General features: G+C 71.6%; 53 protein-coding genes (2 of these 53 running past the window's edge). 35 read left to right on the plus strand and 18 right to left on the minus strand.

The features are described 5' to 3' along the window. Positions 1 to 168 carry the beginning of a TetR/AcrR family transcriptional regulator gene (locus tag OG948_RS04425; RefSeq protein WP_406293999.1) on the minus strand. The gene continues 441 nt to the left of window position 1, outside the view, so only the first 168 of its 609 coding nucleotides appear in the window; its start codon is at positions 166 to 168; the stop codon falls past the left edge of the window. Positions 169 to 307: 139 nt separating this feature from the next. Between OG948_RS04425 and hpnH the strand changes: the two genes are divergently transcribed. Continuing rightward, a complete protein-coding gene (gene hpnH / locus OG948_RS04430) occupies positions 308 to 1,312 on the plus strand; it encodes an adenosyl-hopene transferase HpnH (RefSeq protein WP_395868322.1) in 1,005 nt (334 codons plus the stop codon). Positions 1,313 to 1,359: 47 nt separating this feature from the next. Here hpnH and OG948_RS04435 read toward each other — a convergent pair whose 3' ends face one another. After that, positions 1,360 to 2,982, minus strand: coding sequence for a TROVE domain-containing protein (locus OG948_RS04435; protein WP_406294001.1), 1,623 nt, complete (start codon positions 2,980 to 2,982; stop codon positions 1,360 to 1,362). 518 nt (positions 2,983 to 3,500) lie between these two features. Here OG948_RS04435 and OG948_RS04440 point away from each other — a divergent pair. The 4 genes from OG948_RS04440 (at position 3,501) to OG948_RS04455 (ending at position 6,157) form a co-directional block, all read left to right on the plus strand. Beyond that, positions 3,501 to 3,803 (plus strand): hypothetical protein, encoded by a 303-nt coding sequence (locus tag OG948_RS04440; RefSeq protein WP_406294003.1) that lies wholly within the window; start codon positions 3,501 to 3,503, stop codon positions 3,801 to 3,803. A 55-nt stretch (positions 3,804 to 3,858) separates the two neighbouring features. Further along, positions 3,859 to 4,173 (plus strand): DUF6247 family protein, encoded by a 315-nt coding sequence (locus tag OG948_RS04445; RefSeq protein WP_406294004.1) that lies wholly within the window; start codon positions 3,859 to 3,861, stop codon positions 4,171 to 4,173. Between the two features lie 306 nt (positions 4,174 to 4,479). Further along, positions 4,480 to 4,848, plus strand: a complete 369-nt coding sequence (locus OG948_RS04450; RefSeq protein ID WP_406294006.1) for a hypothetical protein — start codon at positions 4,480 to 4,482, stop codon at positions 4,846 to 4,848. Positions 4,849 to 5,188: 340 nt separating this feature from the next. Next, entirely contained in the window at positions 5,189 to 6,157 is a 969-nt protein-coding gene (locus tag OG948_RS04455) for a helix-turn-helix domain-containing protein (protein WP_406294008.1), read from the plus strand. Between the two features lie 287 nt (positions 6,158 to 6,444). On the opposite strand, the gene OG948_RS04460 is transcribed toward OG948_RS04455, so the two are convergent. Both OG948_RS04460 and OG948_RS04465 read right to left on the minus strand, forming a co-directional pair. Further along, on the minus strand, positions 6,445 to 6,699 hold the full coding sequence (locus OG948_RS04460) for a hypothetical protein (RefSeq protein ID WP_158695782.1): 255 nt from the start codon (positions 6,697 to 6,699) through the stop codon (positions 6,445 to 6,447). A gap of 49 nt (positions 6,700 to 6,748) precedes the next feature. Further along, positions 6,749 to 8,032 (minus strand): MFS transporter, encoded by a 1,284-nt coding sequence (locus tag OG948_RS04465; protein WP_406294010.1) that lies wholly within the window; start codon positions 8,030 to 8,032, stop codon positions 6,749 to 6,751. 18 nt (positions 8,033 to 8,050) lie between these two features. On the opposite strand from OG948_RS04465, the gene OG948_RS04470 reads away from it, so the two are divergent. The 8 genes from OG948_RS04470 to OG948_RS04505 all read left to right on the plus strand — a co-directional run bounded on the left by OG948_RS04470 (position 8,051) and on the right by OG948_RS04505 (position 15,420). Continuing rightward, positions 8,051 to 8,926, plus strand: coding sequence for an acyl-CoA thioesterase (locus OG948_RS04470; RefSeq protein WP_406294012.1), 876 nt, complete (start codon positions 8,051 to 8,053; stop codon positions 8,924 to 8,926). A 39-nt stretch (positions 8,927 to 8,965) separates the two neighbouring features. After that, a complete protein-coding gene (locus OG948_RS04475; protein ID WP_395868334.1) occupies positions 8,966 to 9,340 on the plus strand; it encodes a VOC family protein in 375 nt (124 codons plus the stop codon). 129 nt (positions 9,341 to 9,469) lie between these two features. Further along, positions 9,470 to 10,249, plus strand: a complete 780-nt coding sequence (locus tag OG948_RS04480) for an enoyl-CoA hydratase/isomerase family protein (RefSeq protein ID WP_406294013.1) — start codon at positions 9,470 to 9,472, stop codon at positions 10,247 to 10,249. Positions 10,250 to 10,253: 4 nt separating this feature from the next. Further along, positions 10,254 to 11,150: an SDR family oxidoreductase gene (locus OG948_RS04485; RefSeq protein ID WP_406294015.1), complete on the plus strand. Its 897-nt coding sequence runs from the start codon at positions 10,254 to 10,256 to the stop codon at positions 11,148 to 11,150. Positions 11,151 to 11,320: 170 nt separating this feature from the next. After that, positions 11,321 to 12,460, plus strand: a complete 1,140-nt coding sequence (locus OG948_RS04490; RefSeq protein WP_406294016.1) for a magnesium and cobalt transport protein CorA — start codon at positions 11,321 to 11,323, stop codon at positions 12,458 to 12,460. Between the two features lie 166 nt (positions 12,461 to 12,626). Beyond that, the gene (locus OG948_RS04495) at positions 12,627 to 13,367 is read left to right on the plus strand and encodes an alpha/beta fold hydrolase (RefSeq protein ID WP_406294018.1); all 741 of its coding nucleotides are present in this window, start codon (positions 12,627 to 12,629) and stop codon (positions 13,365 to 13,367) included. 125 nt (positions 13,368 to 13,492) lie between these two features. After that, positions 13,493 to 14,806: a sensor histidine kinase gene (locus OG948_RS04500; RefSeq protein ID WP_406294019.1), complete on the plus strand. Its 1,314-nt coding sequence runs from the start codon at positions 13,493 to 13,495 to the stop codon at positions 14,804 to 14,806. Further along, positions 14,770 to 15,420, plus strand: coding sequence for a LuxR C-terminal-related transcriptional regulator (locus OG948_RS04505; protein ID WP_395868347.1), 651 nt, complete (start codon positions 14,770 to 14,772; stop codon positions 15,418 to 15,420). The genes OG948_RS04500 and OG948_RS04505 overlap by 37 nt, the downstream gene beginning before the upstream one ends. A 128-nt stretch (positions 15,421 to 15,548) precedes the next feature. Here the strand turns inward: OG948_RS04505 and OG948_RS04510 are convergent, their stop codons facing one another. After that, positions 15,549 to 15,752, minus strand: coding sequence for a hypothetical protein (locus tag OG948_RS04510; protein WP_395868349.1), 204 nt, complete (start codon positions 15,750 to 15,752; stop codon positions 15,549 to 15,551). A 547-nt stretch (positions 15,753 to 16,299) separates the two neighbouring features. Between OG948_RS04510 and OG948_RS04515 the strand changes: the two genes are divergently transcribed. Together OG948_RS04515 and OG948_RS04520 are read left to right on the plus strand one after the other, a co-directional pair. After that, positions 16,300 to 17,727, plus strand: coding sequence for a hemolysin family protein (locus OG948_RS04515; RefSeq protein WP_406294020.1), 1,428 nt, complete (start codon positions 16,300 to 16,302; stop codon positions 17,725 to 17,727). Continuing rightward, on the plus strand, positions 17,724 to 18,791 hold the full coding sequence (locus tag OG948_RS04520; RefSeq protein WP_406294022.1) for a CNNM domain-containing protein: 1,068 nt from the start codon (positions 17,724 to 17,726) through the stop codon (positions 18,789 to 18,791). The genes OG948_RS04515 and OG948_RS04520 overlap by 4 nt, the downstream gene beginning before the upstream one ends. 280 nt (positions 18,792 to 19,071) lie before the next feature. Here OG948_RS04520 and OG948_RS04525 read toward each other — a convergent pair whose 3' ends face one another. Both OG948_RS04525 and OG948_RS04530 read right to left on the minus strand, forming a co-directional pair. Continuing rightward, positions 19,072 to 20,220 carry an epoxide hydrolase family protein gene (locus OG948_RS04525; RefSeq protein WP_406294024.1) on the minus strand — a complete coding sequence of 383 codons (1,149 nt, stop codon included), beginning with the start codon at positions 20,218 to 20,220 and terminating at the stop codon, positions 19,072 to 19,074. 33 nt (positions 20,221 to 20,253) lie between these two features. After that, positions 20,254 to 20,544: a hypothetical protein gene (locus OG948_RS04530; protein WP_395868357.1), complete on the minus strand. Its 291-nt coding sequence runs from the start codon at positions 20,542 to 20,544 to the stop codon at positions 20,254 to 20,256. Between the two features lie 237 nt (positions 20,545 to 20,781). On the opposite strand from OG948_RS04530, the gene OG948_RS04535 reads away from it, so the two are divergent. The 4 genes from OG948_RS04535 (at position 20,782) to OG948_RS04550 (ending at position 24,348) form a co-directional block, all read left to right on the plus strand. Next, positions 20,782 to 21,444 carry a hypothetical protein gene (locus OG948_RS04535; RefSeq protein WP_406294025.1) on the plus strand — a complete coding sequence of 221 codons (663 nt, stop codon included), beginning with the start codon at positions 20,782 to 20,784 and terminating at the stop codon, positions 21,442 to 21,444. 67 nt (positions 21,445 to 21,511) lie between these two features. Continuing rightward, positions 21,512 to 22,033 carry a pyridoxamine 5'-phosphate oxidase family protein gene (locus OG948_RS04540; RefSeq protein WP_406294026.1) on the plus strand — a complete coding sequence of 174 codons (522 nt, stop codon included), beginning with the start codon at positions 21,512 to 21,514 and terminating at the stop codon, positions 22,031 to 22,033. A 74-nt stretch (positions 22,034 to 22,107) separates the two neighbouring features. Continuing rightward, positions 22,108 to 22,662, plus strand: coding sequence for a TetR/AcrR family transcriptional regulator (locus OG948_RS04545; protein WP_395868363.1), 555 nt, complete (start codon positions 22,108 to 22,110; stop codon positions 22,660 to 22,662). Positions 22,663 to 22,779: 117 nt separating this feature from the next. Next, positions 22,780 to 24,348 (plus strand): MFS transporter, encoded by a 1,569-nt coding sequence (locus tag OG948_RS04550; protein ID WP_406294027.1) that lies wholly within the window; start codon positions 22,780 to 22,782, stop codon positions 24,346 to 24,348. Positions 24,349 to 24,477: 129 nt separating this feature from the next. Here the strand turns inward: OG948_RS04550 and OG948_RS04555 are convergent, their stop codons facing one another. Then, positions 24,478 to 24,957: a GNAT family N-acetyltransferase gene (locus tag OG948_RS04555; protein ID WP_406294028.1), complete on the minus strand. Its 480-nt coding sequence runs from the start codon at positions 24,955 to 24,957 to the stop codon at positions 24,478 to 24,480. A gap of 196 nt (positions 24,958 to 25,153) precedes the next feature. Here OG948_RS04555 and OG948_RS04560 point away from each other — a divergent pair, with 196 nt between their 5' ends. Further along, positions 25,154 to 25,996: a metallophosphoesterase gene (locus OG948_RS04560; protein ID WP_406294029.1), complete on the plus strand. Its 843-nt coding sequence runs from the start codon at positions 25,154 to 25,156 to the stop codon at positions 25,994 to 25,996. Between the two features lie 119 nt (positions 25,997 to 26,115). Here the strand turns inward: OG948_RS04560 and OG948_RS04565 are convergent, their stop codons facing one another. Both OG948_RS04565 and OG948_RS04570 read right to left on the minus strand, forming a co-directional pair. Further along, entirely contained in the window at positions 26,116 to 26,529 is a 414-nt protein-coding gene (locus OG948_RS04565; RefSeq protein ID WP_406294030.1) for a VOC family protein, read from the minus strand. A 226-nt stretch (positions 26,530 to 26,755) separates the two neighbouring features. Continuing rightward, the gene (locus OG948_RS04570; RefSeq protein WP_406294031.1) at positions 26,756 to 27,613 is read right to left on the minus strand and encodes a helix-turn-helix domain-containing protein; all 858 of its coding nucleotides are present in this window, start codon (positions 27,611 to 27,613) and stop codon (positions 26,756 to 26,758) included. 52 nt (positions 27,614 to 27,665) lie between these two features. On the opposite strand from OG948_RS04570, the gene OG948_RS04575 reads away from it, so the two are divergent. Continuing rightward, positions 27,666 to 28,118, plus strand: coding sequence for an RpiB/LacA/LacB family sugar-phosphate isomerase (locus OG948_RS04575; protein WP_406294032.1), 453 nt, complete (start codon positions 27,666 to 27,668; stop codon positions 28,116 to 28,118). Here the strand turns inward: OG948_RS04575 and OG948_RS04580 are convergent. Then, positions 28,084 to 28,839, minus strand: coding sequence for an HAD family hydrolase (locus OG948_RS04580; protein WP_406294034.1), 756 nt, complete (start codon positions 28,837 to 28,839; stop codon positions 28,084 to 28,086). The two genes, OG948_RS04575 and OG948_RS04580, sit on opposite strands and share 35 nt — an antisense overlap. A gap of 30 nt (positions 28,840 to 28,869) precedes the next feature. Continuing rightward, complete coding sequence (locus tag OG948_RS04585; protein WP_406300183.1) at positions 28,870 to 30,141, minus strand: MFS transporter; 1,272 nt, start codon at positions 30,139 to 30,141, stop codon at positions 28,870 to 28,872. 285 nt (positions 30,142 to 30,426) lie between these two features. Between OG948_RS04585 and OG948_RS04590 the strand changes: the two genes are divergently transcribed. Further along, on the plus strand, positions 30,427 to 31,188 hold the full coding sequence (locus OG948_RS04590; protein WP_406294035.1) for an AraC family transcriptional regulator: 762 nt from the start codon (positions 30,427 to 30,429) through the stop codon (positions 31,186 to 31,188). A gap of 240 nt (positions 31,189 to 31,428) precedes the next feature. Here OG948_RS04590 and OG948_RS04595 read toward each other — a convergent pair whose 3' ends face one another. Both OG948_RS04595 and OG948_RS04600 read right to left on the minus strand, forming a co-directional pair. Then, on the minus strand, positions 31,429 to 32,115 hold the full coding sequence (locus OG948_RS04595) for a TIGR00266 family protein (RefSeq protein ID WP_406294036.1): 687 nt from the start codon (positions 32,113 to 32,115) through the stop codon (positions 31,429 to 31,431). 96 nt (positions 32,116 to 32,211) lie between these two features. After that, a complete protein-coding gene (locus OG948_RS04600) occupies positions 32,212 to 32,988 on the minus strand; it encodes a VOC family protein (protein ID WP_406300184.1) in 777 nt (258 codons plus the stop codon). 3,323 nt (positions 32,989 to 36,311) lie between these two features. Between OG948_RS04600 and OG948_RS04605 the strand changes: the two genes are divergently transcribed. From OG948_RS04605 to OG948_RS04645, 9 genes are all read left to right on the plus strand, one after another. Continuing rightward, complete coding sequence (locus OG948_RS04605; protein ID WP_406294038.1) at positions 36,312 to 37,883, plus strand: efflux RND transporter periplasmic adaptor subunit; 1,572 nt, start codon at positions 36,312 to 36,314, stop codon at positions 37,881 to 37,883. Beyond that, entirely contained in the window at positions 37,880 to 38,662 is a 783-nt protein-coding gene (locus tag OG948_RS04610) for an ABC transporter ATP-binding protein (protein WP_406294039.1), read from the plus strand. The genes OG948_RS04605 and OG948_RS04610 overlap by 4 nt, the downstream gene beginning before the upstream one ends. Beyond that, complete coding sequence (locus OG948_RS04615) at positions 38,659 to 39,879, plus strand: ABC transporter permease (RefSeq protein WP_406294040.1); 1,221 nt, start codon at positions 38,659 to 38,661, stop codon at positions 39,877 to 39,879. The genes OG948_RS04610 and OG948_RS04615 overlap by 4 nt, the downstream gene beginning before the upstream one ends. Positions 39,880 to 39,924: 45 nt before the next feature. Next, complete coding sequence (locus OG948_RS04620; protein WP_406294042.1) at positions 39,925 to 40,893, plus strand: DUF5666 domain-containing protein; 969 nt, start codon at positions 39,925 to 39,927, stop codon at positions 40,891 to 40,893. 1 nt (position 40,894) lies between these two features. Then, positions 40,895 to 41,626 (plus strand): response regulator transcription factor, encoded by a 732-nt coding sequence (locus OG948_RS04625; RefSeq protein ID WP_395868399.1) that lies wholly within the window; start codon positions 40,895 to 40,897, stop codon positions 41,624 to 41,626. A 187-nt stretch (positions 41,627 to 41,813) separates the two neighbouring features. Then, positions 41,814 to 43,199: a sensor histidine kinase gene (locus OG948_RS04630; protein WP_406294044.1), complete on the plus strand. Its 1,386-nt coding sequence runs from the start codon at positions 41,814 to 41,816 to the stop codon at positions 43,197 to 43,199. 596 nt (positions 43,200 to 43,795) lie between these two features. Beyond that, complete coding sequence (locus OG948_RS04635) at positions 43,796 to 46,027, plus strand: MMPL family transporter (RefSeq protein ID WP_406294045.1); 2,232 nt, start codon at positions 43,796 to 43,798, stop codon at positions 46,025 to 46,027. A 112-nt stretch (positions 46,028 to 46,139) separates the two neighbouring features. Then, positions 46,140 to 47,369, plus strand: coding sequence for a sensor histidine kinase (locus tag OG948_RS04640; RefSeq protein WP_406294047.1), 1,230 nt, complete (start codon positions 46,140 to 46,142; stop codon positions 47,367 to 47,369). Continuing rightward, positions 47,366 to 48,046 carry a response regulator gene (locus OG948_RS04645; protein ID WP_406294048.1) on the plus strand — a complete coding sequence of 227 codons (681 nt, stop codon included), beginning with the start codon at positions 47,366 to 47,368 and terminating at the stop codon, positions 48,044 to 48,046. Before OG948_RS04640 ends, OG948_RS04645 begins: the two co-directional genes overlap by 4 nt. A gap of 50 nt (positions 48,047 to 48,096) precedes the next feature. Here OG948_RS04645 and OG948_RS04650 read toward each other — a convergent pair whose 3' ends face one another. Together OG948_RS04650 and OG948_RS04655 are read right to left on the minus strand one after the other, a co-directional pair. Continuing rightward, a complete protein-coding gene (locus OG948_RS04650; RefSeq protein WP_406294049.1) occupies positions 48,097 to 48,507 on the minus strand; it encodes a VOC family protein in 411 nt (136 codons plus the stop codon). 142 nt (positions 48,508 to 48,649) lie between these two features. Further along, positions 48,650 to 50,785 carry an MMPL family transporter gene (locus OG948_RS04655; RefSeq protein ID WP_406294051.1) on the minus strand — a complete coding sequence of 712 codons (2,136 nt, stop codon included), beginning with the start codon at positions 50,783 to 50,785 and terminating at the stop codon, positions 48,650 to 48,652. 331 nt (positions 50,786 to 51,116) lie between these two features. Between OG948_RS04655 and OG948_RS04660 the strand changes: the two genes are divergently transcribed. The 3 genes from OG948_RS04660 (at position 51,117) to OG948_RS04670 (ending at position 54,385) form a co-directional block, all read left to right on the plus strand. Then, positions 51,117 to 53,027 (plus strand): histidine kinase, encoded by a 1,911-nt coding sequence (locus tag OG948_RS04660; RefSeq protein WP_406294053.1) that lies wholly within the window; start codon positions 51,117 to 51,119, stop codon positions 53,025 to 53,027. 396 nt (positions 53,028 to 53,423) lie between these two features. Continuing rightward, positions 53,424 to 53,999, plus strand: a complete 576-nt coding sequence (locus OG948_RS04665) for a TerD family protein (RefSeq protein ID WP_406294054.1) — start codon at positions 53,424 to 53,426, stop codon at positions 53,997 to 53,999. A 266-nt stretch (positions 54,000 to 54,265) separates the two neighbouring features. Further along, positions 54,266 to 54,385, plus strand: a complete 120-nt coding sequence (locus OG948_RS04670) for an Rv0909 family putative TA system antitoxin (RefSeq protein ID WP_379989414.1) — start codon at positions 54,266 to 54,268, stop codon at positions 54,383 to 54,385. Between the two features lie 43 nt (positions 54,386 to 54,428). Here the strand turns inward: OG948_RS04670 and OG948_RS04675 are convergent, their stop codons facing one another. After that, entirely contained in the window at positions 54,429 to 55,217 is a 789-nt protein-coding gene (locus OG948_RS04675; protein WP_406294056.1) for a TetR/AcrR family transcriptional regulator, read from the minus strand. Between the two features lie 69 nt (positions 55,218 to 55,286). On the opposite strand from OG948_RS04675, the gene OG948_RS04680 reads away from it, so the two are divergent. Beyond that, positions 55,287 to 55,736, plus strand: coding sequence for a PaaI family thioesterase (locus OG948_RS04680; RefSeq protein ID WP_406294057.1), 450 nt, complete (start codon positions 55,287 to 55,289; stop codon positions 55,734 to 55,736). Positions 55,737 to 55,791: 55 nt separating this feature from the next. On the opposite strand, the gene OG948_RS04685 is transcribed toward OG948_RS04680, so the two are convergent. Beyond that, a protein-coding gene (locus OG948_RS04685) for a LysR family transcriptional regulator (protein WP_406294058.1) crosses the window boundary here: on the minus strand, positions 55,792 to 56,269 show its 3' portion. It continues 443 nt past the right edge of the window; 478 of the gene's 921 nt are visible here — the last part of the coding sequence; its start codon lies off the right edge, out of view; its stop codon occupies positions 55,792 to 55,794.

Below are 56,269 nucleotides of genomic sequence, written 5' to 3' on the forward strand. Positions count from 1 at the left end.
CTTGTCCTTGAAGTGGTGGTACAGCGCGCCCCGGGTGACCCGGGCCCTGGCCACGATCTCCTCGGTGCCGGTCTGCGCGTATCCCTGGGTCGCGAACAGCTCACGCGCCGCGGCCAGCAGGGCCGCGCGGGTGTCCGCGACATGTTGTGCCCGACGCGTGACCGCCATACAACCCCCACGTGACGTACAGCCTGTATGTTGAAGATGTTGTCATCATCGGGCACACCCGGGCAACGACGCCACGCCGAGTCGAGTTTCAGCGGACGCCGACGCCCCCGGGTTCGGGGATAGAGAGGATGCGACGGTCATGGGCCTGCCGCTGAACCTGGCTGTGAAAATCGGCACTCACCTGGTCAAGCAGAAGATCAAGCGGGTCGACAAATTCGCGATGATCGTGGAGGTCGAGCCGCTGTTCGCCTGCAACCTCAAGTGCGGCGGCTGCGGCAAGATCCAGCAACCACACGACGTGCTGCGCAAGCGCATGTCGGTCGAGCAGGCCGTCGCGGCCGTCGAGGAGTGCGGCGCTCCGATGGTGTCGCTGGCCGGCGGCGAGCCGCTGATGCACAAGCAGATCGACCAGATCGTCGAGGAGCTGCTCAAGCGCAAGAAGTTCGTGATCATCTGCACCAACGCCGTGCTGCTGCCCAAGCACCTGCACAAGTTCAAGCCGAACAAGAACTTCGCGTGGATGGTGCACATCGACGGCCTGCGCGAGAAGCACGACCAGGCGGTGGACAAGGAAGGCGTCTTCGACGAGGCCGTGGCCGCGGTCAAGATGGCCAAGGCCGCCGGATTCCAGGTCTACACGAACAGCACGTTCTTCAACACGGACTCCCCCGAGAGCATCGTGGACGTGCTGAACTTCCTCAACGACGACCTCAAGGTCGACCGGATCCAGATCTCCCCGGCCTACGCCTACGAGAAGGCCCCGGTGCAGAACCGCTTCCTGGGCGTCGAGCAGACCCGGAAGTTGTTCGCCTCCGCCTTCGCCGGCGGCAACCGCAAGAAGTGGCGGCTCAACCACTCCGCGCTCTTCCTCGACTTCCTCGAGGGCAAGCGCGACTTCGAGTGCACACCGTGGGCCATCCCGTCCTACTCGCTGCTCGGCTGGCAGCAGCCGTGCTACCTGATGGGCGACGGCTACGTGCAGAGCTACAAGGAACTGCTCACCGACACCGAGTGGGAGAACTACGGCCGCGGCAAGGACCCGCGCTGCGACAACTGCATGGCGCACTGCGGCTACGAGCCGACCGCCGTCCTGGCCACGATGGGCTCCCTCAAGGAGAGCCTGCGCGCGGTCGTCGCGGGCTGAGCACCGGGGTCGGCGAAGCGAACGACGCTCCGCCGACCCCGCCGCGCTCAGTCACGCGCGTGCTCCCACGGCCAACCGGCGTCGCGTCCCCGCGCCATCAGGTCGAGCACGGTGAACATCCGGTCGCTGAACCCGCCGATCTCGTGGCGGTTCGGCGTACCGGCCTCGATCGAGGTCGCGGCGTAACCGGTGGTGTCGACCCCGAACATCGGCACCGTCGCGGGTATCGCGTCCGACACCGAGATACCGGTCCCGCCGTCCGAGCCGCCGTATCCGCGGTGGGCGAACGCCTGCATGTCGGAGATGATCACGACCCGCTCGTGCCCCCGGTAGGCCGCCCGCAGCGCCGCGACGGTCTCGGTGCCGTGCCCGACCTCGCCGATCCGCGCGGTGAACGCCTCGATATCGCGCAGTACGGATCCGCCCCGGGTGAGCCTGTGCTCGAAGTGTCCGTCGGCGAAACCGACCAGATCCACCGCGTTGCCCCGGCGCGCGAGGACCGCGCCGAACAGCGCGCCGACGTCGACGTGCCGGACCTGCGAGCGCACGGAGACCGGCGACCTCATGCTGGCGGACGTGTCGACCAGGACGAGCGTACGGCCGGTCAGGGCGGGCACGTTCGCGCACGACGCGTTCAGCGCCGTCTCCAGCGCGTGCCCCCAGCGCAGCGACGGCGCCGCGCGGTGGGCGGACAGGAACCGGTACGGGAACTGCCGGGACCGAGCCACCTGTTCGGGATCGGCCAGCCGCTCCGCGACCTGTGCCGCGATGTGGTCCGGGACCTCCGCCTCGTCCAGGTTGCGCAGATTGCGCAGCAGCGCCATGTAACCCATCGACGGCACCAGTGCCGACCACAGCTCCGCCCTGTCCACCCGCGCCCCCGCGAGCGACAGCGCGTCCTCCCACGTCATGCCGGCCGCCGCCAACGCGTCCGCGTCGAGCAGCACCCGCGGGTCCGAGGCCGCTGCGGCGCGCAACGCGACGTTGGCCGTCACCATGCGCAGCGCGGCGGACGGCACGGCCTCGTCCGGGTGGTGGCGCCGATCGAGCGCGTACCCGAACAACTCGCCCTGCCACGGCTTGTCCGCCGCGGGCGCGGCGTGGACCAGGTTCAGCACGTCGGCGAACCGGTAGCCCTTGGACGCGGTGTCGTACTTGAGCAGTGAGCGTTCGCTGTACAGGCGGCGGACGGCGTCCGCGACACCGCGCTTGATCGGCTTGGGAATGGCGCGGCCGTAGTGGGAGGTCCAGTAGCCGATCAGCTCGCCCGGCTCGTCCGCACGCTGCAGCGCGGCGTCGACGACCAGGCGCGAGTACCCCGGTACGGCCGGCGCGCCCGTGTCCAGGCGGGCCTTGACCGTCTCGGCCGCCGCGACCAGGGCGGCACTGCGCATGTTCGCCCCGCCACGCAGCCACCGCACGAACTCGACCATCCAGGCCGGGTGTTCCACCGCGACGGTGCGCACGAGCGCGGTGAAGCGGTCGTCACGGGCGCCGGCGCTCTCGTAGAACGTGTCGTTGCCGACCATGTTCACGACCGCGAGCATGAGCAGCTCGCCGCGCGCGTCGCGGGTATGGGCCGCGCCACCCTCGTGGGTCGTGGTGCGGCCGGTGGTGGTGATCGGATCGGCGGCACGCGGGCGCGCCGAACGGGTGTTGAAGCGAGACATGAGGTGGTCCCCGGAGGGTGGGGGAAGGTCGAACGTCGCGAGGGTGCCCGAGATCAGGGCGGCCGGGCTTCAAGGCGCTCTACCGTTGAGCTACCGACGACCCGAGGGTCGTCGACCGGGATTCGAACCCGGAGCTGGAAGAAATCCCGGCCTGCGCACCGGGCACCCCACGACGTCGTCCTCCCGAGATCGAAGGCGACGACGGACACAGCCTGATGCTCTTCCATCTGAGCTACCTGCCGCCCTCGGGCGGCCGAGCGGGACTCGAACCCGCGACCATCAGATCCAAGAAGGAACCGTCGTCTGCGCACCGGGAGGTGCGTATGAAATTGTCGAGATCCAAAGATCCGGAGATCAAAACGGCAACGGTGGACTCGGTTTGAAGAAGTAACCGCCGCCCGCGCACCCGGACGTCATCACCCTAGCCACGAACCTCGAAGCCGCCCACGGAATATCCGACCCGGGCGAGAGCCCGCACGGCAGAGCCGGACCCACGAACAACCCCTGCCGTGGCGCCGATGACCAGGAACACCCTCACGAAGTGGGCGGACGGGCACGCGGACACCTACGCCTTGGGGGTCCTCACCGAGGCGATCGGCCTCGGCCTGCCCGTCGCCGCTCTTCCGTTCCGGAACGCCGCCCAGGCGGCCCACCCCGCCGTCGACCGGGCGGTCGAGATCCTCCGCGGCTGCGGGGTCCGGGTCCTGTACGGCGACGAGGGGTTCCGGCCGCACCCGCCGGGCACGGACGGCAGCCGCATCCCGACCTACCCGTGGGCCCGCGTGCTCGACGCTCTCGAGGTGCGCACGACCCGCGAATGACCCACGCGAGTGCGCCGGCCATCGATCACAGCGGGCGCGATGCCACGCTGTCCGCATGGACGAACAGACCACCGACCCCCGCCTGCCTCAGCACACCATCGGCTTCGGCGGCCCCGAACACGCCACCCCCGCCGAACTGCGCACCGAACTCCCCGACGACCTGCGCATGGAGTTCGAAGAGGAGTACCAGGCCGCCCTCAACGAGGCCAACGTCAACGGCAGCCTCCAAGCACTCGCCGAGATGCTGCCCCCGTGGCAAGGCGAACTCGCCCGGCGCCGCTCCCCGGACCGGCCCGAAATGGAAGAGACCATCCGCCGGCTCGACACCGGCCTGCCCGCCGACCGCGCCCAGTGGGGAGACCCCGGATGAGCTACCTCGTCGACGCCTCGTACAGCACCCAGAGTGCGATGCGCAGGGCACCCGCACCGCGAAGGTCGATTGGGAAGCCCGGACACCCCTCACCGGCATCCGGGCTGCCACAACCTGATGAGTCGTCAGCGTACCGGAATCGTCGTTGACACGTGTCGCATGGGTCGCGTCCGAACCAAATCTTGACTCTTTCCGGCACGTGGGAACTGGCGTGTCGGGTAGATTCGCGCCGCTATCGGCCCACCACGGGGTCGAAGCGGCTCCGCGAGGCGCGTGTTCCGCGGGGTTGAAATGGGGGCTTGTCACATGGTTCATCGTGTTCTTCGGCGTCTCGCCGGTCCGATTCTGCTCGCCGTGTTCGCGGCGGTCCTGACCGCCGTACCGGCCCAGGCCGCGTCCGCGCCGGCTCAGGCGCAGGTTCGCCAGGTCTCGTCCACGTCGGTATCCACGGGGCTCACCACGTCCGGCGTGCAGACGGTCGCGGACACCTCGGCTCAGACCACGTCGCATCGGGCCGCCGCGCAGCAGAACCACCCGACCAAGAAGTCGAAGTCGAAGAAAAAGAAGAAGGGCTTCTTCAAGAAGGCCGGGAAGTTCATCTTCGCGATCATCGGCATCATCATCGTCGCGATCATCATCTTCTTCGTCTGGCGGGCACTCAAGCGCCGCGACTGAGACAAGCGCTCAACGAGCGATCGGCCCTCCCGGTCGCTCCGGAACACACCGCGCGCCCGGCCCATGTCCCTTGGGCCGGGCGCGCGGTCATTCGCTCCCGTCGCGACCGAGGCACCTCCGCGACGCTCAGTGGTGCCACGACCGGTACTTGTCCGCATCGCGTGTATCGGCCGACCGCCCCACGGCCGACAGGGCACCGAGAACCACTGTGATCACCAGGAAAACCGCCAAAATCGTCATGTCCCAAGACTGCCCGATGCTTGCACATACATCGAGTGGCAGGACTGCCTGATTGGCGCAATATCCTGCCATCGGGGGTTGATGCCGGCATGCTGGACGCATGTTGCGCAACGTGGTCGCGATCGTTCAGGACGGCGTCGCACCCTTCGAACTCGGGGTGTTGTGCGAGGTATTCGGCATCGACCGGAGCGAGGAGGGCTGTCCGGTCTACGACTTCGCGGTGTGCGCGGTCACCCCCGGCCGGATCCGCACCAAGGCCGGTTACGACCTGTTCGCCGAGCACGGCCTCGACCGGGTCGCGCACGCGGACCTGATCGCGATCCCCGCGGCCGCCGAGCACGACGAGAACGCGCTGCCCGATCCCCGACTCCTGGACGCGCTGCGCGCCGCGGAGGCCCGCGGCGCGTGGATCATGAGCGTGTGCACCGGCGCGTTCACGCTGGGCCGGGCCGGCCTGCTCGACGGCCGCCGCTGCACGTCGCACTGGAAGTACACCGACCGTCTCGCCCGCATGTTCCCCCGGGCCGCCGTCGAGCCGGACGTGCTCTACGTCGAGGACCGCCGGGTGATCACCAGCGCCGGCACGGCCGCCGGCATCGACGCGTGCCTGCACCTGGTCCGCCTGGAGGACGGCACCCGCGTGGCCAACGCGATCGCCCGGCGCATGGTCGTCCCGCCGCACCGCGAGGGCGGTCAGGCGCAGTACATCTCCCGGCCCCTGCCCGAGCGGTCCGGCAGCCCGCTCCAGGCCACGCTCACCTGGATGGAGCGGCGCCTGGGCCGGGACGTGACGGTCGATCAGATGGCCGAACACGCGCTGATGTCACCGCGTACCTTCGCCCGCAGGTTCCAGCAGGAGATCGGCACCACGCCGTACGAGTGGCTCACCGCGCAGCGCGTGTTGCTGGCCCAGGAACTGCTGGAGGAGACCGACCTGCCGATCGACGCCGTCGCCGAACGCTCCGGTTTCGGCAGCGCCGCGACGCTGCGTCACCACTTCCTGCGCCGTCGCGGCACCACCCCGCAGAACTACCGCCGCACCTTCTGCCCCGGAAGCGCCACCGCGTGACCGCCATCCGCGTGACCGCGGTGGCGCGGCCGCGCGGACACACCGGCGCATCGACGCACCCATCGACACATCAACGCACACACACGTCAACGCTCAACACACACCAAGGCATCGAAGCACCGCAACATATATCAAGACATGTCAAGTCACGTCGAAAACACATCGAAGACGCGTCCAAGACACCTCGGCGCGTGCTCTCCGGCGCGGTTGTCGGCGCGGGCGCGTAACCTTCGTCCTTCGGCGGTCCGGCCCGACGCTCTCTTGCCCCTGTCGCGGTCGGGCCGTCGTCAGGTGAGCTTGGCCGCGGCGCGCAGCGCTCGCATGATCTTGAACCGGTTCGGCCCCAGCACCATCATCGGGTGCGCGTGCAGCGCGTGTATGGCGTTGCGTTCCGCCCGCACGGCCGCCGACCACTGACGGGTCAGTTCGGCGTCCAGCCGCCCGGGGTTCTCGCGCGCGAACGTCGTGACGACGTCGGCCGCGTGGTCGCGGTCCCGCTGGAGGGCAACCAGCTCAGCCGGGATTTCCGCCGGTTCATACATGCGGATCATCGTAGGTGGCAAGCCGCGCTCGACCTAGGACATGCGTGCGTCACACGTGCCGCGAATCCCGCTCCTCCTCCTTCGGCGCCTCCTCCCCGGCCGGCCCCCGCTCGTCGCGACCCGCCGCGCAGTACAGCGCGACCACGCCGCCCAGGGCCGCCGTGACGAGCAGGATCACCCGGTGGTCCACCACCGCCAACAGGCCCGCCACGCCGAGGATGGCGAACGCCGTCGGCGCGAACATCAGGGTCCCGGCGGTCGCCGCGACCCGCCCCACCAGATGCCCCGGCGTCTCCCGTTGCAGCACGGTCATCGCCGCCACGTGCACCGCGGGCAGCCCGAACCCGATCGCCACGCTCCCGGTCAGCACCACGGGCAGCCACTCCACCACGCGCAGCCCCACCCCGACCGCGAACAGCGCCAGGCCCAGCACCGCGAACCCGCGCGCGCCGAGCCGACGGATCAGCGCGCCGGCGCACAGCCCGACCGCCACCGACCCGGCACCCTGCGCCGCGTACAACACGCCCACGAACGCCGGTGAGCGGCCGAGTCCCTGGTCGACCACGGCGTAGATGGCGCCGCCGCTGATCCCGGACACCACCATCGCCAGGCCGCCGGAGAGCACCAGTCGGCGCAGCGGACGGTGCGCCCACAGGTAGCCGACGCCCGCCGTGGTCCGGCTCCACCACCCGGTCTCCTCGACCTCGACCGGCACCGGCCGGTCGAAGCGCATCAGCGCGAACACGCCGGCCGCGAGCACGAACGTGCCCGCGTCCAGCAGCGCCACGGTGTGCCCGCCGGCCCACGCGAACAGACCCGCGCCCGCCAACGGCGCGATCAGCTTCATCCCCTCGGAGGCGCTGAGCCGTATCCCGTTCAGGTCGCCCAGGATGCCCGGCGCGACACCGGCGGCGAGCGCGGTCGACTCGGCCGCGTCCAGCAGCACGAAGCCGACCCCGTAGCCGCACATCACCGCGAACAGGATCCACACCTGATCGGCCGAGCGCACGGTCAGCGTCGTGGTCAACAACACCGCGAGCACCAGGTTGGTGACCAGGAGCACCCGTCCGGCCGGCCATCGATCGACGGCCGTGCCCAGCAACGGGCCGAGCAGGGACGGCGCGAACACCCCGAGCGCCATCAACGCGGCCACACTGTCCGAACCGGTCAGCGTCTTGGCCCAGACTCCCGCGACGAGCGACATCGCGCTGCTGCCGAAGCCGGAGACCACCACCCCGCTCAGGTACAGACTCGCGTTGCGGTCCCCGAGCACCTTTACCGCACCCCACGCCACGCGCCCACCATGCCCCTCGTCGTCGATGTCGCGGCTCACCTTGCTGTACTAGCAGTCATGAGCAGCGACGTCACCCGATTCGTCGAAGAAGTTGAGCCGACCCGACTCAACTCCGATCTATTCGAGGGGAAAAGCCCTGATCCGGACGCCTTTCGAGTTTTCGGCGGCTGGCTCGTCGCACAGGCGCTGGCCGCGGCCGGGGCCACCGTCGACGCCGATCGTGTGCCGCACTCGCTGCACACCTCGTTCCTGCGGCCGGCCGACTCGACGCTGCCGCTGACCTATCGGGTCACCCGCACCCTCCAGGGCCGCACGCTCAGCCATCGGCTGGTCGACGTGCTCCAGGCGGACAAGGTGGTCGTGCACCTGGTCGCGTCCTTCCGGGTGACCCGACCCGAGACGCCGTTCGCGCACGCCCCGAGCGCGCCCGCCGCGCCCGACCCGACCACGCTGCCCACCCTGGCGCAGCGGCTGGCGGCGCTGAACGGCCCGCTGCGCCGGCCCGGGCTGGTCCGCTACAACCCGGTGGACCTGCGCTTCGTCGAGCCGCCGAGTTGGGCCGACGAGACCTGCACCGCCCGCCCGCCGCACAACGCGCTGTGGTGTCGCGTCGACGGGGATCTGCCGGACCGCGCGCTGCTGCACGCGTGCGCGATCGCCTACGCGACCGACCTGAGCATCCTGGACACGCTGGTGCTGCCGCACGCGCGGGCCCTGGGCCGGCGCTGGATCCCGCGAGCCAGCCTGGACCACTCGATCCGCTTCCATCGCCCGTTCCGCGCGGACCGCTGGTGGTTGTACGACCAGGAGGGCACCACGCTGCACGCCGCGCACGGCACCGTGCACGGCCGGCTCTTCGACGCGTCGGGCGCGCTGTTTGCGACGGTGAGTCAGGAGGCACTGTTCGGCGAGCCGGTCGAACACCGGCCGTAGCGCCGCCGAGGGCCGGTGGCGCCAGCCGAGGGAGTGCACATGGTGCAGGTCGGAAAGGTCTCGCTGAATGTCGACGACCAGGACGCGGCGAAGCGCTTCTGGGTCGACAAGATGGGCTTCGAGGAGGTCATGGACACGCCGATGGGCGAAGCCGGCAGCCCGCGCTGGATCGAGGTCCGCGCCCCGGGCGACGCCATCACGCTGATCCTGTTCAGCCACCGGTTCGACATGGAAAAGGTCGGCTCGCTCAACAACGTGCTGTTCACCTGCGACGACATCCAGAGCACGTACCGTGAACTGGTCGCCAAGGGCATCGACTTCCCGGACAAGCCCGCCCAGCAGGAATGGGGCTGGTGGGCCACCTTCCGCGACAACGAGGGCAACTTCTACGGATTGACCCAGCGCAACCCCTGACCCGCCCACGCCGCCGCCCCGGCCCGTTCGCGGGCCGGTGAGGCGCCGGCTGTGATCTTGCCCGCTTGCGGTCCTCGCGGGCGCCGTGCCCCTCGATTCCTGTGCGGGGTTGGGATATCCCAGGGTGTCATGGCGGACAAGGTGCTTCTCGACTACGACGGCCCGATCGCGACGATCACCAACAACAACCCGGACAAGCACAACGCGTTCGACGACGACATGGATCAGTTGTTGTGGCAGATCCTCGGCGAGCTGCGGCAGCGGCCCGAGGTGCGCGCGGTGATCTGGCGCGCGGTGGGCAAGTCCTTCTCGTCCGGTCGGGACGTGTCCTCGATCGGCGGGCACCGGGTGGAGTTGACGCACCACGAGCTGATGACCCGCGGGCATCGCGGCGTGCAGCAACTCTTCGAGTTGCCCGCGCCGGTCCTGGTGGCCTGCCAGGGCTGGTCGATCGGCGCGTCCTTCCAGCGGGCGCTGCTGTGCGACATCCGGGTGGCCGCCGAGGGTGCCCGGTTCATGCTGCCGGAGACCACCCACGGGGTGATCCCGGACACCGGCGGCGTGGGCCGACTGTTCCAGATCTGCGGCCCGGGGGTGACCGCCGACCTGGTGCTCACCGGCCGCCCGATGGACGCCGCCGAGGCGTACGCGCACGGCATCGTCTCGCGCGTGGTGCCCGCCGACGAACTGGACGCCACGGTGCGCGAGATGGCCGAGCGGATCGCCGCCGCGCCGGCGGTGACCATCAAGATGGCCCGACGCGTGCTCGGCCACCTCGCCGAACCCGCCGTGCGCGCCTCGATGGCCGAGGAACTGATCGCGCAGACCTTCGTCAACAAGTCGGACGACTACGCCGAGTTCCGCGCCGCCCGCGCCGAACGCCGGCCCGCCCACTACACCGGGAGCTGACCCCATGACCGAGGCATCCGACGGCATCATCGGCCTGCCCGAACCACCCGCCCCGGGCGCCGCCGCCCTGCCGGCCGGTACGTACGCGGGCCGCACGGTGTTCGTCACCGGCGGCGGCACCGGCCTGGGCAAGGCGATCGCGATCGAGTTCGCCCGGCTGGGCGCCGACCTGGTGGTGGCCAGCCGCAAGGAGGACCACCTCGAGGCCGCCCGCGAGGCGCTGGCCGAGACGGGCGCACGGGTGCGCACGGTGGCCTGCGACATCCGCGAGCCGGCCGACATCGCGGCGGCCTTCGACGCGGCCGTCGACACCTTCGGCCTGCCGGACGTCCTGATCAACAACGCGGCGGCCAACTTCCCGGTCCCGGCCGAGGAGATGTCGCCCAACGCGTGGCGCACCGTCGTGGACATCACGCTCAACGGCACCTACTTCTGCGCCCGCGAGTTCGCCCGCCGGCATCTGGCGGCCGGCACGCCCGGCTCGATCGTCAACATCGGCGCCTCATACGCCTGGACCGGCGGCCCCGGCTTCGCGCACAGCGCCGCCGCCAAGGCGGGCGTCAAGAACATGGTCGAGACCCTCGCCGTCGAGTGGGGCCCGTACGGGATCCAGGTCAACGGCCTGGTCCCGGGCCTGTTCCCGCACGAGGACATGACCGCCGACATCAAGGGCAATTTGGCCGGCACCCACGACAAGGACCCCTGCCAGCCCGCCATGCGGGTCGGCCGGCCGCGCGAACTGGGTTGGGCCGCGACCTTCCTGGCCTCGCCCTACGCCCGCTTCGTCTCCGGCCACACGCTGGTCGTGGACGGCGCCAACTGGCAGCGGCGCGGCCTGGTCAACCCGCCGGTGGTCACCGTGCGGCAGCAGATGGGCAAGGGCCCGTTCGAACTGCCGTGAGCGCGACCCGGGCGCCGACGCACCGGGTGGCACGACGCCGAATGGCATAAATCCGTCATATCTGCGCGGAAAAATGGACAATACGACAGTCGGGTCGGTCGCGATTCCCTGGCGCGATCGGCCCGACGTCACGTCCGTACCCGTCGCCGCCCAGTGTCTCGGAGCCCCGCATGCCCGATCGGCGTCTGCCCTTCCGCGCCCGCAGACACGGCGCGCCCGGATCGCAAGAGCCGCCCGAGCGCTCGATGGACCCGCGCGCGGCGGACGCCCCGGAGCCGGCACCGGTCGAACACAGCCTGATCGACGCGGCGATCTACGTGGCCGGCGTCCGCGTCGCCTCGCCGACCACCCTCGCCGACACCTACCGCGAACTGCACGCCCGCCCCGGCGCCATGGCCTGGATCGGGCTCTACCGCCCCTCGGAAAGCCAACTCTTCTCCGCCGCCGAGGAGTTCGACCTGCACGCGCTGGCCATCGAGGACGCGATCGTGGCCCACCAGCGGCCCAAGCTGGAACGCTACGGCGAGACGCTGTTCGTGGTCCTGCGCGCGGCCCGCTACCTCGACGACGTCGAGGAGGTCGACTTCGGCGAACTGCACGTCTTCCTCGGCGGCAACTTCGTGGTCACCGTCCGGCACTCCGAATCACCGGACCTGTCCGCCGTCCGCCGCTGGGCCGAGGACCGCCCCGAACTTCTGCGCCAGGGCCCGGAGGCGGTGCTGTACGCGATCCTCGACAGCGTCGTGGACGCCTACGCCCCGGTGGTCGGCGGCCTGCAGAACGACATCGACGAGATCGAGGCGGAGGCCTTCCTCGGCGCCCCGAACGTCTCCCGGCGCATCTACGAACTCTCCCGCGAGGTGATCGAGTTCCAGCGCGCGACCCGACCGCTCCTGCTCATGCTCACCGACCTGTCCACCGGCTTCGACAAGTACCACGTGGACCAGGAGCTGCGCCGCTACCTGCGCGACGTCCAGGACCACGCGACGATCGCCGTGGAGCGGGTGGCCGGTTTCCGCTCGCTGCTCGAAGGCATCATGCGGGTCAACGCGATCGTGGTGACCCAGGCCCAGAACGAGGAGATGAGACAACTCACGGCGGCCAGCAACGCGCAGAACGAGGAGGTCAAGAAGATCTCCGCGTACGCCGCCATCCTGTTCGCGCCGACCCTGATCGGCACCGTGTACGGGATGAACTTCGACGAGATGCCCGAATTGCACTGGACCCTCGGCTACCCCTTCGCGGTCGGCCTGATGGTCCTGGTCTGCGTGATCCTCTACGTCGTCTTCAAGCGCCGCAACTGGCTCTGACCGCGCCGGACCCGACACCGGTCACGACTCCTTCGACAAACCTGTCGCGTTCTGTCAGGTATGCGGTCCAGGATCGTTTTTGCAAGGACGCACGAACGCGACACGCAACACGCACGAACGCGACACGCAAGAACGCACACCGAACCACCACTGGAGGAGCACCACCATGGCGAACATCGTTCTCGTTCCCGGCTACTGGCTCGGCGCGTGGGCATGGGACCGGGTCGCCGAGCCGCTGCGCGCGGCCGGACACGACGTGCTCGCGGTGACCCTGCCGGGCCTCGCGGCCGACGGCGCCGACGCCACCGGGATCGACCTCGCCACCCAGACCGACGCCCTGGTCGCCGAGATCACCACGCGCGAGTCGAGCGACGTGGTCCTGGTCTGCCACTCCGGCGGCGCGTTCACCGCGTACGAGGCGCTGGGTCGGATCCCGGACCGGATCGCCCGGATCGTCTACGTGGACGCGGGCCCGGTGCCCGAGGGCACCTCGCTCCTGGACCTGACCGAGCCCGAGGAGCGGGCCCGGATCGAGGCCGAGGTGGCCGAGCGCGGCGACGGCCGCTACACCTACCCCTGGGACCCGGCGGCCGAGCCCGCGATGCTCGACGGGATCACCCCGGCCGACCTGGAGACGCTGCGCACGCGCGCGGTGGCCCAGCCGTACGCGGTCGCGGCCAGTGCGCAGCAGGTCGGCGACGCGGCCCGGCTCAAGGTGCCCGCGCACATGATCACCTGCATGTTCCCGGCCGAGCAGGTCGAGGCGATGCTCGCCCAGGGCCACCCGTTCATGGCGGAGTTCGCGGCGGCCGAGGTCAAGAGCGTGCACGGCCTGCCGACCGGCCACTGGCCGATGTTCTCCCGCTCCGAGGAACTGGCCGCACTGCTCACGGAGATCGCGGGCTGACCCGTACCCGCGGGGTGGGCCCAGGCCCACCCCGCGCGGGGGTGCCACCCCAGTGACCTGCACGGTCGTCGCCCGACACACTGGTGACACCACCAACGCACGGCACATCCACGGGAGGAACCCGCATGAGCACGCTCACGCCGCACAGAGGCGACCCACCGGCGACCGGTTGGCGGCTCGGTCGGGCCCTGCTGTCGGCGTGGCACGGCTTCATCCTGGTCTTCCTCTCCGTTCCCGCCCTCGCGCTGTTCATCACCTGCGTCGTGTTCATGACGCTGATCCCGCTGGGCGTCGGCCTGGTGTTCTTCCTGCCGCTGATGTTGCTGCTGCGCGCCACCGCCAACCTGACCCGGACCGCGATGGGTTCGTGGTCCGGCGTCCCGATCGCGACCCCCTACCGTCGGCTGCCGCCGGGTGGGGGCGTGAGCGGGCTGTGGCGGCGCACCCGGCGCATGATCGCCGAGGGGGCCACCTGGCGGGACCTGCTCTGGGCACTGCTGTACCTGCCGTCGAGCCTGCTGCTCGCGTGCTTCCCGATGATGCTGATCGTGAACGGTCTGCACGGCGTGCTGATGCCCTTCCTGTGGGAGGTGGCCTACCGACACGTCGATCCGCAGTGGTACACGTTCATCAAGGTGGACAGCTCGCAGCGGGCCGGCCTGTCGGTGCCGTGGGGCCTGGTGCAAATGGGCCTCGGCCTCGCCCTCGCACCGTGGTTCGCCCGGATCAACGCGCTGTGGAACCGGTCCCTGCTCGCCCCCACCAAGGAGGCCGCGCTGGCCCTGCGGGTGCAGCACCTGACCGAGAGCCGGACCGACGCCGTGGACGCCTCGGCGGCCGAGCTGCGCCGGATCGAGCGCGACCTGCACGACGGCGCGCAGGCCCGCCTGGTCGCGATGGGCATGAACCTGGGCGCCGCGGAGGCGCTGATGAACAGCGATCCGGAGGCGGCCCGCGTGCTGCTCGCCGAGACCCGCGCGGCCTCCGCCAAGGCCCTGCACGAACTGCGCGATCTGGTCCGGGGCATCCACCCGCCGGTGCTCTCCGACCGGGGCCTGGGCGACGCGGTGCGCGCGGTGGCGCTGGAGAGTCCGCTCGACGTCAACGTCCGCGTCTCGCTGCCCGCGCGTCCCGAGCTCCCACTGGAGTCCGCGGCCTACTTCGCGGTCACCGAGGTGCTCACCAACGCGGCCAAGCACTCCGGCGGACAACACGTCGAGATCGATCTGGCGTACACCGACGGCAAGTTGCGGATCACCGTCACCGACGACGGCGTCGGCGGGGCCGATCTGATGAAGGGCACCGGTCTGCGCGGCATCGAGCGCCGACTCGATACATTCGACGGGACGCTCGCCCTGCATTCCCCCGAGGGCGGCCCGACGACTGTGATCATGGAGCTGCCGTGCGACTTGTCCTCGCGGAAGACCTCGCCCTCCTGAGGGACGGTCTGGTCCGCCTGCTCCAGGCCCACGGTTTCGAGATCGTCGCCGCCGTGGACAACGGCCCGGAACTGCTGCGGGCACTGGTGGAGCACAAGCCGGACGTCGCGGTGGTCGACGTCCGGCTGCCACCGACCTTCACCGACGAGGGCCTCCAGGCCGCCCTGGAGGCCCGTCGGCGTGTCCCGGGGCTGCCGATCCTGGTGTTGTCGCAGTACGTCGAGCAGTTGTACGCGCGGGAGTTGCTCGCGGACGGCACCGGCGCGGTCGGCTACCTGCTCAAGGACCGCGTGTTCAACACCGACGAGTTCGTGGACGCGGTCCGCCGGGTCGCGTCGGGAGGTACCGCGATGGACCCCGAGGTGATCTCGAAGCTGCTGGCCCGCAACGTGCGGGACAAACCGCTGGCCCAACTGACGCCGCGCGAGCGCGAGGTGTTGGAGCTGATGGCGGAGGGCTGCTCGAACGCGGCGATCGCGAGCCGGCTCTTCGTCTCGGAGGGCGCGGTCAGCAAGCACACCACGAACATCTTCGCGAAGTTGTCGATCGACACGTCGGACGAGACGAATCGGCGCGTGCTCGCGGTGCTGGCCTACCTCAACGGGAGCGGCTGAACTTCCGACGGGGGACCCGCGCGCCGGCGTGCTCGAGGACGGCGGCCGGACGCGGCCGCGGCCGGTCGGGGCGGCCGTGTGGGATCGCTCTCACCACGCGCGAGCGTACGGCGCATCCGGGCGGGTGCTCACGAACCGGTGGTCAAGCGCAACAGCCGGTCTCGTTCCTCCTCGACGATGCGTTGGGCGCGCAGTACGACGGCCTCGGGCACGCCGTCCGGCAGTTCGCCCGAATCGCGGAATCGGCGGAGGTCGCGTGGACGAACGCCGGTGATGTCGTAGGCCTTCAACGCGGCGAGCGACACGGCGTAGTCGTCGAGTGTGCGAGGCATGGTCTCCTTCTCGCGCGCTGGGAGGTCCGATGCGGGCACCTCGGGCGAGCCGGCGTCGGCCGGATCAGGGCTGCTGTCGTACACGCTGCCCCCGTCTGATGTTGTCAACGTCATTGCGGCGGTGCGGGTTCCCGGTACCAATCTTCCGGACGGGAAGGCGCGGGTCGCTCCCCCGTACGGATGAACTTCGCGACACCCGCGGCAGGAGGCGCAGCGAGCGCGTACTCCCCTCGCCGCAGTACGCGGGTCATGCGCACTCGACGAGGGCTGATCACCACACGGTGTTCGAGGAAGCACAGATTGTCATGGCGGAGGGCGGAAAGCCAAGCATCTTTTGCTATCGGTTCGAATCCGACCCTCCGCGCGCGCTTCCCCGCCCGCGCCCGGGGAACAAGCGCACGCGATGATACGTTCGGCGTGGTAAGTGTTTTGACCCTGAATTGCCCGTTGAGCAAGGAGCGTGCGTGTCCGCCCAAGAGACGGACCCCCCTAGTACCGGTCCCTCCCGAGACTGTGATCGAAGCCGCGACGTCCGGGAGGCGGTCTCATGACCGCGGCTCTTGGCATAGCCGCGATCGTCGTCCTGACCCTCGGCACCGGTTTCTTCGTAGCCCAGGAGTTCGCCTACGTCGCGGCCGACCGCAGTCTGCTGCGCCGCCGTGCCGAATCCGGTGACAAGGCGGCGGCCCGGGCGATGACCGTGATGGGGCGGCTCTCGTTCATGCTGTCCGGTGCCCAACTCGGCATCACCGTGACGGCCCTGTTGGTCGGCTTCATCGCCGAACCCGCGCTCGCCGCGGTGATCTCCCCCCTCCTGGACCTGATCGCCGTCCCCGGCGGCGCCGTCCCGGTGATCTCCCTGATCCTCGGCTTCGCGGTGGCCACCGCGATCCAGATGGTGCTGGGCGAGCTGGTCCCCAAGAACTGGGGCATCGCCGAGCCCGAGCGGGTGGCGATCCTGCTCGGCCGACCGACGCTGATCTACCTGAAGGTCGCCGGGCCGCTGATCCGCCTGTTCGACACGCTGGCCAACCGCATCGTGCGCGCGATCGGCATCGAACCGGTCGAGGAACTGCACGGCGGCGCCACCACCGAGGAACTCGCGCACATCGTCGACGAGGCCGGCCGCGACGGTGACCTCGACCCCGACCTGTCCGGGATCCTGCGCCGCGCGATCGCGTTCGGCGACCTGACCGTGGACCAGGTGATGGTGCCGCGACCGGACGTGGTCCGGGTGCGCGCCGAGACCACCGCCGCCGAGCTGATCGAGCTGGTCGCCGAGTGCGGCCACTCGCACTATCCGGTGGTCGGCGAGCGGGTGGACGACGTACTGGGCGTGGTCGGGGTGGCCTGCCTCCTGGAGGTCGCGCCCGAGGACGCCGCGCACGTGAGCGCCGGATCCATCGCGCGCCCCGCGCTGCTGGTCCCGGACACCGCCGGGCTGGCCTCGCTGCTCGAACAGCTCCGGGCCGCGCACGAGGAGTTCGCTGTGGTGCTGGACGAGCACGGCGGCCTGGCCGGGATCGTCACCTACGAGGACGTGGCCGAGGAACTGGTCGGCGAGATCGCCGACGAGAGCGACCACGAGGACCCCGTCGACACCGAGCCCGAGGACGGCTGGTGGCGGCTGGACGCGGGGCTGCGCGTGGACGAGACCGAGCGGATCGTCGGCGCCGAGCTGCCGGACGGCCCGTACGACACGCTGGGTGGTCTGGTCATCGCGCACCTGGGCCGGCTGCCCGAGGTGGGCGACCGGATCAGGGTGCCCGACCCGGACGAGGTGCGCGCCGGGCGGCCGGCCGACGAGGACGACGAACCGATCCGCTACACCGAGATCGAGGTGCTCGAGGTCGAGCGGCACGTGCCGGCGCTGGTCCGGGTCCGCGTGCTGACCTCCGCCCCGTCGTTCCCCCGAAACACATCCGAGTGGAGTGCCGAACGGCGTTCCGGTCGCAACACCGAGGTGACCGCATGACCCCGACCCTGGCCTCCGGTGGCGGCCTGGGCTCGCTGGAGCTGGGCCTGTTGCCGGCACTGGCCGTCACGACCGCCCTGCTGGTGGGCAACGCGTTCTTCGTCGCCGCCGAGTTCGCGATGGTGGCCGCGCGCCGGCACCGCCTGGAGGCGCTGGTCGCCGAGCGCAGGCGCGGCGCCAAGTCGGCCCTGGCCGGCGTGCGCGAGCTGTCGCTGATGCTGGCGGGTGCCCAACTCGGCATCACGATGTGCTCGCTGGGCCTGGGCATCGTCTCCGAGCCCGCGATCGCGACCATGCTCGACCCGCTCTTCGACGCGGTCGGCATGCCGGCCGCGGCGGGGCACGCGGTGGCGTTCGCGATCGCGCTGGTGGTCGTGGTGATCCTGCACATGGTGCTGGGCGAGATGGCGCCCAAGTCGTGGGCGATCGCCGGTCCCGAGAAGGTCGCCCTCGTGCTCGCGCCGTCCTTCCGCGGCTACACCCGGGTGGTGCGGCCGTTGCTGCTGGCGATGAACGGGGTCAGCAACGCGATCCTGCGCCTGGCCCGGATCGACCCCAAGGACGAGTTGTCCCATCCCAAGGACGCCGAGGGCCTGCGCCGCCTGGTCGGCGAGTCCCGCCGGCTCGGCCTGATCGACAGTTCGTCACACGACGTGCTGTCGGGCACGCTGCGCACGCACACCGAGCCGCTGGCCCGACTGGTCGTGCCGACCGCCGAGATCGATTCGGTGCCGGCCGGCGCGGGACCGGACGAGATCGTCGCGATGTCGCGTCGCAACGGTCGCAACCGGCTGCTGGTGCGCGGTGAGGACGGCACGCTGTTCGGCGTCGTGCACATCCGCAAGGTGCTCACCTCGCGCACGCAGACCTCCGGCAACACCGCCGGCGAGCTGGCCACGTCGGTGCTCACGCTCGGCGTGGACACCCCGATCCAGCGCGCGGTGGCCGCTCTCCAGGAACGCCGCGCGTCACTGGCCCTGGTCCACGCCGCCGACGGCACGCTCCTGGGCCTGGTCGGCCTCGACGACCTCCTCGGCAGCGTCCTGGGCGCCCGAGCGGCGTAGCGCACACCCCCGAGCGGGCCTCGCCCCGACCTCACAGGTCGGGGCGAGGCCCGCTTCGCTCGTCCGGCGATTCACTCGACGAAGGCTCGCTCACCGCGTGTCGTCGGCAGGCTCGTCCGATGGTCCGGATGCCGGTGAGGGGTGTCCGGGCGACCCCCTCGATGCGACCTCGAGCGCTCGGCGCGTCCGAGGGGCCGTACGGGTTGCGAGCGCCCGCGGCGGCAATGCCGGCGTCCGCCCCTCCCGACCACCCGACCGGCCCCACCCCGCGCCCTCGGGCCTACTCGCGGACCAGGCGGAAGAAGCGGCGGACCTCCTCGACGAAGGTCTCCGGTTGTTCGAACGCGGCGAAGTGGCCGCCGCGGTCGAGTTCGTTCCAGTACCGCAGGTCGGTGAAGCGGTTCGCGGCCCAGCGGCGCGAGGAGCGGATGATCTCGTGCGGGAAGATCGAGCATCCGGTCGGGACGCCGACCTCGGACAGGTCGGGGCTGCGATAGCTCTCCCAGTACAGCCGGGCCGAGGACGCGGCGGTGTCGGTGAGCCAGTACAGCGTCACGTTGTCCAGCATGTGCTCGCGCGAGAGGGAGTTCTCCGGATGCCCGTCGCAGTCGGTCCACTCCTGGAACTTCTCCACGATCCAGGCCAGTTGGCCCACCGGGGAGTCGGCCAGGCCGTAGCCCAGGGTCTGCGGGCGGGTGGACTGGATCTTGCTGTACCCCGCTCCCCACTCGGAGTGCGAGCCCAGATCGGCGAGTGCCTGCCGCTCCTGGGGCGTCGGATCCTGCATCGCCTCGGAGTCCGGCATCGCCACCGGCATGTTCAGGTGGATGCCGAGCACGTGCTCCGGGTCCTGCCGGCCGATCGACGCGGTGACCATCGACCCCCAGTCGCCGCCCTGCGCGCCGTAGCGCCGATATCCCAGGTCGGCCATCAGCCGGGCCCAGGCGCGGGCGATCCGGTCGATCCCCCACCCGGTCTCGGCCGGCCGGTCGCTGAAGCCGTAGCCGGGCAGCGAGGGCAGCACCACGTGGAACGCGTCGGCCGTGTCGCCGCCGTGCGCCGTCGGGTCGGTCAACGGGTCGATCACGTCCAGGAATTCGATGATCGAACCGGGCCAGCCGTGGGTGAGGATCAGCGGCAGCGCGTCCGGGTGCGGCGAGGGCGCGTGCAGGAAGTGGATGCCCAGACCGTCGAGTTCGGCCTTGAAGTGCGCGTGGCCGTTCAGCCGGGCCTCGGTCTTGCGCCAGTCGTAGGTGGTGCGCCAGTGCTCGGCCAACTCCCTGGTGTAGGCGAGCGGTACGCCCTGCGACCAGTCGGCCACCGGCTCCGCCTCGGGCCAGCGGGTACGCGCCAGGCGCTCCCGCAGGTCCGTCAGGTCGGCCTCGGGTATCTCGATCCGGAACGGCGTGATGTGCGGCGGGGTGGGCATCGACCGGCAACTCCATCCGAGGCGGGGATCAGGTCACGGAGACGACTGCGGGCCACGTCCGTCGTCGACGATCGGTGCGACCGGGTCGGGACTCCGGTCGTGCGTCTCCAGGTTGGTACTCAACCCGATCACCAGTGCACCGCACCAGAGTGCCGCGATCACGGAGAGCACGACTTTGGTCATCGGCGTCCATCGGGTGACCATCCACATCAGCAGCGCGCCGATCGGTGGCAGTACCACGAGCAGGAGCAGGACCGACCGCTGCTTGGCGAACCACGGGCGTTCGTTCTCGACGTGCCGGCGATGGCGGCTGGTAAGAATCACTGGATCCGGCTCCCTGGGAACACCCCGCGGACCACCCACGGGTGGGTCGCCTCACGTCTGCCCGGCGAAGCCGGACTCAGTCCTTGCGCCCGCGGCCTCGGGCGGGCCGACGGGCGTGCTCCGTATGGGTGAAGTCCGCGGGTGAAGCGCCCGATCGGCTTTCGCCGGGACCACCGAACCGGACAGGTTGTTGCTCTCGTCCGCACCGGATGGCCCCTGATCACCGGAAGGCCCCTGATGAACCGTCACCTCCGCAACGGGGTAGGCGTCACCGCCGCGTTCCTGACCGCCTGTTCGCTCGCCGCCGGCGCACCCGTGTCCGCGCACGAGCCCGGGCCCGGGGGCGGGCCGACCACATTGCTCACGCCCGGCGCGGGGCCGCGGGGTCCGCTTCCGGAGCCCAAGGCCGCGACCAACGCCGAGTTGCCGCCCTGGCCGGTTCCCCAGGACAGCGCGCGGCGCGGGGCCGACGCGGGTCTGAAACTGGACAAGATGGAAGGCGCGAAGCAGCACTTCCACGTGCATCTGGACATCTTCGTCGGCCTCGACCGGGTCCTGGTGCCGCCGGACCTGGGCATCGACAAGAGGACCGGTCTGCTCGCGGATCTGCACACCCACGACGACAGCGGCGTGCTGCACGTGGAGAGCCACGACCCGAACGCCCGGTTCGTACTGGGCCAGTTGTTCGCCATGTGGAACGTGCGTTTCGACGAGAACCACCTGGGCGCGCTCACCCCCGACGCCACGCACACCTTCCGCACCTACCTGAACGGCGAGTTGGTCGGCGGCGATCCGGCCCGGATCGAGCTGCGTCCGCACGACCAGATCTCGGTGATGTACCAGGACGACAAGGTCCGGATCAAGCCGCCGGCCTCGTACGACTTCCCGACGGGCCTTTAGGGTCGCGCGCGTTCACGACAGTATGGGTGGCGTGCCGGGACGTCGGAACGAAACAGGGGTTGCCGCCATGACCGATCTGGAAACCGCGGCCCCGGCCTTCATCGCCATGGCGCACTCGATCGTGTGGGCCTCGATAGCCACGGTGGACAGCGCCGGCCGGCCACGGACCCGGATCCTGCACCCGTACTGGGTCTGGGAGCACGGCACGCTCACCGGCTGGGTGGCCACCGCGCCCACCGCGACCAAGCGCGCGCACATCGCCCGCAACCCGTTCGTGTCCTGCAACTACTGGTCGCCCTCGCACGACACGTGCGCCGCCGAGTGCCGCGCGGACCTGCTCTTCGAGCCGGAGGTGCGCGAGCGGGTGTGGAACCTGTTCCGGGACACCCCCGAACCGCTGGGCTACGACCCGGCCGCCATCGGGGTGCCCGGGTGGGAGCGGCCCTCGTCGCCGGGCTTCGCGGTGATGCGGCTGTCGCCGTGGCGGCTGCGGGTGTTTCCGGGTACGGCGCTCAAGGGCGGGCCCGGCGAACCGGTGCTGACCTGGCAGGAACCGCGCCCGGAGCTGACGCCACAGGGCTGCAACTGACGCCACGGGGTGCCGGCTGAATCCACGCTGTAATCCATGAGACAAAGTTGTCTCACCTGAGCTAGCATCTATCCATGCCCACCGACAACGAGCACGTGCTGCGCGCCGCCGTCACCCTGCTGCTGCGGCGGCCCGCCTCGTCCATGGACGAGATCGCCCGGGCCGCCGGGATCAGCCGGGCCACGCTGCACCGGATGTTCCCCGGCCGCCCGGCACTGATCGCCGCGCTCGGCGCGGAGGCCTCGGCCCAGATCGGTCGCGCCATCGACGCGGCCGACCTGACCAGCGGCGACGACGTCCCGGCCGTACTGCGCGGCCTGGTGGACCGACTCATGCCCTGCGCCGAATACCTGGCCTTCCTCTACGGCGAGAGCTCGCTGGTCGGCGACCCGGACCTGGAGCAGGCCTGGAGCGTGATGGACGAGCAGGTCGCCGCCGCGGTCCGGCGCGGCCAGGAGAACGGTTCGATGCGGGTGGACCTCACCGCGCAGTGGGTCTCCGAGGCCCTGTTCTCCTTCGTCGCCGCCGCCGGCTGGGCGGTCCACGAGGGCCGACTCGCCGGCCGCGACGCCTCCCGCTCGGTGGCCGAACTCCTGCTCGGCGGCGCGGCCCGCCGCCCCCAGTGCTGATTCGGCGCCACCGCGGACCGGCCGCCGCGCCGAGGCCGCACCGCCGATCCGCCCCACTACCGCGACTCCCCGGCTGATCCGTACAGCCGACCCATCTCGTTTTTTGGAATCCTGATCATGTCGACTGGCACCTCTTCCCCGACTTCGATACATACCGGCACCGGCGGCTCCGACAAGGGCGCGCCGGGCCGCTGGATCGCTCTGGGCGTACTGACCCTGTCCGTGCTGCTCGTGGCGATCGACGCCACGGTGCTCGGCCTGGCGATCCCCTTCCTCAGCGAGGACCTCGAACCGACCGGCACCCAGTTGTTGTGGATCGGCGACGTCTACTCGTTCGTCATCGCCGGCCTGCTGGTCACCGCCGGTACGCTCGGCGACCGCATCGGTCGCAAGAAGCTGCTGCTGTGGGGCTCGGCCGCGTTCGGCGCGCTGTCCGTGGTGGCCGCCTACGCGCCCAGCGCCGAGGCCCTGATCGCGGCCCGCGTCGCGATGGGTGTCGCGGGCGCGTCGCTGATGCCGTCCACGCTCGCCCTGGTCCGCAACATCTTCCCGGACGCGCGCGAACGCAGTTTCGCGATCGGCGTCTGGGGCGCGATGTCGATGGCGGGCGCCGCGTTCGGCCCGGTGGTCGGCGGCTTCCTGCTCGAACACTTCTGGTGGGGCTCGGTCTTCCTGATCAATCTGCCGGTGATGGCGGTGCTGATCGTGGTCGGCATCAAGATGTTGCCGGAGTCGCGCAACCCGAATCCGGGTCCGTGGGACATGCTCAGCGCGGCGTTGTCCCTGGTCGGCATGATCGCCGCGGTGTACGCGGTCAAGGAGGCCGCCACCCACGGTCTGCTGCGCTGGGACGTGTGGGCCGCGCTGGTCGTCGGCGTGGGCGCGCTGGCCTGGTTCGGCCGCCGGCAGTTGTCCCTGCCGGTGCCGCTGCTGGACATGCGGCTGTTCCGCAACCGGGCCTTCTCCGGCTCGGTACTCGCCGACCTGCTCACCGTGCTCGGCATGTCCGGGTTGATCTTCTTCCTCTCCCAGTACCTCCAACTGGTCCAGGGCCGCAGCCCGTTGCAGGCCGGTCTGGCCGAACTGCCGGCCACGGTGGGCGCGATCGTGTCGGGTCTGCTCGCCGGCCTGGCCGCACGCCGGCTCACCCCGCGTGTGGTGGTGACCAGCGGTCTGACCGCGATCGGCCTCGCGCTCGGCGCGCTGACCGTGCTGACCGAGGACACGCCGTATCTCTACCTGGGCGGTGTGCTGCTCCTGGTCGGTGTCGGCGCGGGCTTCTCCTTCACGGTCACCGCCGACCTGATCCTGGGCAGCGCGCCGAAGGAGAACGCGGGCGCCGCCTCGGCGGTCTCGGAGACCGCGTACGAACTGGGCGCGGCGCTGGGCATCGCGCTGCTGGGTTCGGTGGTCACCGGGGTGTACCGGGGCCACGTGACGATTCCGGACGGCGTGTCCTCGGACGCGGCCGGCAGCGCGCGCGAATCGCTCGCGGGCGCGGCGGAGGCGGCCGGGACGGTACACGGACAGGTCGCGTCCGATCTCACCCACTCGGCGAACGACGCGTTTCTGGAAGGACTGCGGATCGCGGCCGGCGCGGGCTCGGCGGTACTGCTCGCGGCGGCCGTCGCGGCCTGGTTCATGCTGCGCGGCGCGCGCACGGCCGGGTCGGACGTCGGGCACTGACGCTCGGGGCCGGACGGCGGGACGGATCCCGCCGCCCGGCCCCGGGGCTTCCCACCGTGGGCGGGGCGCTGGTCCCGTGGCGCAGAGCGCGTGGTGCAGAGCGCAGAACGCGGGGCCCGCGCGGGTGCTTCAGAGTGTCTTCGCGAAGCACATGCTGTTGTCGTAGTCCTTGTAGAACCCGAACCCCGGTATCGGCTCGTAGCCGCTCGAGCGGTACAGCGCGATCGCCTCCTGCTGCTTGTCGCCGGTCTCCAGCACCAGGCGCACGCGGCCGGCGGCACGGGCGGTCTCCTCCAGGTGCGCGAGCATCGCCCGGGACAGGCCGCGCCCGCGCGCGTGCCGCACCACGTACATGCGCTTGAGTTCGGCGTCGCCCTCGCGCAGGTTCGGGTCGTCGTCGCCGGCCGCGCCGCGGGCTCGCCAACCGCCGCTGGCCACCGGGACGTCGTTCTCGTAGGCCACGCAGAACAGGCCCTCCGGCGGCCGGAAGTCGGCCGGGTCGACCGCGGTCTCGTCGGGCTCGCCGTAGCGCTCCACGTACTCCTGCTGCACATCGGCGACCAGCTTGCGCACGTCGGGGTGGTCGTACCCCAGAGTCTTGATCTCCACGGGAAAACGCTAGCCCGTGTGTTCGACGCGATGGGCGGCAGGTCGGCCGCGGCTCGGCGGAGGCTCGGCCGACCGGGCGCAGGCTCGGCAGCCGCAGCTCGGTCCGGGAAATGCTTGACCTTGTCGCCTATCGGCGGTGGACTGTGCTCCACCCGGTGACACGTGTCGCCTTGCCCTGCCCGCAGGAGGATTTGCCGTGCGCATCCCACGCCACACCCTGGTCCAGTTCAGCGACGTGCATCTGGTCCCCGAGGGTGAACTCCTGCTCGACCGGCTGGACACCGCCGAGCAACTGCGTCAGGCGCTCGCGGCGGTCGAGGCGGCGGACCTGGAGCCCGCCGCGCTGCTGTTCACCGGCGACCTCGCGGACACCGGCGACCTGCGGGCCTATCGCCGACTGCGGGCGCTGCTGGCCGTGGCCGGGCCGCGGATCGGCGCCCCCGCGCTGTACGGGATGGGCAACCACGACGACCGCGCGGCGTTTCGCGAGGGGCTGCTCGACGTCCCCGCGTCCACCGAGCCGCACGACTTCGTGCACATGGCCGGCGAGGTGCGGGTGATCATGCTGGACAGCACCACGCCGGGCAGCCACTCCGGCGACCTGACGGATGATCAATTGCAGTGGCTTCGTGCCGAGTTGGCCACGCCGGCGGCCGGTGGCACGGTGCTCGGCCTGCATCATCCGCCGATCCCCACGCCGCTCGCGTTCCTGGAGCGGCTCTCACTGCGCGAGCCGACCCGGCTCGGCGCGGTCCTCGCCGGGACCGACGTGCGGATCGTGCTGACCGGCCACAACCACCACGCGACCTGCGGCGTACTGGCCGGGGTGCCGGTGTGGGCGGCCCCGGCCGTCGCCTACCGCGCCGACGTGTTCCCGCCGGCGGGCACCTATCAGGGCGTGGCGGGCGTCGGCTACACCCGGGTCGACCTGTACGAGGACTGCGCGACGGCGACCTTCGTCCCGGTCGGCCCGATCGAGCCGGTGTACGCCTACGAGCGGGCCAAGGTGGACCGCTACCTCGCGGCGCACGAGGGCTGAGCGCGGCCCGGCCGGCGGCGGGCGAGGACGCGCGCCACCGGCCGGTCGGGCAGGTCGGGCAGGTCGGGCAGGTCGGGCAGGTCGGGCGAACGATTCCGGCGGGCAGCCCGGCGCGGCCGTCAGACCTGCGGGCGATAGGTGCCGAAGCTCCAGAGGTTCCCCTCCGGGTCGCGCACGGTGTAGCCGCGGCCGCCGTAGTCCTCGTCCTTCGGCTCGCGCACCACGGTCGCGCCCGCCGCCACCGCCCGCGCGCAGTGCGCGTCCACGTCGCCGTCGCCGTCGACAATGCCGTACACGGCCGAGCCGCCGACCGGCCAACGCAGTTGATCGCCGCAGCCCTCCGGCAGGTTGGTGCCGAGCATGATCATGCCGTTGCCGAAGGTCAGCTCCGCGTGCGCGACGGTGTCGTCGTCGCCCGGGACCACGAGCACCGCCTTCATGCCGAACGCGTCGCCCAGGAACGCGATCGCCGCCGTCGCGTCGTTGTAGCGCAGCGTCGGTACCAGGTCGGAGATCAGGGTCTTGTCGCTCATGGTGCACTCCTTGAACCGGATATGGGACCGGTCGTCGACCCGATTGTCGAAACCGGGCGTCGAAACCGGGGATGGGAACCGGACGTCGTCGAAACCGGGATGGGAACCGGACGTCGCCGAGTGGTCGATTCCAGCTTCCGGCGAGTGACCCCTCGCGGTCTTGGACAAACGGGAACGCCGGCACCGCGGCCGAAGAACGTGCACCGGTTCGCCGCGCCGGGACGACTCAGCTCGCGAAGCCGCCCCCGGGCAGGCGGGAACCCAGATAGGCACCGGGGGTGCAGCCGGCGAACGCCTTGAAGTCGCGATTGAAGTGCGCCTGGTCGTAGTAGCCCGCGTCCGCCGCGATCTCCGCCCAGGACCGGAGCGGGTCGTCGAGCAGCTCGACGGCGTGCCGAAAGCGCAGCAGCCGGGCCACCGTCTTGGGCGGCAGGCCGAGCGTCTCGCGAAACCGCGCGCCGAGGTGGCGTCGGCTCCAGCCGGTCTCGCGGGCGAGCGCGGCGACCTCGATCCGGCCCGCGCTCGCCACGAGCAGATCCCAGCAGCGGGCCACCTCGGGCAGCGGATCCGGACCCATTTCACGGCGGCGGACCAGGACCCGGTCCAGGAACGCGAACCGCGCGGACCAGTCCGGCGCGTCCTGGAGCCGGTCCACCAGCGCGCCCGCGTCCCACCCGGGCAGGTCCTCCAAGTGCACGACCCGGTCGGCGATCTCCACCAGCGGCAGACCCAGCAGCGTGTACGCGCCGAGCGGGGTGAGGTCGAGTTGAATGCCGGCCTGCCGGCCGTCGTGCTCGACAATCGCCGGGCCGCCGTGCAGGCCGGCCACGAACGAACTGGTGCTGCCCGGTCCGTACCGGGCGTCGCGTGGGGACCACACTCGGATCGCGGAGAAGCCGATGATCACGGTGATCGACCCGGTCGCCACCTCCCGGCGGCGCAACGGCGCGAGCGTGCGTTCGTCGTACCCGAGGTAGGAGTGGATCAGCGGCGCGAGCGCGGGATGCGGGGGCGCGGACACGGTCTCCATCGACCCGAGCGCGGAGGTGTGTCGGGTCACGTGCAGAGTGTCCGTGGGGACCATGCTTTCCAGTCTCACACCCGCCACCGACAGAGCACCGACCAAGGAGTGTCCGATGCGCATCGCGATCTCGGCCGATCAGATCAAGGGTTGTGGCGTCTACCTCGCCGACGAACTGCGCAAGCGCGGTCACGAGGTGCTGCCGTTCGGCGCCTTCGACCCGGCGCACGAGCCGGAGTTCGACGACGACTGGGCACCGGTGAGCGAAGCCGCCGCACGCGAGGTGACGTTGGGGCGCGCGGATCAGGCGATCGTGTGCTGCTGGACCGGTACGGGCGCCTCGATCGCGGCGAACAAGGTGGACGGGGTCCGGGCCGCGCTGTGCACGGACGCGGCCACGGCGGCGGGCGCACGGCGCTGGAACCACGCCAACGTGCTCGCGCTGAGCCTGCGGCTGACCTCCGGGCCGGTACTGATCGAGATCCTGGACGCCTGGTTCGACACCGCCCCGAGCCAGGAGATCGCCGACGTGCTCAACGTCGAGCGGGTGGCGGAGATCCGGGGCTGAACCAGGCCGGGCCGAGCGGGCAGGGCACGGTGCGGTCGAGGTAGTCGGGCAGGTCGGCGAAGTGGTCGATCACCCCGATCGCCTCGGCCAGTCCGGCCGGACGCCCGGCCGGGGCGATCAGCACTGCCTGCATGCCGTACATGTGCGGCGCGGTGGCGTCCTTGGCCGGGGTGTTCCCGACGTACATGATCTGCTCGCGCGGAACCCCGCAGGCCCGCTCGACCTCGGCGTAGAACCGAGGATGCGGCTTGCGCAGGCCGATCGCGCAGGACAGCACGATCGCGTCGAAGCACGCCTCGATGCCCGCCTCGGCCAGGGTCCGTCGGCGCACCGGCTCGGGGCGCTGGGTGTCGCAGGCGAGTACGCACACCAGGTCGCGGCGTTCCCGGATGCGCAGCAGTGCGTCGGCGGCCCGGCGGATCACCCGCGAGTCGGGGATCCGCTCGAAGACGAGTTCGGCGACCGCCTCGGGGTCCGGGACGCGGGCCCCGCACAGCGCCGAGGCGTGCCGGATCTCGTCGGCGAAGGGCGTGTGCGTGTCCCGGACCCGGTCTCCCTCGCGGGTGATGCGATGCACGTGGTCGTAGGCGGCGACGAAGGTGTCCGGGACGTCGGTGTCCGGCATCCGGCGGAGCACGTCGAGCACGGTGCGGCCGTCCGGATTGGGTCCGCGGACCGCCAGGGTGTCGCCGAAGTCGAGGGCCAGCGCACGTAGGTTCATGTTCACGCGGGTCCCCGATTCGGGACCGGATCAGTCCTGCGCGCGGGCTCCGCGCGGGGTCGTCGGGTCGAGCATGGGCCGGTCGTCGGGCCCGGCGGTCCGGCCGGTGGGTGCGGGTCGATCGGTGGGTGCGGGTCGGGTATCTGGCGCGGGTCGGGTATCTGGCGCGGATCGAGTGTCGGGCCCGACCCGGTCGTCGGGTTCGGTGAGGGTGCGGCCGAGGAACCAGGCGAGGGCGCACAGGGCGATCAGCGGCGTGAGGGCGACGCGCAGGGTCGTCGCCTCGGCGAGGGCGCCGATGGCGGGGGTGGCCACGCCGCCGATGCTCACGGCCAGGCCCAGGGTGACGCCACTCGCGGTACCGACCCGGTTCGGCAGGTAGTCCTGGCCGAGGGTGACGTGCAGCGAGAACGGGATGTACAGCGCCGTCGCGGCGGCCGCGGCGAAGACGTACAGGCCCGGACCGGGCGCCAGCACGATGCCGGCCGTGGCCGGGACGGAGGCGGCGTACGCGCGACGCAGAGTGCGGGTGCGACCCCAGCGCGCGGCCAGGCGACCACCGAGCACGGTGCCGATCGCGCCGCCGGCGAAGAGGGTGAACAGTGCGACGGAGCCGGCCGTGGAGCCGCCCGCGGTGTGCTGCTCGGCGTACAGCGCGATGAACGTGCTCAGCCCGACGAAGACGATCGAGCGGCACACGATCACGGCGGACAGCCGGGCGAACCTCGACCAGTCGTCCGCGCGGAGCGGACCGCCCGCAGCTCGGGCAGTGGCCGCGTGCCGAGCGAGGCGACGGATCACCGACGCGGTCACCAGGACTCCGGCGACCGCCGGCAGCAGCAGCCATGGGGTCGCGTCGAGGCCGCCGGCGGACAGGATCGGCGAGGCGACGACGGGGGCGAGCGCGAAACCGATGTTGCCGCCGAGCGAGTACCAGCCCATCGCGACGTGGCTGCCTCGGCAGGCCACCCGGGCCAGGCGCGCCGACTCCGGATGGTAGGCGGCGACGCCCATGCCGGACAATGCGATGGCGAGCCAGGTGAGCACGTACGAGTCGGCCGGACCGGACAGCGCGATGCCCAGGCCCGCGCCGGTCGTACTGACCGGGATCAGCCACGGCATGGTCCAGCGGTCGGTGAGCGCGCCGAACAGCGGCTGCACGATCGAGGACAGCAGGGTCGCGGCCAGCACGATGCCGGACGCGGCGACGTAGCCGTAGTGCCGCTCGGCCACCAGGAACGGGACCAGGCAGGGCACCGCACCCTGGTAGAAGTCCACGGTGGCGTGGCCGATGGCCATCATCGGGATGGCGCGGCGCTCGGGAGGTCCGGCGGAAGGGGCGGGTCGCTCGGCGACGAGCGGTCGGCCGGGCGAATCGGGATGCCGGGTGGGCTGCGGGTGGTCGGTGGCCGGCGCGTGATCCGTGCGCAGCGGATGGTCCGTGCGCAGCGGCTGGTCCGTGCGCGGCGGCTGGTCCGTGCGCGGCGGGTGGTCCGTGGGCAGCGGGTGGTCGGTGGGCGCGGGATCGGTCACTCGTCGATGATCCGGGCCACCAGGTTCGGCGGGCTTCCGATAATCTGCCAGGTGATGCCGATCTCCAGCCAACCCGACGTCGAGCCGGCGAGCGGGCTGACCACGAGCACCCGCCACCTGCCGGCGGGCGGTGGTGTGACCGCACACCGACACGACGTGCACCAGATCGTCTACGCCGGGCGCGGCGTGCTGACGGTGACCACCGACGCCGGCAGTTGGGTCGCGCCCGCCACCCGCGCGCTGTGGATCCCGGCCGGCACCATGCACCGGCACCGCGCACACGGCCGCACCGTGCTGCACACCGTGGGCATCCCGGCCGACACCAACCCACTGAAGCTGGACGGCCCCGCCGTACTCGCGGTCGGCCCCCTGCTGCGCGAGCTGATCATCGCGTACAGCCGGCCCGAACTCCCGGACACCGCCGAAGGCGCCCGGATCCTGGCGGTGCTCCTCGACCAGCTCCGACACAGCCCGCAACAGGCGCTGCATCTGCCCACCGGCCGGGATCCGCGCCTGGTCGCGGTGTGCGAACTGCTCCTCGCCGACCCCGCCGACCAACGCACACTCGCCGCCCTGGGCGCCGACGTCGGGGCGGGAGAGCGCACGCTGACCCGGCTGTTCGCGGCCGAGCTGGGCATGACGTTCCCGCAGTGGCGCACCCAGTCGCGCCTGCACCACGCGCTGCGCCTGCTCGCCGAGGAGGTACCGGTGACCACCGTCGCACACCGCTGCGGATGGTCCTCGGCAAGCGCGTTCATCGACGTCTTCCGACGCGCGTTCGGCCACACCCCGGGCGCGCACCGCACGGTCGGCTGAGCCTGTGTCCGTCGCCGCGCCGCCGGCGGAAACCCGCGACGACGCCGGTCGTTGCGCGCGCCGGGCGCCGGGCGGCGGTTACGTACTCGAGTCGTCGGTCGGCTGCGTACGCCGGGCGTCGGTCGATCGCGCACACCCGTCGTCGGCCGGTTCGTACGCCCGTCGCCGATCGGTTACACCCGTCCGCCGTCGGCCGGTTCGTACGCCCGTCGCCGGTCGGTGGCATACGCCCGCCGTCGGTCAGTTGCGTACGCCGGGCAGACCCGTGATGAAATCGGCCAACGCGGAGGGGTTTCGGGTCTGGATGAGCACCCTGCCGGGGCCGGTGAAGTCGAAGACCAACCCCTCGCCGGAGGTGACCGACGCGATGGTCCGCCCGCGTGCGGCCCGGCGGGTGGAGAACGTGATGGCGGGCGAATACGCGACCACGTGGCCCGTGTCGACCACGACCTGCTCCCCCGCCTCCAGGTCCAACACGTCAAGCGCGCCGTAGCAGCCCATGATCACCTCGCCTTGGCCGGACGCGTGCACCAGGAAGCCGCCCTCGCCGCCGACCAGGTTGCGCAGTCCACCCCAGCGGGTGTCGATCTGTACGCCGGCGGAGTTGGCCAGCCAACTGGTCCGGGTGAGCAGGAACTCGGGCACCTCGGGGGTGAGCGTGACATTGGCGATGTCGCCGGGCAGCGCGGTGGCGACGTCGACCCAGCCGCCCCGGTCGGGCGCGGTGAACGTGGTCTGAAAGAACGACTCGCCGCCGAGCACACTGCGCTTGAGGCCACGCATGATGCCGCCCTCGACCTTGGCGGTGATCTCCACGTCCGCGCTGTGCGCCATCATCGCGCCGGATTCGGCCCGCATCGCCTCGCCCGGATCGAGCGTGCAACGGGCGGCGGCGAACGCGGGACCGTGCCTGACTTCGACTCTCATCCCGCGAACCTCACACGCGCCGGCTGCCCCCAGCGACCAAAACGACCCGATCGGGCGACTCCCATCACCCGATCGGGTCGGCGGTTCCACCCACGCTCACTTGGCCGGCGGAATGCCCTTGATCATCGCGAAACGCGCCCCGAAGGGGTCGTTCACCATCGCGATCCGGCCGACGTCCGGGATGTCGTACGGCGCCGTCAACTCGGTCCCGCCCAACTCGATCGCCCGCGCGAACGACGCGTCGCAATCGTCCACACCGATGTAGATCTGCCATTGCGGGGTGGTCTCCCGCGGGTCGACCTCCGCCACACCGGCATGCATCGCGTCCACGTCCTCACCCGGGTAGGCGAGCGTGTAGTCGCCGTCCGGCGACGGGAAGTCCTGGTAATTCCAGCCGAACACCGCGTGATAGAACCCGGTGGCCGCGCTCCGGTCGGCGGTGTACAGCTCGGTCCAACACAACGCACCGACGTCCTGAACCAACTCCAGGCCCTTGTTCGTGCCCGGCTCCCACACCATGAAGCCCACACCGGTCGAATCGGTGAACCCGGCCAGCCGCCCCATGTCCAACACATCCATCGGCGGAAGCAACACCCCGCCCCCGGCCCGCTCCACCGCCTTGGTCGTGGCATCCGCATCCAGCGCGTGAAAGTACACCGACCACACCGACGCCGCACTCTCATCCATCAACGGCGCCAACGCCCCGACACTCTTCCCACCCTTCCGCAAAATCCCGTACCCCCCGGTCTCCGGCCCGGTGATCTCCAAATCCCACCCGAACAGATCCCCATAGAACGCCCCCGCCGCCGGAATATCCCCCACCCCGAGATCAATCCAAATCGGAGCACCAACCGCAAATTCCGTCGTAAGCATGACAACCCACTCTCCACGAACCCACCAACCACCCAACCCGCCCCACCACACCCACACAGCGCATACCAAATGCCCGATTAACCCCGATCAACACCTCCTCCCGACCCGACCACGGACGATGCGCCTGAACCTTCGTATAAGTCCGTGATGCGAAGGATGGGCCGAGGTACCGCCCCGGATCCCGGCCCTCCGGAACGGATAGTCACGACCGAGATCGAAAACCCACAGCCCACCGGTGGTCCGTCCGCGGACACGGACGCGATGGTGGGCGAGGTCGTCGAGCGATTGATGGACCGCGCGGACGCCTCGGGGGCGGCCCTGCTCGGCGAGGGCGGCCTGTTGCCCGAGATCACCCGGGCCGTCCTACGTCGGCCCCGAGCCAATCGACGAGCACGGGGGCGGAGGCGGGCAACGACATCGTGGGCGCTGCCCGTCGCGAGGGCGTTGAGGCCGGGCAGCCAGGCGGGCGCGGAAGGTGCGCGGACGCTGCCGCAAGTGGGGGTCACGGGAGACGCGCCGGCGGCGGGCAGCCAGGCGGGCGCGGGAGGCGTGCCAGCATGGGGCCGCCAAACGACCGCGGAAGGCGCGCAACCGCGGTGCGGCCAAGCGGCCACAGAAGGCATGCCGGCATAAGGCAGCCAAACGGCCATGGGAGGCGCGCGCGGGCGTGGGGCGGCCAGACGGTCCGCGGGCACGCCGGCGTCGGGCAGCCAGCGATCGCGGAAGGCGCGTTGGCCTGGGAGTAGCCACATCCGCCCCGGCGCAGCGCCGACGTGGCCGCCACGTCGAAGAGGCCGGCCGCGACTGGCGGGGAGCCGCGCCGGCAGGAGAGGCGGAGGGCTCAGATGAAAGCGATCTCGGACGGGATCGCGGCGGCGCCGGGCAGCGATGCCGGAGGCGAGCGAGTGGCGGCCCGGTAAGCCGCAACGGAGGCACCGACCGGAGCACGCGAACAGTGCTCTCGGTTCGGAAAGGCGCTCTCAACGCGAGCGGCGCTCTCGGTTCGGATCCATGCTCTCGACATGAGCAGCGCTCTCGTTATTTGCCCCCGCTCTCGCGCGAGCAGTGCTCTCGATGCGAGCAGTGCTCACGGCGCGGTCGCCAGGGGTGGCACCAACTCCTTGGCTGTGCCCGGCGCGCCGACCAGTTCCAGCGCACCACGCCGCGCTGGACACCGAACACCGAGCCCGAGCAGCGGTGCCGAGCATGGATGTGAGCAGCGCTCTCGATTTGGACGCGCGCTCGCAACGTGAGCAGTGCTCACGGGCACCGGCGCACACCCCGACGTGAGCAGTGCTCTCGGTATGGACTCGTGCTCTCGATATAGGGCGCTGCTCACGTTGTGGAGAGCCGCTCGCACTTCGGCTACCCGCTCGACTTGCCGCGGCAGGGGGCATTTGGGGCCGGGCATACGTGGTTGCCTGTCGCGTCGCTCGCGGCGTGAGCACTGCTCTCGATGTGAGCACCGCTCTTGATATCAACGGGTGCTCTCGAAGCGATCGGATGCTCTCGATCGCTCGATTCTCCCGACTCAGGTCGGTGCCGGATGACCCAATGCCTCGGCCCGGCCCGACCCAGCCCGGTCACGGCCGGGCTCCGACCCAGCCGGTCAACACATCAGTCCGACCCCGCCCAGTCGACGCCGCCATCCAACCCCAGCCCGCCGTGCGCGGCCGACCCAAACCGGCCCAGCCAACGCCTGAGTTCGACCTGGCCCCATCCGGCTAGACCCCTGCCCAACCTGACCTGACCCAGCGCACCCCAACCCCGACCTGGCTCGGCCCAGCTCACCTCAGCCCAACCTGGCCCAAGCCAACTTGACCTTGACCTAGCTCCGCCAACGCGGCCCACTCCGCCCCTGGCCGACCAGCTCCGCCAACCCGGCCCATCGCGGAACCAGCCGACCCCGCGCATACCAACCCAGCCGGCAAAGCTCGACGCACCCCCGACCCGACCCGGCTCCACCGACCCGGCACGCCCGGCCCGGCTCACCCCACCCCCGGCCGACCAGCTCCGCCAACCCGGCCCACCGCGGAACCAGCCGACCCCGTGCGTACCGACCTAGCCAGCAAAGCTCGACGCACCCCCAACCCGACGCACCCCGACCGACCCGACCCGACTCACCCCAGCCCCAGCCGACCCGGCACAGGCCAGCCCAGCCCAGACCGACCCACCGCTGCCAAGCCCCCGCTCACCCCAGCCTCAGCCGGCCGACCCAGCACCCCCAGCCCAGCCGGCCAAGACCGACCCACCTCCACCCGCCCTCGCCCAACCCCCACCCCGCCCCACCACACCACCCCGCACCGCGTCAAGGATCCCCCGCCCTATGTCGTCGGAGCGGTCGGCGGCGCCGTGGTCGTTGCCGTCGTTGGTGTTCCCGGCGTCGAAGGCAGCAGGGGCTCGCAGATCTTGAGGGCTTCGGCGGTTTTGGGGTCGCTTCGGTCAAGGGCGGGTGCGCCGCCCGGTGGGAGTTCGACCTGGTGGTCCTTGAGGCAGCCGGCGAAGGCCTGGCTTGCCGAATTGCCGCCGCGCCTCGGGGCGTCCGCGCCGCCGGCGCCGCCGCCACCGCCGGCCGGGCCCCGGGAGGGGCGTAGTTTCGCGCAGGCTTCCTCGGCCTTGCGGTACACCGGGTCCGTCGCGCGGGGATTGGGTCGCCCGGTCGGGAAGGCGGTGGGTCGTTCGCCGGCCGGACGGCTCGGGCGGCCGGACGGGCGCGGCTCCCCGGACGAGCGCGGCTCGCCGAATGGGCGGGACTCACCGAATGGGCGGGACTCACCGGATGGGCGGGGCTCACCGGATGGGCGGTTGCCGCCGTCCGGCCGTCCCGTCGGCACCGCGACGCCGTTTTCGCGCAGGCATTCGGTGTACGCCTTGGTCGCGTCCCCACCACCGTTCGCCGCGCTCGACGGGGCCGAGGCACTCGTGCTCTTGCCGCTGCTCCCCCCACATCCGGCCAGCAGCAGCACGAGTGCCGAGGCGGCGGCCGGCGCCACCGTTGTGGTCCACGCCGGTCGACCCGGGTACCTCGTCATGACGTCCTTCCCACGAGCTTCGGGGTCGGCGCCGGACGGCGCACCGCCCATCCGCTCAGGACTCAAGCACGACAGGATGGTGAAAGCCCGCGCGCCGCCTGGGAGTTCTCTGGGAGCCCCGGCCGAGGTAGGCCGTCGTCGCACTCGGGCCGACGCGTGGCTTGTCGTGATCGGGCCCGATTTCGGCGTATCGCGCCGGGCACCGCCGGCTTCGGGGCGTGTCGGCGCTCCCAGTGAACTCCCAGGCGACGGCCAGTGTTCGGGGACGTGTCCGGACCAGGCTGTGCGGCCATGAGGCGTGTACGACTACGACGGAAGTCGGTCCTGATCAACCTGGCCCTGGCCACCGCGATGGTGACCGGCGTGGGCTTCGCCTACGCGGCGGTGGACGACGGCGGTGGATCGGCGGACGCGACGCGCACGCGTACCGGCAAGGTGACCAAGGGGACGGTGCAGGCCACGGTGTCCGCGTCGGGGTCGTTGACTTCCCCCTCGGACGTCGGCATCGGCTTCACCGCCGCCGGCCGCGTCACCGCCGTCGGGGTCAAGGTCGGCGATACCGTCACCGCCGGTCAGGTCCTCGCGCAGGTCGACCCGACCCAGGCGCAGGAGGCACTGGACGCGGCGAAGGCGGCCGTCACAGTGGCCCAGGCGAACCTGACCAAGGCCCAAGCGGGCACCCCGGTCCAACAGAACGGCGGCAACGGCAACGGCGGTGGCAGCGGCAACCAGGGCACAGACGCCCAGAACACAGTCCTGCGCGGCTCGACCGCCGGCAGCGCGAGCACAACCGGCGGCACCGCGACCACCGGCGGCACCGGCGATGTGCCCGCCCCCACGTCCACATCCACGCCGGCGCCGTCCCGGACCTCGGCGCCCCCCGTCACCCAGCCGCACCCGACCGTCACCGTCACCGTCACCAAGGCCCCGACGGCCACCCCGACGCCGAGCACGACGGTCGACGCGGCGGCGGTGACCCAGGCCGAGTCGGCACTGATCGCGGCGAACAACAAGCTCGCCGACGCCCAACGTGCCCTGGACGGCTGCGTACTCAAGGCGCCCTCCGCCGGCATCGTGGCTTCGGTCTCCGGCAAGGTCGGCGACACCGTCTCCGCCACGACCTCCTCCAGCGGATCGAGCGGATCGAGCGGATCGGGCTCATCAGGCGGATCGGGAAGCACCAGCGGCGGCGGCCAAAGCGGTTCCTCCTCCACCGGCACCGTCACCGGCTTCGTCGTGATCGCCAACCCGACCGGCATGGAGACCCGGGTGTCCTTCTCCGAGGCCGACGCCGCCAAGGTCAAGGCCGGTCAACCTGCCACGGTGACGCTCAACGTGAACTCCGCGATCCGGCTGAACGCCAAGGTGGTCAGCGTGAATCCGCTGCCGGACAGCGGTTCGACCTCGGGTTCGGTCAAGTACGGCGCGACGATCGCGCTGCAGGGCGACGTGTCCACGCTGCGGACCGGACAGACCGCGAACATCTCGGTGGTCGTCGCGCAGGCCGACAACGCGTTGCAGGTGCCCTCCGCCGCCGTCACCGGCACCGGCGCGACGGCCTCGGTACGGGTCCTGGTCAACGGCGCCGAGCAGCGCCGTACGGTGACCGCCGGCGTGGTCGGCGACCAGACCACCCAGATCGTCTCCGGCCTGGCCGAGGGCGACGAGATCGTGATCGGCACCGTCGCCGCGGCCGGTTCCGCCGGTTCCACATCCGGCCGCTCCGGCCAGTCCACCCGAGGCGGAACGGCCGGCGGTGGGCAACCCGCCCCGGGCATCGGCAACTTCCCCGGCGGCGGCGCGGTCGGCGGCGCCTCGGCCGGTGCCTCCGGCGGCGGCCTCCCGCGCGGCGGCTCACGATGAGCGAGTCGCACGCGGACCGACCCGCGCCCGTCATCGACGTGCGTGCGGTGACCAAGTCGTACGGTCACGGCGCCGCCTCGGTGCACGCGCTGCGCGGCGTCGACCTGACCATCGAGGTCGGCGAATACGTGGCCATCATGGGCAGTTCGGGCTCGGGCAAGTCGACGCTGATGAACGTGCTGGGCTGCCTGGACGTGCCGACCTCGGGCCGCTATCTGCTCGACGGCCTCGACGTCGGCCGGCTGGACGAACACCAACTCGCCCTGGTCCGCAATCGACGCATCGGGTTCGTCTTCCAGTCGTTCAACCTGATCCCGCGCACCAGCGCGCTCGCCCAGGTCGAACTCCCGTTGTCCTACGCCGGGGTGCGCGCCAAGGAGCGCCGACGCCGGGCGCTGGCCGCGCTCGACCTGGTCGGCCTGGCCGACCGTACCGACCACGCGCCCAACGAACTCTCCGGCGGCCAGCAGCAACGCGTCGCGCTGGCCCGCGCGTTGGTCACCACACCCGCGCTGCTGCTCGCCGACGAGCCGACCGGCAACCTGGACAGCCACAGCACCGCGGAGGTGCTCGGAATCCTGGACCGGCTACACGGCTCCGGACGCACGATCGTGATCATCACCCACGAGGACGAGGTAGCCGCCCGCGCCGAGCGCATCCTGCGCCTGGTCGACGGCCTGGTGGTCTCGGACCACCGCCGCGCCCCGGCCCCGACCACCCCGACCCCGGCACCCGTCCGCGTCCCGACCGGCGCTCCCGCCGAAGGAGCCCGCCGGTGAACCCCGTCGAAGTGCTTCGCTTCGCCGTCCTGGGCCTGGCCGCGAACAAGATCCGCACCGCACTGACCATGCTCGGCGTGCTGATCGGCGTCGGCGCGGTGATCCTGCTGGTCGCCGTGGGCAACGGCTCGTCCAAGTCCGTCCAGGCCTCGATCCAGCGACTCGGCACCAATCTGCTCACCATCTCGCACACCGCCGGCGGCGGCCGCTTCGGCGCGGCCGGCCAGGGCGGTGCGCTCAAGGACCTGACCCTGGACGACGCGCAGGCCCTGGTCGACAAAACCCTGGCCCCGCACGTCGCGTCGGCGGCTCCCGTGCAGACCGCGTCGCAGAGCATCACCTACGCCGGCCAGTCGGTCACCGTGTCCCAGGTCGTCGGCACCACACCGGACTGGTTCGCCACCACCAACCACGACCTGGGCCGAGGCGCGCTGTTCGGCACCGAGGACGTGAACGCCCGCCGCAAGGTCGCCGTCCTGGGCAGCACCACGGTCGAGAACGTGTTCGGTACGGAGAACCCGATCGACAAGGAGATCCTGATCGGGGGCGTACCGTTCCGCGTCGCCGGTGTGCTGAAGACCAAGGGCGGCAACGGCGTGGCGGACTCCGACGACACCATCGTGCTGCCGGTGACCACGATGCGCGACAGCCTGACCGGCTACGGCTCGCTCTCCTCGATCGCGGTCCGGGCCACCTCCTCGGCGGACACCACGCTCGCCCAGGACGAGGTGACCTCGATCCTGAACAACCGTCACCGGATCACGAGTTCGACGCAGAGCGACTTCCGGATCACCAACCAACAGTCGCTGTTGAGCGCCAACGACGAGACCAACAAAACCTTCACCGTGCTGCTCGCGGCGGTCGCGGCGATCTCGCTCCTGGTCGGCGGGATCGGGATCACCAACATCATGCTGGTGACCGTCGCCGAACGGACCCGGGAGATCGGCATCCGCAAGGCGATCGGCGCCCCGCGCGGTGCGATCCTGGGCCAGTTCCTCGCCGAGTCGACCCTGCTGTCCGTCCTCGGCGGCGGACTGGGCGTGGCCGCCGGGCTGTTCGCGGCACGCTTCGAGGTGGTCGGGATCACGCCCGTCGTGGTGCCGAGTTCGGTGGTCGGCTCGTTCGCCGTGTCGGTCGCCATCGGCCTGTTCTTCGGCGGCTACCCGGCCGCGCGCGCGGCGGCGCTGCGCCCGATCGAGGCGCTGCGGCACGAATAGCCCGCCCGACCACCGCCGTTCCAGCGTCCCAGGAGGACCGAGACCATGACGCCGAAGCACCGCGTCGACCGACACGACACCCGGCCACAGACCGCCGTCCCCGACACGGCACGGCCCGACACCGAAACTCTCGACCGACACGACACCCGGCCACAGACCCGCATCCCCGACACGACGCCGCCCGACACCGAGACCCTCGGCGCCCGATCCCGCATCCCCGTGCCCGGTGACCCCGGGCCGGCGGCGAACGCGGCGGCCGAGCCCGGGTTCGTCGGCGGCTTCCGTACCGAACCGGAAGCCGCCGACGAATCCCACCCCGACACATCCCACCCCGAGGAGTCCTCGGAGGACATCCTCGGCCGGCCGCCGACGGCTCGCGACGTGGCCGCCGAACTCACCGCCCCGCCCCGGCGCAGGCTCCCCGCGCTGACGCTGGCCCTGGGCGCGGGCGTGTTCCTGGCGGTCGGCTTCCTGGCGGGCGTCGAGGTGCAGAAGGATCAGGGCGAGGGCACGAACCAGGCCGCCGGACCCCCCGGCGCGCAGGGCGCGAACCCGTACGGCGCCCGCGCCGCCGGCGCGCCTTCGACCGGTGGCGGCGGGCAGGGCACCGGACGTACCGGCGGCGCGGCGGCCGGCCCCGGAACGGGCGCCGCCTCGGACCTGACCACCGGGACCGTGAAGGTTGTGGACGACTCTTTCATCTACGTCTCAGATTCGGCCGGCAATATCGTCAAGGTGAAGACCGACGCCGCAACCAAGATCCAGGTCGTCCGGGACGGCAAACCCGTCGACCTCAAGCCCGGAGACGCCGTCGTGGTGCGTGGCGCCACGGACGCCGACGGCTCGGTGGCCGCCACCTCGGTCACCGAGGGCACCGCCACGGCCGCTCGCCCGGGAGCCGGCAACCCCGGCACGAGCGCCGGCGGCACGAACGGCGCAAGCGGTACGGCAGGCACGAACGGCACGGCCGGCGGGACGAGCGGAGCCGGCCCCACCGCCGGCGGAACGGGCTGACGTGACCACGCCCACCGAAGCCGGCGCCCGCGCCCGCCTCCTGGTCGTCGACGACGAGCCCAACATCCGCGAACTCCTGTCCGCCAGCCTGCGCTTCGCCGGATTCGACGTCGACTCGGCGGCGGACGGCACGGACGCCCTCGCGGCGGTCGCGCGCTGTCGGCCGAACCTGGTCGTCCTCGACGTGATGCTCCCGGACCTGGACGGCTTCGAGGTGGTGCGCCGGCTGCGCGCCGACGGAACCCACCTGCCGGTGCTGTTCCTGACCGCCAAGGACACCACCAAGGACAAGATCACCGGACTGACCCTGGGCGGGGACGACTACGTCACCAAACCGTTCAGCCTGGAGGAATTGATCGCCCGCATCCACGCGGTGTTGCGCCGGGTGGACGGCGGCGCGGCCCTGCCGACGCCGTCGAACCGGATCGTGGTCGCCGACCTCGAACTCGACCCGGAGGGCCACGAGGTGCTGCGCGGCGGCCGTCCCGTGCAACTCTCGCCGACCGAGTTCAAGCTGCTGCGCTATCTGATGCTCAACACCGGCCGGGTGGTGTCCAAGACCCAAATCCTGGACCACGTCTGGCAGTACGACTTCGGCGGCGACCTGAGCATCGTCGAGTCGTACATCAGCTATCTCCGCCGAAAGGTCGAACTCGACGTCGGCGGCGGCAAGTTGATCCACACCGTACGCGGTGTCGGGTACGTGCTGCGCCGCCCCCAGCCGACGGTCTGACGGCGCCCCCATGCGCGTCCCGCACCCGAGCCGGTCCTCGCTGCGCCTCCCTCGTCCGAACCGGCCCCCGCTGCGCCTCCCTCGCCCGAACCGGCCCCCGCTGCGCCTCCCTCGCCCGAACCGGCCCCCGCTGCGCTTCCCGCACCCGAGCCGGTCCTCGCTGCGTGTCCGGGTCCTGATCATCGCGATGGCCCTCGTCGCCGTCGCGCTGTTGGTCAGCCAGACGGTCGTGGTGGGTTCGCTGCGCGGCTACCTCACCGACCAGGTGGACCGGCAACTGGCCCAGGCCGCACGCGGGATGGCGTTCCGTCCGCCGGAGTCGGGCGAGCCGCGGAGCGGGCCGCGCGGGCGGGCGCCCGGTGTGCTGCCGAGCCGGATCGTGGCCGAGTACCTGTTTCCCGACGGCACCACCCACCAGCGGATCCGCTCGCCGGGCGCCGAGGACGAGTTGGGACCCCGACTGCCGAAGCTGGACACCGACACGGTGCTGGGTTTGCAGCGACGGGCCTTCGAGACCGACTCGGTGAGCGGCGACGGGCGTTGGCGGGTGCTCGCGGTGCCGGTGGCGGGCGGCGAGGGCAGCGTGGTGCTGGCCCAGCCGCTGGACGACGTGCGCGCGACGGTCGACCGGATGCGCACGGTGTGCCTGGTGATCGGCCTGAGCTGTCTGACCGTGCTCGCCGCGGCCGGCTGGTTCGCGCTGCGCGGCGGCCTGCGCCCGCTGCGCCGGATCGAGGAGACGGCGGCGGCGATCGCGGCCGGCGACCTCTCGCATCGGGTCCCGGTACCCGCGCCCGGGACCGAGATCGGCCGGCTGTCCACATCGATCAACGGCATGCTCGCCCAGATCGAGACCGCGTTCGCGGCCCGGGCCGAGTCGGAGACGCGGATGCGCCGGTTCGTCGCCGACGCCGGACACGAATTGCGCACCCCGCTGGCGAGTGTGCGCGGCTTCGCCGAGTTGTACCGGATGGGCGCGCTCACCGATCCGGCCGAGGTGGCCCGGACCATGCGCCGGATCGAGGACGAGGCGATCCGGATGGGCGGCCTGGTCGAGGACCTGCTGCAACTGGCCCGCCTGGACGAACAGCGCCCGCTCTGCAACGAGCCGGTGGACCTGCGGATCCTGGCCGCCGACGCGGTGCACGACATCAAGACGCTGGCACCCGATCGCTCGGTCACGCTGACCGGGCTGGACGGCGGCGCGGCGCATCCGGTGATCGTCTCCGGCGACGAGTCGCGGCTGCGCCAGGTGGTGGCCAACCTGGTCTCCAACGCGCTGACACACACCCCGGCCGGGACCGCGATCCGGATCGCGGTGGGCCGGACCCCGGCACCGGACCCGTGCGCGGCTCTGGAGGTCACCGACGCCGGCCCCGGTCTGGCACCGGCCGACGCACAACGCGTCTTCGAACGCTTCTACCGCGTCGACTCCTCCCGCAGCCGGGCCGCCGGCGGCGGTTCGGGCCTGGGCCTGGCGATCGTCGCCGCGCTGGTCAACGCGCACGGCGGCCGGGTCGAGGTACGCACCGCACCCGGCCGCGGCGCCGCCTTCCGAGTGCTGCTGCCCTGACCCGATGGGGCCGCCCGACCGAGGCGCCCCCACCCGACCGCACCCCCACCGACCGCGCCCCCACCCGGCCGCGCGCCTCCACCCGACCGCGCCCCATCGTGCCCACCCCACCTCGGAGCCGGGCTGCCCCGATCGACCCGGCCGCCCCCACTCGACCGGCCCCCGTCGCGCCCACCCCCGACTCGAAACCGGGACGCGCCGCCCCACTCCGACCCGCCCCACTCCGACCCGCCCCACTCCGACCCGCCCCGACCGCACCACCCCGCCCGGTCTCAGCCCCGGTCCGAGACCACCGACCTGTCCACGTGCCGGCCCGGGCCGGCACCCACCTACCGGCCCGGGTCACAGCGCCCGCCGACCGTCACCCGACCGGTGATCAGGCGACTCCGCCGTACCCCGGCAACCGCGGTCGGCAAGTGCCCGCATGGGCGGTGTCGAGCCTGTCCGGGCAGGTGGCGCCGCGTGCGCCTACTGCGATTTCAGTAGTAGGTCGTCGGGTTTCGGTAGGTCGCAGTGTCCGTAGCCGCATGACGACCGGAGGGGTCCCGCCGGGCGAGCCTTGAGCGGTCATCGCATGTGGATAGGGAGACCCTGACGTGGCGACTTTTCTGTATCGGCTCGGCCGCGGCGCCTTTCGGCGCCGCGGCACGGTCCTCCTGGTGTGGCTGGGGGTGCTGGCCGCGGTCGCGGTGGGCGCTGCGCAGGCACAGGGGCCCTCGGACGAGGAGTTCTCGATGCCGGGGATCGAGTCGCAAAAGGCGTTCGATCTCATGGAGGAGCGTTTTCCCGGAACGGCCGCGGACGGCGCCACCGCCCGGGTCGTCTTCGTCGCCCCGGGCGGGCGGAAGGTGACCGCGGGCGACCTGCGGAAGGCCGTCGAGGACGCGGTGGGCTCGCTGGGGTTCGGCCCGCAGGTGGCCGGTGTCGCGGACCCGTTCGAGTCGAAGGCCGTCAGCGAGGACGGTTCGACGGCGTATGCGACCGTCACCTACAAGGTGGAGTCCGCCGACGTCACCGACGCCAGTCGTGCGGCGGTGGACAAGGCGGCGGAGCGGGCGCGGGCGGCGGGCTTGACGGTGGAGACCGGCGGGTCGGCGATGGACAGCGGCGGCGGACCCGGCGGGACCGCGGAGATCGTCGGCCTCTCGGCGGCGGCCGTCGTGCTGCTGTTCACGTTCGGGTCGATGGCCGCCGCCGGCCTGCCGCTGCTGACCGCGATCGTGGGCGTCGCCGTGAGCCTGTTCGGAATCCTGCTGCTGGCGGGCCCGTTGGGCCTGTCCTCGGACACGATCACCCTCGGGATGATGCTGGGCCTGGCGGTGGGCATCGACTACGCCCTGTTCGTGGTGTCCCGCTATCGGGAGGAGCGCGGGCGCGGCCGGGCACCGCGGGATGCGGCCGGGGTCGCGGTGGGTACCGCCGGATCGGCGGTCGTGTTCGCCGGGCTCACCGTGGTGATCGCACTGGCGGGTCTGTCGGTGGTCGGGATTCCGACACTGACGAAGATGGGCCTGGCCGCCGCGGGGACCGTCGCGGTCGCCGTACTCGTCGCGTTGACGGTCGTCCCCGCGCTGCTCGGGTTCTGGCCCGACGCCGTGCTGGCACGCAGGGCACGCAAGGCCGGCACGCGTGGCATCACCGGGCCCGGCGACCGCACCGCCGGCGGGCGGGGCAACCTGGGCACGCGCTGGGCTCGTTTCGTGCTGCGTCGTCCTGTGGCGGTGCTGGTTCTCGGCGTGGTGGGCCTGGCCGCCCTGGCCGTGCCGATGGCGTCGCTGCGGTTGGGCATGCCGGGTGACGAGGCCAAGTCCACCGCCACCACCGAGCGGCGGGCCTACGACGCGCTCGCCGAGGGCTTCGGCCCCGGCTTCAATGGGCCGCTGACCATCGTCGTGGACGCGAAGGGGGCAGCCGACCCGCGCGCCGCGGTGCGCGCCGTCAGCGACCGGATCGGCGACACGGCCGGCATCGTGTCGGTCTCCCAGGCCCGCTTCAACCAGGCCGGCGACACGGCGGTCTTCCGGGCCACCCCCTCGACCAGCCCCACGGACGAGAAGACCAAGGACCTGGTGGAGACGATCCGCCGCAACCGTGCGGCTGTACAGAAGCAGGCGTCGGCGACGTTCGAGGTCACCGGCACGACCGCGCTGAACATCGACATCGCCGCGAAGGTGCAGTCCGCGCTGGTGCCCTATCTGGCGGTGGTCGGCGGCTTGGCGGTGGTGCTGCTTCTGCTGGTCTTCCGGTCCGTACTGGTGCCGGTCAAGGCGGCCCTGGGTTTCGTCCTCTCGGTGCTGGCGGCGCTGGGCGCGTTGGTGCTGGTCTTCCAGGAGGGACACGCCGCGGACCTGTTCGGGGTGGAGCAGACCGGGCCGATCATGAGCCTGATGCCGATCTTCATGATGGGCATCGTCTTCGGGCTGGCCATGGACTACGAGGTCTTCCTGGTCTCCCGGATGCGGGAGGCGTACACCCACGGGGAATCCGCCGATCAGGCGATCGTGTCCGGGTTCCGGCACAGCGCCCGGGTGGTGACGGCCGCCGCGCTGATCATGATCGCGGTCTTCTCCGGGTTCATCGGGGAGCAGGGGGGACTGATCAAGATGCTCGGCTTCGGCCTGGCCGCCGCGGTGCTCTTCGACGCCTTCGTGGTCCGCATGGCGATCGTGCCCGCCGTCCTGGCCCTGCTCGGCGACCGGGCCTGGTGGCTGCCGGGGTGGCTGGGCCGCGTGCTGCCCCGGGTCGACGTGGAAGGCGGGGCGCTCGGCCACGCACGGCCCGCCCGACCCGACCATGACCCGGAAGGGCCGATCCGGGCTCGCGTGTGACCGGCTCCACCCCGGGACCGCCCGAGACCCGTGTCCCGGGCGGTCCGCACACCCCGTCCTCGCGGTCGTCGGCGACCATGGATTCCTGCGACGCCCCCCAGCGGAGAGCACGATGACCAACTACCTCGAACGGTACGCGGAGCGCCACGCCCGAGCCGCGGACGTGGCGACGGCGGTGGCGTTGTGCGTCTGCACGCTCTTCGGGGCCCAGATCAGCACGTCCGAGTCCTCGCCCCCGCACGCCCTGTGGCCCGCCTGGATCCTCGTCGTCTCCGGCGCGGCCGTCGTGGCCGCCCGCAGCCGCCCGCGCGCCACCCTCGCGGTCACCGCCGCCGCGGCCGCCCTGCTGACCGCCCTGGGCTACCTGCCCAGTCCCCTGCTGCTGGCCCCGGTCATGACCGCGTTGTACTGGCTTGCCGCGCTCACCGATTCGCGGACGACCGGCGTCTACGGCTCGGCGACCGTGGCCCTGCTGGTGGCCACCTCGCTGGCCGGCGCGCCGCTCGGCGACGACTTCATCCTGCGCACCGTGGGCACGGTCCTGTGGTTGCTGCTGCCGGTGTCCCTGGGCGGCAGGAGCCGCTTCCGGCGCGCCTACCTCGAATCCGTCCAGGCCCGCGCCGCGCACGCCGAACGCACCCGCGAGGAGGAGGCCCGGCTCCGCGTCGCCGAGGAACGCATGCGCATCGCCCGCGAACTCCACGACGCCGTCGCCCACCACATGGCCGTCGCCCACGCCCAGGCCGGCACCGCCGCCCACCTCGCCGACACGCACCCGGAGCAGACCCGCAAGATCCTCGCCGACCTGGTCGGCACCACCACCTCCGCGCTCCTGGAACTGCGCGCCACGGTGGGCGTGTTGCGCCAGACGGCCGACCCGCACGCCTCCCCGCTGGAACCCACCCCGGGCCTGGACCGCCTGCCCGAACTGGTCGCGGCCTGCGCATCGGCCGGCCTGACCGTCACCGTCGGCACCGAGGGCCAGGCTCGGCCGCTGTCCCCGGGAGTGGACCTGACCGCCTACCGGATCATCCAGGAGGCGCTGACCAACGCCACGAAACACGCGCCCGACCACGCGGCCCGAGTCCGGCTCCGCTACGACGGCTCGCGTCTGCTGATCACCGTCACCAACGACGGCACAATGAGCGGCGGGGCCGTCCCGCCGATGCCCGGCGGCGGATACGGACTGATGGGCATGCGCGAACGTGCCCACTCCGTCGGTGGCGACCTGCGCGCCGGCCCCCGACCCGAAGGCGGCTTCGAAGTCGCCGCCGCCCTCCCATTCCAGCCCCGCACCCCGGCGGACGACCCGACCGGACGACGACCCGAGGAAATCCGTTGACCATCCGCGTCCTGCTCGCCGACGACCAGGCCCTGCTGCGCGGCACCTTCCGGCTCCTGATCGACTCCTGCGACGACCTGGAGGTCGTCGGCGAGGCCGCCGACGGCCGGGAAGCGGTGGAACTCGCCCGCGCGCACCGGCCCGACGTCGTCCTCATGGACATCCGCATGCCCAACGGGGACGGCCTCGCCGCCACCGCCGCCATCTGCGCGGACCCCGGCCTCGCCGGCACCCGCGTCCTCATCCTGACCATGTTCGAGACCGAGGAATACGTCGCCCAGGCACTACGCGTGGGTGCCAGCGGCTTCCTCGGCAAGTACGTCACCACGGACACGCTGCTGGACGGAATCCGCACCATCGCCGCGGGCGAGGCCCTCCTGTCACCGGGGGCCACCCAGGCGCTGATCACCCGCTTCCTCACCACCCCCGCCTCCGGACCGCCCCTCGCCCCGGCCGAACGCCTCGCCGACCTCACGCCCCGTGAACAGGAGGTCACCGTCCTGGCGGCCCACGGCAAATCCAACGACCGGATCGCCCGAGAACTCGTCCTGAGCGTCCTGACCGTCCGCACCCACATCCAACGAGCCATGACCAAACTCGGCGCCCGCGACCGCGCCCAACTCGTCGTCATCGCCTACCAGAACGGCCTGGTACGCCCCGAGCCACCCGGCCTCTGACGACCGCGGGCACGGCGCCCCCGCCGGACGGGCCGGGTCGTACCCCCGGCTCAGGGCTGGTCCGGGACCGCCGACATGTCCATGTACACGACCTCCCACAGGTGGCCGTCCAGGTCCTGGAAGCTGCGGCCGTACATGAATCCCTGGTCCATCGTCTCGTTCGACTTCTTGGCGCCCGCCGCGAACGCCTTCTCCACCAGCTCGTCGACACCCTCGCGGCTCTCCGCGCTCAGCGCGACGATGGCCTCGGTGGCCTTGGTCGCGTCGACGATCTCCTTGCTCGTGAAGGTCTTGAAGAACGACTCGACGAGCAGCATCACGTGGATCGTGTCGCTGATCGCGAACGAGCTCGCGTTCTGGTCGCTGAACTGCGCGTTCTGGGTGAACCCGAGCGCGGTGTAGAACTCGGTCGCCTTCGTGAGGTCCTTGACCGGCAGGTTCACAAAGATCATCGTGGCCATGATGCGTCCCATCTCGTACGTCTCGGTGCTTTCGAAGGGATAGACGGTCGCCCGCGGAAGAACTCATCGGTCGCGCCGAACTTTTTTCGATCGACCGCGCCGCCGCGCCGGAGGCGGGTGCCGCCCGCGGATCGACGCGGCCTCACCCCACCCGTTCGCTTTCGCGTTCCGTCTCGCCGGCCGGCTTGGCGTCGCCGTGGCCCGGCCACCACGCGGCGTGGCCGATCAGCGCGGTCAGGCTCGGGGTGAAGATCAGCGCCATGATGAAGGCCGCGATCGCGATGCCGCTGGAGAGCGCGAAGCCCATCTGGGACAACGTCGAGTTGCCCGCCGGCATCAGGGTCGCGAAGGTGCCCGCCAGGATCACGCCCGCGGCCGCGATGGTCGGGCCCGAGTGTTTGACCGCGACGGCCGCCGCGTCGTGGGGGTTGTGGCCATCGCGGGCCTCCTCACGCAATCGCGACACCATCAGGATGTTGTAGTCCGTGCCGAGCGCGACCACGAAGAGGTACATGATCACCGGAAGCATGAACATCAGCCCGGGCTGGTCGCCGATCCTCTGGAACAGCACCGACGTCGCGCCGAGCGTGGCGCCGAAGCCCAGCGCCACCGAGGCCATCAGGTACCACGGCGCGACCAGGCTGCGCAGCAGCAGGCCCAGGATGATCATGATGCACACCGCGGCGACCGGGAAGACCACCGAGTAGTCCCGATCCACGGCCCGGTTGATGTCCACGTAGACGGCGCTGATCCCGCCCACGAGCGCCCGGGTCCCGGCCGGCGCCGCCTCGTGCATGGTCGGCCGGAGCCGGTCCCTGATCGTCGACAGGGCTTCGTCGGTGGCGGGCGAATCGGTGAGCACCACCGAGTAGAACGCGGTCCGCTGGTCCGCGCTGAGCACCGCCTCGGTCACCGAGCCGACCCCCTGCACCCGCTGCAACACCGCCTCGAACGGGATCCGCTCCGCGGGCGTGAGCGGCCGGCCGGTGGTCGAGGTCAGATACACCTCGGTGGGGTCCGTGGTGCCGGGCGGGAAGCCCTTCTCCAGGTTCTTCATCGCGACCACGGACTCCTTGTCCGAGGGCAACGACGAACCGGCCAGGTCGAAGTTGGCCTTGTAGCCCAGCGCGCCGATCGCGAGTACGCCCATCACCAGCGCGGACAGCACCGCGAACACCGCCGGTCGGCGCCCGATGCCCCGGCCGAGCCGGGCGAAGCCGGTGCCGTGCGGCGCGACCCGCCAGGACTTGGACGGCCAGAACACGCGGGTACCCAGCAGCGAGACCACGGCCGGCACCAGCGTCAGGCCCGCGACCAGCGTCACGAACACCGCGATCGCCAGCGCCGGGCCCATCGAGCGCAGCATTCCGAGCGTGGACAGGGTCAGCGCCGCGAACGCGACGATCACCGCCGCCGCGGCGGAGGCGATCGCCTCGCCGACCCTGGACACCGCGTGCACCATGCCGGTCTTGGCGTCGACCCCCTCGCGCAACACCTCGCGGTAGCGGAAGAGCAGGAACAGCACGTAGTCCGTGCCGACGCCGAACAGCACCACGGTGAGCAGTTGTTCGATCGAGCTGTCCGCCTTCATGTCGAAGACCTTGTTGGCCGACGCGATCAGCCCGGTGGCCATCGGCGCGATCAGCCCGATGATCACCACCGGCAGCAGCGCGATGATCGGGCTGCGGAAGATGATCAGCAGCAGCAACACGATGATCACGATGGTGCCGACCGCGACCAGCGTGCCGGCCCTCTTCGAGGAGTCCCGTTCGTCGAGCGCCTGCGCGGCCTGACCGGTGATGCCCGCCGTCAGGGCGGTGCCGGCCACCTGCGCCTTGACGTCCTTGCGCATCTCCTCGACCGCGTCCTGCGGGGTCTCGTCGTCGGGGTCGGTGATCTCCGGCATCGCGACCGTCGAGGTCTGCACGAGGCCGTTCGGCGAGATCTGCCCCGGCGTCACCGCGAGGACGTCCCGGATCTTCCGCGCCTGCACCGACGCCGAGATCCGGGCCACCTGCTCGCTGTCCGCCTGGGTCAACGGCTTGCCGTCGGAGCGCTGGAAGACGATGACCGCGCCGACGTTCTCCTGTTGCGGGAAGTCCTGGTCCCGCAGGTCGGACGCGCGCACCGACTCGTAGGACTTGGGCAGGAAGCTCTTCTCGTCGGTGGAGGAGGTCAGCTTCGGCGCGAGGCCGATCACCACACCCGCCGCGATCACCCAGGCCAGGACGACCCACCAGGGCCTGCGTACTACAAACCCGCCGAGGGCCGCGAACATGGACGCCTCGCTTCGTACTCGTGACGGATACGGCTGCCTCACGTCACCGTCGAACGCACCGAGGGGCCGCGCCAGCCGGGTGATCCGTGCGGGTGACCGGCCCCACCGGCGGCGCGGGACCGCGCCGGCACCCGCGCACCGAGGCCCGTTCGCGCGGTGGACCCCGGCGCGAGGGTCCGATGTCCGGTGGGTACCGTTTGCCTGCCGCCGAGGGAAAAGCCGGGCTCCGCCGGGACGCCCGGGGCGGCCGGCATGCTCGCACAGCGCCGCCGTCGGCGGCACCGGGGAACGGCACGGGATGGTGATGGTGGCGTCGAGTGGTCGCGGCGCGATGAGGGCCGCCTTCGGTCCTCGGGAGGACGCCGCCTTCGCGCCGCTGCTCGCCCGGGTCGTGACCGCGGTGATCACCTGCGGGTTCTTCTTCGGCGGCTTCGTCGGGCTGGTCCAGTCGACCCGGTTGTCGACCGGCGCCAAGGCGATCGCGCTGGGCCTGCTGCTCGCCCTGGTGACGCTGCACCTGCGTAACTGCGTACGCCCGGCGGACGGCTCCCGGCCGGCGGGTTGGCGGTGGACGCTCGGCGCGCAGGCCGTGCTCACCTATCTGCCGATGACGTGGTTCCACGAGACCTGGTACGGCAATCCGGGCTTCCTCGCGGGCGCCGCGCTGCTGCTGTTGCGGCCCGCGTGGGCGGCCTGGGCCGGGTTCGTGGCGGTGCTGGCCGTCCAGGTGCCGGTCGGTCTCGCGGTCCGGCCGACCGTGGTGGAGGCGCTGTACCTGGTTCTGGGGCAGGCCGCCCTGGTCGGGCTGGCGGTGTACGCGCTCGCCGGGCTCGCCGACCTGGTCGCCGCGCTGACCGCGACCCGCACCGCGCTCGCGGAGGCCGAGGTCGCCCGGGAGCGTCTGCGCTTCGCCCGGCACCTGACCGACGGCGTCGGCGCGAGCCTGACCCGGATCCTGGCCGGCGGCGACGCGCTCCTGGCCGGACTGCGCGAGCGCCCGGAGAGCTCCCGGCCGGCCCTGACCGAGGCGTTGGCCGAGGCCCGTGTGGCGATGACCCGGGCCCGGGCCTTCGCGCACGAGCACAAGAGCGTCGAGAGCACCCCGCCGCCGGCGATCGCCGACGAGCCGACGCCGCGCGCGGTCGCGGTGCTGCGGGTGGCGATCCTGGTGTTGCTGATCGCGCCGCTGCCGCTGCGGGTGCTCGCCGCGAGCGACTACTCCCCGGCCCGGCAGGCGCTGTTCGGACTCCTGCTGTGCGCCTTCGTCGCGCTGTACATCCGCAACTGCACACCCGCCTCGGGTGGGCGGCCCCGCTGGTGGCGGTGCACGTTCGCGGCGCAGATCGCGCTCGCGTACGTGCCGCTCGTCCTGTTCGACGCCCGGGTCTGGTCGGTGGGGCTGTTCCTGGCCGGACTCGCCCTGGTGTTGCTGCGCGGGCCGTGGCGCGTGCTCGCGGTGATCGGATTCGCGTTGCACGACGTGTACTTCGGCACCTGGAGTCCGACCCTGCTGGATCACGTCTACCACGTGGTGTGGATCCTCGAGCGCGCGGCGCTGGTCTACGGTCTGGTCCGGATGGCCGACCTCGCGCGGGCACTGGGCGCGGCCCGGGTCGAGTTGGCCGCGGGGCAGGTCGCCCGCGAGCGGCTGCGGCTGGGACACGATCTGCACGACCTGCTCGGCTTCAGCCTGTCCGCGCTGGTGCTCAAGACCCAACTGGCGCTGCGGTTCGCCGATCGCGACCCGGAGTCGGCGGCGAGCCGGCTCGCCGAGGGCCTGGCCATGGCCCGGCAGGCGCTGGCGGACGTCGGCACGGTCTCGGGCGGGTACCGCGGGATGTCGCTGGCGGTCGAGGCGGGGAGCGCGCGGGACGTGCTGGTCGGGGCCGGGGTGGCGGTGGAGGTCGCCGTCGACGTGGGCGCGTTGCCGGCGGGCATCGACACCGTGCTGGCGACCGTGCTGCGCGAGGGCGCCACCAACGTACTGCGGCACAGCTCCGCGACCCGGTGCGCGATCACCGCGTCGGTCGAGCCGGACGGCGCGGTCGTACTGGTCCTGACCAACGACGGCGTGCGGGCCGGCGCGGGCTCGGCGCCGACCGGGGCGGGCCTGGGGTTGAGGTCCCTCGACGGGCGCCTGGCGGCGCTCGGCGGCACGCTCGCCGCCGGGGTCGTCGGCGACGCGTTCCGGCTGTGTGCGCGCGTACCCGGGGACGTCCGCGCGGGGCTCGCGCGCGAGTGAACCCCGCGCGTGGCCGGGCCCCTGTCGCGCCCGTCCGCGCCGTTCCGCGCCTGCCGCGCGCGCACGGGGAGTTGCGCCGAGGACGGCTGGGTGATGTGCGGTAATCTCCAAGGAAATCAACCCATTTGCCCCGCCGCTCGCGCCCCCGTGCGACCCGCCCGGGCTTCGGACGCGACCGAATCGACGCATCCGTCCCGAGAGTTCGGCCGCCCGCTGTCGTCCCACGATGGTGGGATGGGGTATCACTGCATTGGCGATCGCACGTCACACGACATGCACACGTCGCGCCGGCGCGCGCCGGGCTTCTACAGTCCTGTAGATTCATCCATCGGCGGCCGTCGCGTGATCACCCGATCCGCCTGTACCCAGACATGCACGAGGGAAGGAAGCACTGCCATGGGAGTCAGTCTCGCCAAGGGCGGCAACGTATCCCTGTCCAAGGCCGCGCCCGGTCTCACCGCCGTCGCGGTGGGTCTCGGATGGGATGCGCGCAGCACGACCGGTGCGGACTTCGACCTCGACGCGAGCGCACTGCTGCTCGGCAACGACGGTCGGGTGCTGTCCGATCTGCACTTCGTCTTCTACAACAACCTGACCAGCCCCGACGGCTCGGTCCAGCACACCGGCGACAACCTCACCGGTGAGGGCGAGGGCGACGACGAGACCGTCAACGTCGATCTCGCGTCCGTGCCCGGCGACGTCCAGCGGGTGGTCTTCCCCGTGTCGATCCACGACGCGGTGGCCCGGGACCAGTCCTTCGGCCAGGTGCGCAACGCCTACATCCGGGTGGTCAACCGCGCGGACAACAACGAGCTCGCGCGCTACGACCTCACCGAGGACGCGTCCACCGAGACCGCGATGGTCTTCGGTGAGCTGTACCGCAACGGCAACGAGTGGAAGTTCCGCGCGGTCGGCCAGGGCTACGCCTCGGGCCTGGCCGGCATCGCGAAGGACTTCGGCGTCAACGTCTGAGCCGATTCCCCCGGGGTCGACCCCGGCCGCACGACCCCCGCGCGAACGTGCGTCAGGGCCGCATCGTCCTCGGTGCGGCCCTGCCGTCGGATCCGGGGGAACGATTTCGGGCGGGCGGCGGTTGATCCTGAACCGGAGCGGCATCGCATCCGGGTCACGGCACCGCGTCCGGGCAGCGCCCCGGCAGGCACAGCGGTCGCAGCACAGTGACATCGACCAGAGCGGCGGCGATCCGATCGCCCCGAACGAAACAAGGAGTGGGCGTCATGGCCGGTCTCGACAAGCTGATCAAGAAGGCGACCGACTACGCCAAGAAGAACCCGGACAAGGTCAAGTCCATCGTGGACAAGGTGAAGAAGCAGGCGGACAAGCGCAAGGGTCACTGACCCCCACGCGCACCGGGCGCGCGGCCGTCTCCCCCGCCCGCCGCTACGGGAGCGGCCCGCCGCCCCGGGGGTCGCCGCGCATCGGCCCGGCGTCCCGGGCCGGGTCCGCGGGCGGTTCGGCCTGCTCCGGCCGCCGCAGCCGGTCGGCGAGCGCGTCGAATCCCGCCGCGAACGCGCTCGTGCTCGGCGCCGGCCCGGGGCCGCGCAGTCGGCCGGCGAGCGCGGAGCCCAACCCGGCCATCCGGGTCACCTCGTCGGCCATCGTCTCCACGTCGTCCGGCCACGGATAGTCGGGCCGCGCGAGGTAGAGCGCCACCAGGCCGTGCAGCGCCGCGAGCATCTGCAGGGTCAGTCGGGTCGGGTCGCCGACCAGGACACCGGCGTCCAGACACGGCTGGATCGCCTCGCCGACATAGGCCAGGCACGCGTCCGCCGCGGTCCACCCGCCCGCCGCGCCCGATCGCGGCCGCATCATCAACAGGCGGTACTGCACCGGGTGTTCGAGCCCGAAGCGGACGAACGCGGCACCGCGCCGACGCATCGACTGGTACGGATCCGCGATGCCGTCGCCCACCTCGCGCATCCGCCGCCCGAGGTCCTCCCACACCGCGAGGCACACCGCCTCGACCAGCGCCTCCTTGTCCGCGAAGTGCAGGTACACCGACGGCGTCGTCACACCCACCCGCGCGGCGACCGCGCGCAGCGTGAGCGCGGACTCGTCGCCGGCCTCGTCGAGCAGCGCGGTCGCCGCGCGCAGGATCTCGTCGCGCAGCAGCGCGCCGTCCCCGGGACGGGCACGGGTACGGGCGCGGGATCGGCTGGTGGGCGGCACACGTCCAGTTGACAGGCGCCGACTTGACGCTGTCAACTTGACAGCGTCAACTCAGGTGAGGGGTTCGGGATGAGCACTACGTCGTCGACCGCGGGACCGACCGGTCTGGAACAGCTCCAGGCCTTGCGGGACCACGGCATGCCCACGGGGATCGGCCCGTTCATCGGCATGGAGCCGGAAGAGGTCGAGGACGGCCGGATCGTGTTCGGCGCGTCCGCCCGGCCCGAGTTCGCCAACCCGATCGGCACCATGCACGGCGGCATCGCGGCCACGCTGCTGGACTCCGCGATGGCCTGCGCGGTGCACACCACCCTGCCGCCCGCGACCGGGTACACCTCGCTCGACATCTCGGTGCGCTACCTGCGCCCGGGCCCGCTCGACGGCAGCAAGCTGCGCGCCGAGGGCCGGGTGATCCACCGCGGTCGCACGATCCGCACCGCCGAGGCCGAACTCACCGACCACCGAGGCCGCCTGCTCGCCACCGCGACCACGACCTGCCTGCTCATGCCGCTGGGGTGACACCGCGAAGCCGGCGGTCGGGCGGTGCCTCGGGCGCCGGCCGACCGGCGGCGGATCACACCCCGTGCTCGCCGATGCGCTCGACGCCGGCCGGCAGGCGGTCGGGGGTCAGGAAGGCGCGCAGTTCCTCGCGGAAGGCGCGCGCGGCGTGGGTGAGCGCGGCGTCGCTGCGGTGGGCCAGGGCAATGGTGCGGGACAGGCCGGGCGGGGTGAGCGGCGTCGCGGTCAGGCCCGGTCGGCCGACCAGCACCATGCTCGGCACGATGGCCGGTCCCAGGCCCACCTCCACGAACCGCAACACCGCGTCCATCTCACCGCCCTCGATCGCGAACTCCGGCTCGAAACCCGCCTCGTGACACGCGGTCAGGGTCGACTCGCGCAGGTCGTAGCCGTCCCGGAACATCACCAGCCGCACCCCCCGCAGCGCCTCGATCGGCACGGTCGCGCCGGCCACCGGCGGCGTGCCCGCGAGCACCAGATCCTCGCGCAGCAGCGGCTCGGTGGTCAGCGCCGCGCCGACCCCCTGCGGCGGC

The sequence above is a fragment of the Embleya sp. NBC_00888 genome, from assembly GCF_045207655.1.
In the GTDB taxonomy this organism is placed as follows: domain Bacteria; phylum Actinomycetota; class Actinomycetes; order Streptomycetales; family Streptomycetaceae; genus Embleya.

Bases quoted from the DNA above. Each gene is read 5' to 3' on its own strand.
- hpnH (WP_395868322.1), top strand. From the start codon at position 308: ATGGGCCTGCCGCTGAACCTGGCTGTGAAAATCGGCACTCACCTGGTC.
- OG948_RS04435 (WP_406294001.1), bottom strand. From the start codon at position 2,982: ATGTCTCGCTTCAACACCCGTTCGGCGCGCCCGCGTGCCGCCGATCCG.
- OG948_RS04440 (WP_406294003.1), top strand. From the start codon at position 3,501: ATGACCAGGAACACCCTCACGAAGTGGGCGGACGGGCACGCGGACACC.
- OG948_RS04445 (WP_406294004.1), top strand. From the start codon at position 3,859: ATGGACGAACAGACCACCGACCCCCGCCTGCCTCAGCACACCATCGGC.
- OG948_RS04450 (WP_406294006.1), top strand. From the start codon at position 4,480: ATGGTTCATCGTGTTCTTCGGCGTCTCGCCGGTCCGATTCTGCTCGCC.
- OG948_RS04455 (WP_406294008.1), top strand. From the start codon at position 5,189: ATGTTGCGCAACGTGGTCGCGATCGTTCAGGACGGCGTCGCACCCTTC.
- OG948_RS04460 (WP_158695782.1), bottom strand. From the start codon at position 6,699: ATGTATGAACCGGCGGAAATCCCGGCTGAGCTGGTTGCCCTCCAGCGG.
- OG948_RS04470 (WP_406294012.1), top strand. From the start codon at position 8,051: ATGAGCAGCGACGTCACCCGATTCGTCGAAGAAGTTGAGCCGACCCGA.
- OG948_RS04475 (WP_395868334.1), top strand. From the start codon at position 8,966: ATGGTGCAGGTCGGAAAGGTCTCGCTGAATGTCGACGACCAGGACGCG.
- OG948_RS04480 (WP_406294013.1), top strand. From the start codon at position 9,470: ATGGCGGACAAGGTGCTTCTCGACTACGACGGCCCGATCGCGACGATC.
- OG948_RS04485 (WP_406294015.1), top strand. From the start codon at position 10,254: ATGACCGAGGCATCCGACGGCATCATCGGCCTGCCCGAACCACCCGCC.
- OG948_RS04490 (WP_406294016.1), top strand. From the start codon at position 11,321: ATGCCCGATCGGCGTCTGCCCTTCCGCGCCCGCAGACACGGCGCGCCC.
- OG948_RS04495 (WP_406294018.1), top strand. From the start codon at position 12,627: ATGGCGAACATCGTTCTCGTTCCCGGCTACTGGCTCGGCGCGTGGGCA.
- OG948_RS04500 (WP_406294019.1), top strand. From the start codon at position 13,493: ATGAGCACGCTCACGCCGCACAGAGGCGACCCACCGGCGACCGGTTGG.
- OG948_RS04510 (WP_395868349.1), bottom strand. From the start codon at position 15,752: ATGCCTCGCACACTCGACGACTACGCCGTGTCGCTCGCCGCGTTGAAG.
- OG948_RS04515 (WP_406294020.1), top strand. From the start codon at position 16,300: ATGACCGCGGCTCTTGGCATAGCCGCGATCGTCGTCCTGACCCTCGGC.
- OG948_RS04520 (WP_406294022.1), top strand. From the start codon at position 17,724: ATGACCCCGACCCTGGCCTCCGGTGGCGGCCTGGGCTCGCTGGAGCTG.
- OG948_RS04525 (WP_406294024.1), bottom strand. From the start codon at position 20,220: ATGCCCACCCCGCCGCACATCACGCCGTTCCGGATCGAGATACCCGAG.
- OG948_RS04535 (WP_406294025.1), top strand. From the start codon at position 20,782: ATGAACCGTCACCTCCGCAACGGGGTAGGCGTCACCGCCGCGTTCCTG.
- OG948_RS04540 (WP_406294026.1), top strand. From the start codon at position 21,512: ATGACCGATCTGGAAACCGCGGCCCCGGCCTTCATCGCCATGGCGCAC.
- OG948_RS04545 (WP_395868363.1), top strand. From the start codon at position 22,108: ATGCCCACCGACAACGAGCACGTGCTGCGCGCCGCCGTCACCCTGCTG.
- OG948_RS04550 (WP_406294027.1), top strand. From the start codon at position 22,780: ATGTCGACTGGCACCTCTTCCCCGACTTCGATACATACCGGCACCGGC.
- OG948_RS04565 (WP_406294030.1), bottom strand. From the start codon at position 26,529: ATGAGCGACAAGACCCTGATCTCCGACCTGGTACCGACGCTGCGCTAC.
- OG948_RS04570 (WP_406294031.1), bottom strand. From the start codon at position 27,613: ATGGTCCCCACGGACACTCTGCACGTGACCCGACACACCTCCGCGCTC.
- OG948_RS04575 (WP_406294032.1), top strand. From the start codon at position 27,666: ATGCGCATCGCGATCTCGGCCGATCAGATCAAGGGTTGTGGCGTCTAC.
- OG948_RS04580 (WP_406294034.1), bottom strand. From the start codon at position 28,839: ATGAACCTACGTGCGCTGGCCCTCGACTTCGGCGACACCCTGGCGGTC.
- OG948_RS04585 (WP_406300183.1), bottom strand. From the start codon at position 30,141: ATGATGGCCATCGGCCACGCCACCGTGGACTTCTACCAGGGTGCGGTG.
- OG948_RS04590 (WP_406294035.1), top strand. From the start codon at position 30,427: ATGCCGATCTCCAGCCAACCCGACGTCGAGCCGGCGAGCGGGCTGACC.
- OG948_RS04595 (WP_406294036.1), bottom strand. From the start codon at position 32,115: ATGAGAGTCGAAGTCAGGCACGGTCCCGCGTTCGCCGCCGCCCGTTGC.
- OG948_RS04600 (WP_406300184.1), bottom strand. From the start codon at position 32,988: ATGCTTACGACGGAATTTGCGGTTGGTGCTCCGATTTGGATTGATCTC.
- OG948_RS04605 (WP_406294038.1), top strand. From the start codon at position 36,312: ATGAGGCGTGTACGACTACGACGGAAGTCGGTCCTGATCAACCTGGCC.
- OG948_RS04610 (WP_406294039.1), top strand. From the start codon at position 37,880: ATGAGCGAGTCGCACGCGGACCGACCCGCGCCCGTCATCGACGTGCGT.
- OG948_RS04620 (WP_406294042.1), top strand. From the start codon at position 39,925: ATGACGCCGAAGCACCGCGTCGACCGACACGACACCCGGCCACAGACC.
- OG948_RS04630 (WP_406294044.1), top strand. From the start codon at position 41,814: ATGGCCCTCGTCGCCGTCGCGCTGTTGGTCAGCCAGACGGTCGTGGTG.
- OG948_RS04640 (WP_406294047.1), top strand. From the start codon at position 46,140: ATGACCAACTACCTCGAACGGTACGCGGAGCGCCACGCCCGAGCCGCG.
- OG948_RS04650 (WP_406294049.1), bottom strand. From the start codon at position 48,507: ATGGCCACGATGATCTTTGTGAACCTGCCGGTCAAGGACCTCACGAAG.
- OG948_RS04655 (WP_406294051.1), bottom strand. From the start codon at position 50,785: ATGTTCGCGGCCCTCGGCGGGTTTGTAGTACGCAGGCCCTGGTGGGTC.
- OG948_RS04660 (WP_406294053.1), top strand. From the start codon at position 51,117: ATGAGGGCCGCCTTCGGTCCTCGGGAGGACGCCGCCTTCGCGCCGCTG.
- OG948_RS04665 (WP_406294054.1), top strand. From the start codon at position 53,424: ATGGGAGTCAGTCTCGCCAAGGGCGGCAACGTATCCCTGTCCAAGGCC.
- OG948_RS04670 (WP_379989414.1), top strand. From the start codon at position 54,266: ATGGCCGGTCTCGACAAGCTGATCAAGAAGGCGACCGACTACGCCAAG.
- OG948_RS04680 (WP_406294057.1), top strand. From the start codon at position 55,287: ATGAGCACTACGTCGTCGACCGCGGGACCGACCGGTCTGGAACAGCTC.